The sequence below is a fragment of the Klebsiella sp. 2019SCSN059 genome, assembly GCF_021739525.1.
Taxonomy (GTDB): domain Bacteria; phylum Pseudomonadota; class Gammaproteobacteria; order Enterobacterales; family Enterobacteriaceae; genus Klebsiella; species Klebsiella quasipneumoniae.
In genome coordinates, this window is the sequence record NZ_JAKKOM010000019.1 from 57,672 (window position 1) to 99,676 (window position 42,005).

Consider the following 42,005-nt stretch of genomic DNA (forward strand, 5'->3'; position numbering starts at 1 on the left):
ATTTTCAGCGCGATCATTCAGGTGACCATGAACTGGGCGCAGCGCAGCGTCTCGCCGACGCGGGCCACGCTGATCTATACCGGCGAACCGGTGTGGGCCGGTATTTTTGGCCGGTTGGCCGGTGAGCGTCTGCCGCTGCTGGCCCTCCTCGGCTGCGTCTTTATCCTCGCGGGAGTGCTGGTGAGCGAGCTGAAGTGGAAGCGCAAACCGCCGCCGCAGATGTCAACGAATAACGATGCGCAACCGCTCCCGGACCTGGCCGATCGTCGCGAGCCGTAATCTTTCTTTCTGTCCCGGCAGCGGCGCTTATTCTGCCAGGCAAATGGCGAGGTTCCATCAGGCCATATCCCTCAGCCGTCGTACCCGTCCTGGTGCCGGATGGCGGCATAAATGCCTTCTCCGGCCTACATAACCATTTCTATATCAGATGGTTAACTCTTATCGTAGGCCCGCGCAAGCGCAGCGCCGCCGGGCGGTCAGACTCCATACCCGCGGCGGTGCCGGATGGCGGCATAACTGCCTTATCCGGCCTACATAACCATTTCTATATCAGATGGTTAACTCTCATCGTAGGCCCGCGCAAGCGCAGCGCCGCCGGGCGATGGCATCAGGCACGGCGTCGCTTTTATGCCGGGTGGCGGTTGCGCTTTACCCGGCCTACGTTCGTACGACCTGCCGTTAATTTATTCACCATTGTTGCTGAAACTGCCGGTGCTGACGGCCTCAAAATCGCTGAGACGTTCCCGGAAGGCCGGGGCAGCCCGCATGGATGCGGGCTGAGGGCCGTGTTTTGCATGGACGCTGCCTCGGCCCGACCCGAAGCCTGCAGGGATAAGTCGAAGGGACCACGCAGTGGCGATTTTGCTGGCCGGAGCCCGGGGGTACAGGGGGCGGCGGCGACTGGCCGCCCCCTGTGCGCTCCCGGCGCCATGAGAGACATAACGCAGAAGACATATCGGGAGCGCCATCTGCCTGGATATAACCCAGAACAGCCGTTTTTCCGGGGCGAAACCGTTGCAAACCGATAACTGTATCGACTTATCCGGCCCCCACCGCTCCCTGCGCCAACGCCGCGCTAATGTGGCTTAAACCGGTGTTACCCTGGCCTCCTTCGCCTCACGCGTCCCGCGATGAAGCAGCGCGTGCAGCAGGATCGCCCCGAAGGTGGCGGTACCAATCCCGCCCAGCGTAAAGCCGCCCAGCGACAGCGCGAAATCGCCGGCGCCCAGCACCAGGGTCACAGACACCATGATCAGATTGCTGTTCTGGCTGAGGTCGACGCGGTTTTGCACCCAGATCCGCGCCCCGGCGACGGCGATCAGGCCAAAGACCACGATCGAGGCGCCGCCGATCACCGGCCCGGGAATGGTGTGGATTAATGCGCCGAATTTCGGCGAGAAGCCCAGCAGCATGGCAATCAGCGCCGCGGCGACAAACACCAGCGTCGAGTAGACCTTGGTCACCGCCATGACGCCGATGTTCTCCGCATAGGTCGTGACCCCGCTGCCGCCGACCGAGCCGGAGAGCATGGTCGCCAGACCATCGCCGACGAAGGCGCGCCCCATGTACGGATCCATATTGCGCCCGGTCATCCCGGCGACGGCCTTCAGGTGCCCGAGGTTCTCGGCCACCAGGATCACCGCGACCGGGGCAATCAACATCATCGCCTGGCCGTTAAAGGATGGGGTGGTAAAGTGCGGCAGCCCGAACCACGCCGCCTGGGCGAGGGGAGAGAAGTCCAGCGGTTTGCCGAGGCCAAAGCCGTTAGCCAGCAGGGCGTACAGCGCGCAGGCGACGATCAGGCCGACCAGGATCAGCAGACGCTGCAGCATCCCGCGGGTAAATACCGCGACTATGCCGATACAGAGCACGGTTAACACCGCCATCCAGCTGTCGAAGGCGCTGGCGGAGACGCTGCGCACGGCAATCGGCGCCAGGTTCAGGCCGATAGCCATCACCACCGCCCCGGTCACCACCGGCGGCATCAGGCGCTCGATCCAGCGGGTGCCGATCTTCATCACCACCAGACCGATCAGGGTATAGACCAGCCCGCAGGCGATGATCCCGCCAAGGGCGACGCTGAGGTGAGGGTTGAGTCCCTGGCCGTTAAAGCCGGTAATGGCGATCACCACCCCGACAAAGGCGGCGCTGGAGCCGAGATAGCTCGGTACCCGTCCGCCGGTGACGACAAAGAACAGCAGGGTGCCGACCCCCGACATCAGTATGGACAGGTTCGGGTCGAGCCCCATCAACAACGGCATCAGCACCGTCGCGCCGAACATCGCAACGGCGTGCTGCACGCCCATCACCAGCGTTTGCCCGGCCGATAAGCGTTCATCGGGCGCGACAACGCCGGATTCGGCGGCGGGGGAGGTCAGCTTCCAGCGAGGAAAATCGAAGAGTGCCATGATGATATCCCGGGTTAAAGGTTAACAAGCGGGTCGCATAAGCGTGTGATAGCCGCGGTCAAACCACATCAGACCCCGGGGTTCCGGGTGACGGGTAATGGCCACGACGTGACAAAACAGAATGTCGTGCGTGCCGACGCTGACGCGCTGGTCGATGCGGCAGTCAAAGCTGACCAGCGCCGCCTCCAGCCGCGGGCAGCCGGTGGCGCCGGTCTGCCAGTCGGCGGCGGCAAAGCGCTCGTCCATCGCCGTTTTACCGCCAAACAGCGTTGACAGCGCCTCCTGTCCCGCCGCCAGGGTATTGACGCACAGCGTGTGGTGTTCGCTGAACACCGGCCACACGGAGGCTGAGCGGTTCAGACAGACCAACAGGGTCGGCGGGGTGTCGGTCACGCTGCAGACCGCGCTGGCGGTAAAGCCCGCCCGGCCCGCCGGGCCATCGGTGGTAATAATGTTAACCGCGGCGCCGACGCGGGCCATGGCGTCACGAAAACTCTCTTTGTCCGCTAACTTCATCGCCAACTCCTTATGCCAGCAGGCAGGCTTCATCAAAGGACAGACGCGGCAGGCGGCCATACAGTTTGCCGGGGTCGCCATAGCCGATGTTCACCAGCAGGTTGCTTTTCCAGCCGTTGTCGGCGAAAAACGCTGCATCGACTTTTTCCCGATCGAAACCGGACATCGGCCCGGTGTCGAGTCCCAGCGCCCGGCAGGCGAAAATCAGATACGCCGCCTGCAGGGAGCTGTTGCGAAACGCCGTCTCTTCCGCCAGCTGCGGGCTGGAGGTGAACCAGCTGCGGGCATCGCCGTGGGGAAACAGGGTCGGTAGCCGGTCGTAAAAGGCGCTGTCCCACGCCACGATGGCGGTCACCGGCGCCTGCATGGTTTTCTGCAGATTGCCGCTGGAGAGCGTCGGGCGGAGCTTCTCTTTGCCTTCCGCGCTGCGCACGAACACGATGCGCGCCGGCGAACAGTTGGCGGAAGTCGGCCCCATTTTCATCAGGTCCCAGACTGCCTGCAGCTGCGCATCGCTCACTGGCTTATCCAGCCAGCCGTTGTGGGTCCGGGCCTGGGTAAACAGCGTCTCGCAGGCCGTCTGGTTTATCGCGTCGTTCATCGGGTCTCCCTGGCGACCGGCAGCATAGCGGCCAGCCCGTCGCGTAAAATGGTATTAAAGGTATCGGCGTCGGTGACGTTGCAGGCATGCCCGCCCCACGGCATTTCCACGCGCTGGCTGCCGGGGATCGCCGTCTGCAGCACGCGGGAGCAGGAGGCCGGGACCAGCAGGTCGTCAGCGGCGCTAACCATCAGCGTCGGGCAGGCGATGGCCGCCGCGCGACGGGAAAAATCAGCCTGCTTCAGGGCCTGCAGCCGCTTCAGCAGGTTCTCCTTGCCCTGAAAATGGCTGATGGCAAGCGCATCTTCGGCTTCGAGGCGCGGCAGGCGCGCGGCCATCCATTCCGCCGGGTAGAGAAACAGCGGCTGCGCTTCGACCCACGCCTGCGCGCCGCCGGCATGCAGCAGACGCTCGCGCACCAGGAAGCAGCGGCGGGTGTGCGGCGACAGCGACAGCCAGCCGTTGACCAGCACCAGGGCGCTCACCGCCTCGGGGCGATCGAGCGCCAGCTGCAGGCCAATCAGCGCCCCCAGCGCGTGGCCCACCAGCGCGAAGCGGGCGATCCCCGCCGCCTGCAGAGCGCTGAACAGCTCCCCGGCCATCGTCGCCATGCTGTAGTCGGCGGGCAGCGGACCGGCGTTCTCCCCGGTCCCGTTATGGTCATAACTTACCAGCTGATACTGTTCCTCCAGCGCCGCGCGCTGCGCCAGCCAGTAGCCGCCGCCGCCGCCCAGACCTGCGCTGAGGACCACCACCGGCGCGCCGGGCCATGGGGCCTGAGCAATATTGAGCCTCATCATGTCGGGGTGCCGATATGGGCGACGCTGGCGATTTCCACCAGCGCATCGGGCTTCACCAGCCCGCACTGAATGCAGAAGCGCGCGGGTTTATCGCCGGGGAAGAACTCGGCGTAAACCTCGTTAATCGCGGCGTAATTTGTCCAGTCGGTGATAAAGATGCTGTTGAAAGTCACATCCGCCATACTCCCGCCCGCCGTTTCGATAACGCACTTGATGGTCTCCAGCACGTGGCGGGTTTGCGCCTTTGGGTCGCCGATGTGCACCACATTGTTTTGCTTATCAAACGGCAGAGTGCCGGAGACGTAGATCACGCCATCGGCGAGCGTCCCCGGAACAAAGGGGGCAATCGGCGTGGTGGTGCCTGGCGGAATAATCACCTGTTTAGGCATAACGTTTCTCCTTGGCTAAAGACAGCGGGGTGGCAGGGGACAGCGCGCGGCAGAAGCTCTCGACGTCGCTGACCCAGCCGAAAAAGGTTTCTATATTGAACAGCGCCGCCTGCTGGGCGAAGGCCGGTCCGGCCTGATGGGTAGCATCCTCCAGCACCACGCCGAAGTATTCGAGGAAGAAACCATCGCGCAGCGTCGATTCGACGCAGACGTTGGTGGCGATCCCGGTGAACACCAGATGACGGATACCGCGGCTGCGCAAAATGCTGTCGAGCGGAGTGTTAAAGAAGCCGCTGTAGCGCGGTTTCGGCAACACGATGTCGCCTTCCTGCGGCGTCAGCTCGTCCACCAGCTGATAATCCCAGCCACCTTTCGCCAGCAGCTTGCCCTGCAGTTCCGGGCGCTGACGCATCGTTTTCAGCGCGTTGGACTTATGGTAGTTCGGCGAGCCCGGGCCGCCGGCTTCAACATACTGGTCATCCCAGCCGTTCTGGAACCAGATAATCAGCATGCCCGCGGCGCGGGCAGCGGCGACGGCGGTATTAATATTGTCGATAACCGGCCGGGTGGCGGAGACGTCAAATCCGGCGAGATCCAGATAACCGCCGAGGCTGGCGTAGGCGTTCTGCATATCGACAACAATCAGCGCGCTCTGCTGCGGCGGGAAGGTCAGGGATTCCGGGCGAGCGGGAAGGGTAATCATCAGGCCACCTCACGGGTAACAGGAGCAATATGGTCCCGGCAGCGCATCAGCGGCTGAATGCGTTCGCCAAAGGCGTCGATGCCGGCAAGAAAATCATCAAAGGTCAGCAGCACGCCGTCGGTGCCGGGCACGCTCGCGACTTCATCAAGCATACGGGCGACGCTGGCATACGATCCGACAAGGGTGCCCATGTTGATATTGACCGCCGAGGTGGGGTCGGCCATCTGGCGCACGTTAGTATCGCTGCCGGAGCGGGTGTCTTTCTGACTCTGCTCGGTGAGCCACGCCAGCGCTTCTTCATCGGCGCCCGCTTTGTAGTGCTCCCATTTGGCGCGCGCCGCTTCGTCGGTTTCGTCAGCGATCACCATGAACAGCACATAGGAGCCTACGTCACGGCCGGTTTTTTCCGCCGCCTGCATCATGCGCGCCGCGGTCGGCGCGAAGGCCGTTGGCGTGTTGACCCCTTTGCCAAAGCAGAAGTTATAGTCGGCGTGCTGGGCGGAGAAGGCCATGCCGGCGTCACTCTGCCCGGCGCAGATCACCTTCATCGGCTGCGAAGGGCGCGGGCTGACCCGGCAGTCGTTCATGGTGAAGTAGTCGCCTTTGAAATCGCTGCGCCCGGTGCCCCACAGGTCGCGGAGCACCTGAACGTATTCGGTGAGATAGTCATAGCGGCTGGCGAAATAGTCATCCCCCGGCCACATGCCCATCTGGTCATATTCCGGTTTTTGCCAGCCGGTCACCAGATTGACGCCAAACCGGCCGCCGGAGATGGAGTCGATGGTGGAGGCCATCCGGGCGACGATCGCCGGCGGCAGCGTGAGGGTGGCGGCGGTGGCGTAGATCTGGATCTTCGAGGTCACCGCGGCCAGGCCGGCCATCAGGGTGAAGGACTCCAGGTTGTGATCCCAGAATTCGGTTTTCCCGCCGAAGCCGCGCAGCTTGATCATGGAGAGCGCGAAGTCGAAATGGTAGTGCTCGGCTTTCTGTACGATAGCCTTATTCAGTTCGAAGGTCGGCATATACTGCGGGGCATGGGTGGAGATCAGCCAGCCGTTGTTGCCAATGGGAACGAAAACACCAATTTTCATACCTACCTCTCTACAGTCATGGAAGATGGGTTGCGGTGGCGCGGCATCCTGCCTCTCCCTGGACCACCTCGCAGAAGAGGTAAAGCAAACGCGATGCCAGTTTTATAAATACTAATGTTATTAATGTGTTGCTATTGGGTTGCTAAAAAGGACGATAAAAAAGTGGACTGGATGGTCAAAATCAGTGCACGAAAAAACGGCAGTCATGCGCAATCAGGGTGCATGGGGTCGTGTCGGCGAAGGGCTTTTGCTATGCTGGTGGCGTCAACTGAAGGAGAGGATGTATGGCACAGGGCGCGGTGAAGAAAAACGGCAAACGTTCACAAGCGGTCAGCGCCAAAAAGGAGGCCATTCTGGCCGCCGCGCTGGAGGCATTTTCGCAATTTGGTATTCACGGTACGCGACTGGAGCAGGTGGCTGAGCGCGCCGGGGTGTCGAAAACCAATCTGCTCTATTACTACCCTTCGAAAGAGGCGCTGTACGTGGCCGTTCTGCAGCAGATCCTCGCCATCTGGCTGGCGCCGCTGAAGGCCTTTCGCGAGGATATCAGCCCGCTGGTGGCGATCCGCGAGTATATTCGTCTGAAGCTGGAGGTGTCCCGCGATCACCCCCAGGCCTCGAAGCTCTTCTGCCTTGAGATGTTGCAGGGCGCGCCGCTGCTGATGGGCGAACTGACCGGGGATCTGAAAGCGCTGGTCGATGAGAAATCGGCGATTGTTTCCGGCTGGATCGACCGCGGCAAGCTGGCGCCGGTCGATCCGCAGCATTTAATCTTTATGATCTGGGCCACTACCCAGCATTACGCCGACTTCGCCACCCAGGTGGAGGCGGTCACCGGCGCCACGCTGCAGGACGCGGCCTTTTTTGAGCAAACGGTCGATAATGTCCAGCGGATGATTATCGAAGGCATTCGCGTCCGTTAATTGGCCGGCGGCAGCGGGCAGCTTTGATCGCCGTCCTCGCACTGTAGCAGCGAGGCGAGGAAAGATTCCCGCTCCACGCTCTTATCGGTCATGCACTGGCTCACCAGCATCGGCTGCATGCTGCCGCCATCGGCTCCGGACGCGAGGAAAGCGCAGTCGGCGTCGCGCAGGGCGATCCATGCCTGCTGGGCCTGCTTCAGTAATGTCTGCTGTTTACCCACCGCACGCTGCAGAGCCTGCTGCCAGGTGTCGTTCAGCTTTTTGTCGGCTGCCTGATACTGCGCGGCCGCGCACTGATTCATTTCGGTCTGGGTGTTGGCGTTGCTGCACTCGTCCGCCAGCGCCGCGCCGCTGGCCAGCAAGACCGCCGCGGCAAATAACATGCGTTTCATTGTTCTGCTCCCATAAAAAAGGCTCCCGTCCGGGAGCCTTAATTAAGCACAGCTGACGTCGGCTGTCATTAGCTGATCGCATCGCCGATTTCCCGGATGGCGGCGCACAGCGCCACCGGGGAGCCCGTCTTAGCCGATGGTCATCAGGCTGGCGTTACCGCCTGCCGCCGCGGTGTTGACGCTCAGCGAACGCTCGATGTACAACCGCTCCAGCAGCAGATTGGTTTCGCCGCGGGCGAAGCCCTGCACGGAGACAATCGCCCCGTCGCGCGCCGCCACCTGCTCGCACAGCTCGCGCAGCTGGTCGGAGTCGCCGTGATAGATAACCGCGTCGAAGGCCTGGCCAGGCAACTGATCCGCTTTGGCGAAACGGATCCGCTCGCTGACGTCCCGCGGGAGTTTCTTCGCCAGATCGCGCTGCAGGGCGCTGTCCGGCCACAGCACTTCACAACCGACCGCCAGCACAGCCGCCAGCTGGATCAGCGCATCCTGCTCATTATCCGCCACGCACAGCACGCGCTCGCGAGGCATCAGCGTCAGGGTGTTGCGCTCGCCGGTGGGTCCCGGAAGCAGGCGTTGGGTGCCGCTTTGCGCCTGCTCGCTGTACTGCTGGCACAGCGCCTGCAGCTCAGGACGGCCCGCCGCCCACTGCTGCAGCGCCTGCAGCGGTTTTTCCAGCAGCGTTTTCAGCTGGGCGTCCAGTGGACGCTCTGCATCCTGGCGGGCGAAGGTCACGCCAACCGCGCCCTGCGGACGGCTGGAGAGCAGGCGGTAAAGGTACAGCGGACCGCCGGCTTTTGGACCGGTACCGGACAACCCTTCGCCGCCGAACGGCTGCACGCCGACCACCGCGCCAACCATATTGCGGTTGACGTACAGGTTGCCCACCTTCGCGCTGCCGGTGACCTGGGCGATGGTCTCGTCGATACGGGTATGTACGCCGAGGGTCAGGCCGTAGCCGGAAGCGTTAATCTGCTCCACCAGTTTGTCCAGCTCGTTACGGTTATAGCGCACCACGTGCAGCACCGGGCCGAAGACCTCTTTTTTCAGCTCGTCGAAGCTGTCGAGTTCGATAAGCGTCGGCGGCACAAAGGTCCCGTGGTTCCATTCGCGGGCGTCTTCGCTATTCTCGCGCACCGCCTGATAGACGGTGCGGCCTTTGGCGCGCATCGTCTGAATATGGCGTTCGATATTCTCTTTCGCTTCCGCATCGATAACCGGGCCGATATCGGTGGTCAGGCGGCCGGGATTTCCCATCCGGCACTCGCTCATCGCGCCGCGCAGCATGGTTAAGGTGTGGTCGGCTACCTCTTCCTGCAGGCAGAGGACGCGCAGGGCGGAGCAGCGCTGACCGGCGCTGTCGAACGCGGAAGCCAGGACGTCGATCACCACCTGCTCGGTAAGCGCCGACGAGTCGACGATCATCGCGTTCATCCCGCCGGTTTCGGCGATCAGCGGCGTTGGGCGTCCCTGAGCGTCGAGGCGGCTGGCGATATTGCGTTGCAGCAGGGTGGCCACTTCGGTGGAGCCGGTGAACATCACGCCGCGCACGCGCTCATCGGATGTCAGCGCGGCGCCGACGGTTTCCCCGCGGCCCGGCAGCAGCTGGATCACCCCTGGCGGCACGCCGGCTTCCAGCAGGATCGCCACGCCCTGAGCGGCGATAAGCGGCGTCTGCTCCGCCGGTTTCGCCAGCACGCTGTTGCCGGCCGCCAGCGCGGCGGCAATCTGCCCGGTGAAGATCGCCAGCGGGAAGTTCCATGGGCTGATGCAGACCACCGGACCCAGCGGACGGTGGGTTTCATTATCGAAATCGTCGCGCACCTGACCGGCGTAGTAGTGGAGGAAGTCAACGGCTTCGCGCACTTCGGCGATGGCGTTGCTGAAGGTTTTACCCGCTTCGCGCACCAGGATCCCCATCAGGGTCGGCATCTGGCTTTCCATCAGCACCGCGGCGCGCTCAAGAATGGCGGCGCGCTCCTGCGGCGGGGTGGCGAACCAGATGGGCGCGTTATTGATAGCGCTGGTCAGCGCCTGCTGCACTTCGTCATCGCTGGCTTCGCGGACGTAACCGACGATATCCTTCGGCTCCGCCGGGTTGACCACCGGCTGCATCTCGCCTTCGGCCACCGGCTGCTCCAGCATCGGCAATGCCTGCCATTTATGCAGGGCGCTGTTGAGCAGGGAAGAGGAGAGGGAGGCCAGACGATGCTCGTTAGCCAGATCCAGACCGGCGGAGTTGCTCCGGCCGCTGCCGTAGAGATCGCGCGGCAGCGGAATTTTCGGGTGCGACAGACCGGCCTGGCCTTCCTGCTGCGCCAGTTTTTCCACCGCGCTGACCGGGTCGGCCACCAGCTCGTCCAGCGGCAGGGTATTGTCCGCGATACGGTTGACGAAGGAGGTATTGGCGCCATTCTCCAGCAGACGACGCACCAGATACGCCAGCAGCGTCTCGTGGGTGCCCACCGGAGCGTAGATCCGGCACGGCCGGTTCAGTTTGCCGTCGGCGACTTTGCCCACCACCTGCTCGTACAGCGGTTCGCCCATGCCGTGCAGGCACTGGAACTCATACTGGCCAGGGTAGTAGTTCTGGCCCGCCAGCTGGTAGATAGCCGCCAGAGTATGGGCGTTGTGAGTGGCGAACTGCGGATAAATCAGGTTCGGCACCGCCAGCAGCTTTTTCGCGCAGGCGAGATAGGAGACGTCGGTGTAAACCTTGCGGGTGTAGACCGGATAGCCTTCGAGACCTTCCATCTGCGCGCGTTTGATTTCGCTGTCCCAGTAGGCGCCTTTCACCAGACGGATCATCAGGCGACGACGGCTGCGGGTGGCGAGATCGATCAGCGCGTCGATGACGAACGGGCAGCGCTTCTGGTAGGCCTGAATAACAAAACCGATGCCGTTCCAGCCCGCCAGCTCCGGCTCGAAGCACAGTTTTTCCAGCAGGTCGAGGGAGATCTCGAGACGGTCGGCCTCTTCAGCATCGATGTTAATGCCAATGTCATACTGGCGCGCCAGCAGGGTCAGCGATTTCAGACGCGGATAGAGCTCTTCCATCACCCGGTCATACTGGGCGCGGCTATAGCGCGGGTGCAGAGCCGAGAGCTTAATGGAGATGCCCGGGCCTTCATAAATGCCGCGGCCGTTGGAAGCTTTGCCGATGGCATGGATCGCCTGCTGATAAGAGACCATATAGGCCTGGGCGTCGGCGGCGGTCAGGGCCGCTTCGCCGAGCATATCGTAGGAGTAGCGGAAACCTTTATCTTCCAGCTTGCGGGCGTTAGCCAGCGCTTCGGCGATGGTTTCCCCGGTGACGAACTGCTCGCCCATCAGGCGCATCGCCATATCCACGCCCTTGCGGATCAGCGGTTCGCCGCTCTTGCCGATGATGCGGTTCAGCGAGCGTGAGAGGCTGGTTTCGTTGTGGGTGGAGACCAGTTTGCCGGTGAACAGCAGCCCCCAGGTGGCGGCATTGACGAACAGCGACGGGCTGCGGCCGATATGCGACTGCCAGTTGCCGTTGCTGATTTTGTCGCGGATCAGCGCATCGCGGGTGGCTTTATCCGGAATACGCAGCAGGGCTTCCGCCAGGCACATCAGCGCCACCCCTTCCTGTGAGGAGAGGGAGAACTCCTGCAGCAGACTCTGCACCATGCCGGCGCGGCCGCTGGCGGTCTTCTGGTTGCGCAGTTTTTCCGCCAGCTGATACGCCAGCTTATGCGCCTGCTCGCCCAGCGGCTGCGGCAGTCGGGCCTGCTCCAGCAGCATCGGCACCGCGTCGGTTTCCGGGCGACGCCAGGCGGCGGTGATCGCCGCGCGGCTTACCGACTGCGGCAGGATCTGCTCGGCGAATTCGAGGAACGGCTGATACGGCTCTTCCGCCGGGGAACCCGCTTCATCGCTTTCATTGGCGGCCCCGGAGAGCAGCGCCGGCAGTTCGGGCAGCGTTTCGTCGTTCTCCAGCTTTTCCAGATAGTTGAAGATGGCCTGCTTAATCAGCCAGTGCGGCGTGCGGTCAATGCGGCTCGCGGCGGATTTAATGCGCTCGCGGGTTGCGTCGTCAAGCTTAACACCCATGGTGGTGGTGCCCATGCTCAAAACTCCTGTCATTTATCGTTAGGCTTATGCGGTTGCCTGGAAATATCCACTATGTTGCAACTTTGTGCAACCTTGTTAATTGAGGCGTGTGACGAAAGCCGTGAAATGGCGGATTTGTTAAAAATAGTGCCTAAAATAGCAGAATTTTAACCCCGGGCTCATAGGGTATTTGTATGCGTGAGTTAACACTTTTGTTTGGTGCAACCTTTAAAAACGTGAGAGAGTGCAACCTCTCGCAAATTGACGTTTTGCGCCGTCGGTTTTTCGTGTAAATGCTGTGTTAAATCGTTTGTGAAAAACCGAAGCTTCCGTCAGGATACGGTCGCCCAATTAAACAATGCGCCATTACCCCGTTCCGGTAGTGGAAAAAAACGACGAAGTTGGACGCTGTCGATAAAAATTCTGGAGACTTTGCATGGCTATTAGCACACCGATGCTGGTGACATTTATTATTTATATTCTTGGTATGGTATTGATAGGGTTTATTGCCTGGCGTTCGACCAAAAACTTTGATGATTATATTCTCGGGGGACGCAGTCTGGGGCCATTTGTGACCGCGCTTTCCGCCGGCGCCTCGGACATGAGCGGCTGGCTGCTGATGGGCCTGCCGGGCGCCATTTTCCTCTCCGGGATTTCCGAAAGCTGGATCGCCATCGGCTTAACGCTGGGGGCGTGGGTTAACTGGAAGCTGGTAGCCGGGCGCCTGCGCGTGCATACCGAGGTGAATAATAACGCCCTGACGCTGCCCGATTATTTTACCGGCCGTTTTGAAGATAAAAGCCGGGTGCTGAGAATTATTTCAGCGCTGGTTATTCTGCTGTTCTTTACCATCTATTGCGCCTCGGGAATTGTGGCGGGGGCGCGTCTGTTTGAAAGCACCTTCGGCATGAGTTATGAAACCGCGCTGTGGGCCGGCGCGGCGGCGACGATTATCTATACCTTTGTCGGCGGCTTCCTCGCCGTCAGCTGGACGGATACCGTGCAGGCCAGCCTGATGATTTTCGCGCTGATCCTCACCCCGGTGATCGTGATTTTTTCCGTAGGCGGCTTTGGCGATTCGCTGGAAGTCATTAAGCAAAAGAGCATCGAAAATATCGACATGCTGAAAGGGCTGAATTTCGTGGCGATTATTTCGCTGATGGGCTGGGGGCTGGGTTATTTCGGTCAGCCGCATATTCTGGCGCGCTTTATGGCGGCGGATTCGCACCACAGCATCGTCCACGCGCGTCGCATTAGTATGACCTGGATGATCCTCTGCCTCGCCGGGGCGGTGGCCGTCGGCTTCTTTGGTATCGCCTACTTCAATAGCAACCCGAGCCTGGCGGGCGCGGTTAACCAGAACGCCGAGCGCGTGTTTATCGAACTGGCGCAAATCCTGTTTAACCCATGGATTGCCGGGATCCTGCTGTCGGCGATTCTGGCGGCGGTGATGTCCACTCTGAGCTGTCAGCTGCTGGTCTGCTCCAGCGCGATTACCGAAGACCTGTATAAAGCCTTCCTGCGTAAAAACGCCGGTCAGAAAGAGCTGGTGTGGGTGGGCCGGATGATGGTGCTGGTGGTTGCCCTGGTGGCGATTGCCCTGGCGGCCAATCCGGAAAACCGCGTGCTGGGTCTGGTGAGCTATGCCTGGGCCGGTTTCGGCGCCGCCTTTGGTCCGGTGGTGCTGTTCTCGGTGATGTGGTCGCGCATGACCCGTAACGGCGCGCTGGCCGGGATGGTGATTGGCGCCCTGACCGTGATCGTCTGGAAGCAGTTTGGCTGGCTGGGCCTGTATGAAATTATTCCGGGCTTTGTCTTCGGCAGCATCGGGATCGTGGTCTTTAGCCTGCTGGATAAAGCGCCGTCGGCCAGCATGCAGCAGCGCTTCGCCGAAGCGGATGCCCACTACCATACGCCGCCGCCGGTACGCGCCACGGCTGAGTAAGATCAACTGATGTTCACGAGCCCGCCGCTGGCGGGCTTTTTTTTGCCTGTTGCCGGGCCGGAATATTATAACCCTTGCTAATTATTTGAAAATCCGCTGATATTTCCTGACTAATAACAATGAGGATAGCAAAGATGACGTTCAGACAGGGTGCAATGGCGCTGGTGCTGGCAGGGTTACTCAGCGGCTGCGCGGCGGGTGGAAGTTCGTCGACCAGCGCGCCGAAGCCCGGCGCCTGCCCGGCGGATCAGTCCATGGTGCAAACCACGCTTTACTTCGGCCTGAGCCGCCCGGCGGGGAAAGACATCACCCCTGATGAGTGGCAACAGTTTGTCGACCGCGACATCACGCCGCGTTTTCGCGACGGGCTGACGGTGTTTGACGCTCGCGGCCAGTGGCTGGGCCAGAATGGACAGGTGGTGCGGGAGCAGAGTAAGGCGCTGATGGTGATCCATGGCAACGACGCGCAGAGCGAGGCCGGTATTGAGGCGCTGCGCCAGGGCTATAAATCACGGTTCGCGCAGGAGTCGGTGATGCGTGTCGACCAGCCGGTCTGCGTACAGTTCTGAGTTAACGGCGGGGGCAGCCCCGCCGTTTGTCTTACAGCACCAGCCCGGCGAAGCTGGCCGAAAGCAGGCTCACCAGCGTGGCGCTATACACCAGCCGCAGGCCGAAGCGGGAGACGATATTGCCCTGCGGTTCATTCAGGCCTTTGATCGCTCCGGCGATAATGCCGATCGAGGCAAAGTTGGCAAACGACACCAGAAAGACCGAGAGAATGCCGAGCCCGCGCGGCGTCATGCTGGCGGCAATCTTTTGCAGCTCAATCATCGCCACAAATTCGTTCGCGACCAGCTTGGTGGCCATGATGCTGCCGGCGTTCAGCGCATCGCTCAGCGGAATGCCGATAAGCCAGGCCAGCGGATAGAAGACGTAGCCGAGGATCTGCTGGAAGCTGAGGCCAAACAGGGTAGCGAACAGCGCGTTAATGGCGCTGATCAGCGCGATAAAGCCGATCAGCATCGCCAGAATAATCATCGCCACCTTAAAGCCGGCCAGAATATATTCCCCGAGCATTTCAAAGAAACTCTGCGATTCATGCAGCTTCTCCAGCTTTATTTCCTGCTCGCTGCCCGGCCGCGTCGGGTTAATCACCGACAGCACGATAAAGGTGCTGAACATATTCAGGATCAGCGCCGCGACGACATATTTGGCGTCCAGCATGGTCATATAGGCGCCGACGATCGACAGCGATACGGTCGACATGGCCGTCGCCGCCATGGTGAACAGACGCCGCGAGGAGAGGTCGCCCAGCACGCCTTTGTAGGCGATGAAGTTTTCTGACTGGCCGAGGATCAGTGAGCTGACGGCGTTAAAAGATTCCAGCTTACCCATGCCGTTGACCTTCGACAGCAGGGTGCCAATGATGCGAATAAAAATCGGCAGGATCCGCCAGTGCTGGAGAATACCAATCAGCGCGGAAATAAACACAATCGGACACAGGACGCCAAGGAAAATAAAGGCTAAGCCTTTTTCGCTCATGCCGCCAAAGACGAAATTGGTCCCTTCGGCGGCAAAGCCTAATAGCGAAGCAAAAAAGCCGGAGATATTTTTCACCAGCCACAGGCCGCTTTCGGCGTGCAGGAAAAAGAAAGCGAGCGCTATTTCGATAATAATCAACTGGAGAATATAACGAATACGAATTTTTTGTCTGTCATAGCTGACAAGCCAGGCCAGGGCGAGGATCACCGCCAGCGCCAGCAGGAAATGAAAAAATGCAGTCATGTTGTTCTTTTCGCAGGTCAATAAGGCCGCCATTTAGCCATAGCCGCTGCGACGGGTAAATATCTGACGTAAAAAATCCTTTGCTTATTCTTTTCCCTCATAACAGGCGAATATTTTCATAAGTCATTATTTGCCAGCGATTTATTTACAACTGATCATCATTCTCTGCACATTTTGCTTGTGTTTCTGAGTATTGTAATGATAATCACTATCATAAATATTACCTGTTTTTGCATTCGTTGACGGTGCTTTACATTTAAGGGTATTGGCATGTTTGTCCCATTTCTCATTATGTTACGCGAAGGCCTGGAGGCGGCGCTGATTGTCAGCCTGATCGCCAGCTATCTGAAACGCACCCAGCGCGGCAACTGGATTGGCGTGATGTGGATTGGCGTGATCCTCGCGGCGGCGCTGTGTCTTGGCTTAGGCATTTTTATCAACGAAACCACCGGTGAATTTCCTCAGCGTGAACAGGAGCTGTTCGAAGGGATCGTCGCGGTCATCGCAGTGGTGATCCTGACGTGGATGGTCTTCTGGATGCGCAATGTCTCACGCAACGTCAAGCAGCAGCTGGAGCAGGCCGTGGACAAGGCGCTACAGCGCGGCAATCACCATGGCTGGGCGCTGGTGATGATGGTCTTTTTCGCGGTCGCCCGTGAGGGGCTGGAGTCGGTCTTCTTTCTGCTGGCGGCATTCCAGCAGGATGTCGGCATCTGGCCGCCGCTGGGGGCGCTGCTGGGGCTGGCCACGGCTATCGTGCTGGGCTTCCTGCTCTACTGGGGCGGTATCCGTCTCAACCTCGGCGTGTTCTTCAAATGGACCAGCCTGTTTATCCTGCTGGTGGCCGCTGGCCTGGCCGCGGGGGCGATCCGCGCCTTCCACGAGGCGGGCCTGTGGAACCTGTTCCAGGAGACCGCCTTCGATCTGAGCGCTGTGCTGTCGACGCATACGCTGTTCGGCACGCTGCTGGAAGGGATCTTCGGCTACCAGGAGACGCCAAGCGTCAGCGAAGTGGCTGTCTATCTGCTTTATCTGATCCCGGCGCTGGTGCTGTTTGCGCTGCCGCCGCGAAATAATACGACTGCCTCGCGGGCTGCCTGACCGGGCGCTGCGAGCTTATAAGCGACACTCTACTTACCGAAAGGGATGATCATGATGATTCATTTTCGCCGTAATGCGCTGCGGGTGACCGTGGCTGCGCTGCTCTGCTCTGCATTCGGTGCTCAGGCTGCGGATATCCCGCAGGTCAAAGTCACCGTCAACGATAAACAGTGCGAGCCGATGCAGGTGACCGTTAACGCGGGTAAAACCCAGTTTATTATTCAGAACCACAGCCAGAAAGCGCTGGAGTGGGAGATTCTGAAAGGGGTCATGGTGGTGGAAGAGCGTGAGAACATCGCGCCGGGCTTTACCCAGAAGCTCACCGCGAACCTGCAGCCGGGCGAATATGACATGACCTGCGGCCTGCTCACCAACCCGAAAGGCAAACTGATCGTCACCGGCGCCCCCACCAAAGACGCGGCGAAAGCCGATGCGGTGCTGAGCCTCGGCGAAGCGATCACCGCTTACAAAGCCTATGTGACGGCGGAAACCGCGCAGCTGGTCAGCGGCACCAAAGCCTTTACCGACGCGGTGAAAGCGGGCGATATCGAGAAAGCGAAAGCGCTGTACGCCCCGACGCGCCAGCATTACGAGCGCATCGAGCCGATCGCCGAGCTGTTCTCTGACCTTGACGGCAGCATCGACGCCCGCGAAGACGACTTCGAGAAAAAAGCGGAAGATCCGAAATTCACCGGTTTCCACCGTCTGGAAAAGGCGCTGTTTGGCGATAACAGCGTCAAGGGCATGGAAAAATATGCCGATCAGCTGAACAGCGATGTGCTGGAGCTGCAAAAACGCATCAGCGAGCTGGCGTTCCCGCCGTCAAAAGTCGTGGGCGGTGCGGCAGGATTAATTGAAGAAGTCGCGGCCAGCAAGATCAGCGGTGAAGAAGATCGCTACAGCCATACCGACCTGTGGGACTTCCAGGCCAATATTGACGGCGCGCAGAAAATTGTCGACCTGCTGCGCCCGCAGCTGCAAAAAGAGAACAGCGCGCTGCTGGCGAAAGTGGACGCCAACTTTAAGAAAGTGGACAGTATCCTCAGCAAATACCGCACCAAAGACGGTTTCGAAACTTACGATAAGCTGACCACCGCTGACCGTAATGCGCTGAAAGGGCCGATCACCACCCTGGCGGAAGATCTGGCTCAGCTGCGCGGGATCCTGGGTCTGGACTAAGTCGATGGCACAACAGAAACCACACGACGTGAACGAGCCGTCACGTCGTCGCTTACTGAAAGGGATCGGCGCGCTTGGCGGCGCGCTGGCCATCACCGGCGGCTGCCCGGTGGCACATGCGGCAAAAGCGGAAAGTTCCCCCGGGACGCTCGCACCCGACGCGCGTCAGGAAAAACAGCCATTCTACGGCCGGCATCAGGCGGGCATTCTGACGCCGCAGCAGGCCTCGATGATGCTGGTGGCGTTCGACGTGCTGGCGTCAGATAAAGCCGACCTCGAGCGTCTGTTCCGGCTGCTGACCCAGCGTATCGCCTTTTTAACCCACGGCGGCCCGGCGCCGGATACGCCTAATCCCCGGCTGCCGCCGATGGATTCCGGCATCTTAGGGCCGTGGATTGCCCCGGATAACCTGACCATCACCGTCTCGGTCGGCCATTCGCTGTTTGATGAGCGCTTTGGTCTCGCGGATAAAGTGCCGAGAAAACTGCAGCCGATGACTCGCTTCCCCAATGATTCGCTGGATGCCGCCCTGTGCCATGGCGACCTGCTGCTGCAGATCTGCGCCAATACTCAGGATACGGTGATCCACGCCCTGCGCGATGTCATCAAACATACGCCGGATTTGCTCAGCGTGCGCTGGAAGCGGGAAGGGTTTATCTCCGATAGCGCGGCGCGCAGCAAAGGCAAAGAGACCCCCATCAACCTGCTGGGTTTCAAAGACGGCACCGCTAATCCGGCGAGCCATGACAGCGCGCTGATGGATCAGGTCGTGTGGGTAACGGCGGATCAGGACGAGCCGGCCTGGGCCGTGGGCGGCAGCTATCAGGCGGCGCGCATCATCCAGTTTCACGTCGAGTTCTGGGACCGGACGCCGCTGAAAGAGCAGCAGACGATCTTTGGCCGCGACAAACACACCGGAGCGCCGCTGGGGATGAAAAACGAGCACGATACCCCGGATTACAGCAACGATCCTGGCGGCGAGACGATCGCGCTGGATAGCCATATTCGTCTGGCCAATCCTCGCACGCAGGAAACCCAGTCCAGCCTGATGATGCGCCGCGGCTACAGCTATTCGCTGGGCGTCACTAACGCCGGGCAACTGGATATGGGGCTGTTGTTCGTTTGCTATCAGCACGATCTGGAAAAGGGCTTTCTGACGGTGCAGAAACGGCTTAACGGCGAGGCGCTGGAGGAGTACGTCAAACCCATTGGCGGGGGCTACTTCTTTGTTTTACCCGGCGTAGTGGATGACAAGCACTACCTGGGACAGACGCTGCTGCAGGCCTGATACCGACCCTGTCCGCAAGGGCAGGGCGTTTTCTGCTGTTTTTCTCATTTTTCTTATATTTCCTGCCATGTGTTATATTTCTGTAATACAAATGACCGATAGTCTCCTACACTTGCTTAAGAACTATTTGTTGCGTCATTGTGAAAAATAAGTTGCATTAAGAATCTTTTTTGATGTACTTATTACATACGCGGTAGTTCCCGGCAGTGTGACGTTTCACTATGGAGATCGCGAATGGTAAGGTCCCGTACCGGACAACGTAAAACCACAGACCGTACTCTTCAGCACGGAAGCCCCGCTTCCGGCAGCGATTTTCTCACTCTTTCTCCCTCCGCTTCGAATTATTATCACCTTGGCAGGGTACGCGGTGCGCGTAGCCGCGACTCGTTGTCAGTTCTACCGGCAAGCAATGGCTTACAAGGAAGCCAAACCTCAATCGTTCGTGCGCATAGTCGCGTCGATGTTGACGCGTGTGATGTAAACCTACAACGCAAGGTGCTATCCATGGGAAGACAAAAAGCAGTGATCAAAGCTCGTCGTGAAGCAAAACGTGTGCTGAGACGGGATTCACGCAGTCATAAGCAGCGTGAAGAAGAATCGGTCACATCGCTTGTGCAAATGAGTGGCGTAGAAGCAATTGGCATGGCGCGGGACAGCCGTGATACTTCCCCAATTGAGGCGCGCAATGAGGCTCAGGCGCATTATCTGAATGCCATCGACAATAAACAGCTGATTTTCGCCACCGGCGAAGCCGGATGCGGCAAGACCTGGATTAGTGCGGCGAAGGCAGCGGAAGCGCTGATCCATAAGGATGTGGACAGAATTATTGTTACCCGTCCCGTTCTGCAGGCCGACGAAGATCTCGGCTTCTTACCGGGAGATATCGCCGAGAAGTTCGCGCCCTATTTCCGACCGGTTTACGACGTGCTGGTGAAAAGGTTGGGGGCTTCCTTTATGCAGTACTGCCTGCGTCCGGAAATCGGCAAGGTGGAAATCGCGCCGTTCGCCTATATGCGCGGACGTACCTTTGAAAATGCGGTGGTGATTCTGGACGAGGCCCAGAATGTGACCGCAGCGCAAATGAAGATGTTTTTAACCCGCCTCGGGGAGAACGTGACGGTCATCGTCAATGGCGATATCACCCAGTGCGACTTGCCCTCTGGTGTGAGATCTGGCCTAAGTGATGCGCTGGCGCGTTTTGAGGAAGACGAGATGATCGGCATCGTGCGTTTCACCACCGATGACTGCGTGCGCTCAGCCCTCTGCCAGCGGACGCTGAAAGCCTATTATTGAGCGTCATACTGTGAGCAAGGCCCGGGCTAGCCCGGGCTTTGTTGTTTTGATCTTTGCGACAGACTGAAGTGCGGATAAAATTTCTGTTTTGAGGGATCCATCGCTGTAGGTGATAGAATTTCTTCTCTGTAATACAAGAATATCTGCTTTGCTATACATAAGCGCCTTTCTAATAATTTCTTTCGTCTTACGCCGTTTTACTCATTTAATTGTATGGATACTTGTAAGGGAAGCACTATGGTCGTACATGGGAAAGTTATCAAGTTATTAATTACTATTTTGATGGTGGGGTTGTCATCTGCTGCTTATAGTAAAGATTATCAGGCAGGGAAAAACTTCACTGTCATTAATTCTACTGTTAAGCAACCGCCGCAACTGGTTGAGTTTTTTTCCTTCTACTGCGGACCTTGTTATGCGTTTGCAGAGCGCATCAATGTTGATACAGCTATCAGAAAGCGCCTGCCCGACGATATGAAACTGGAAAAATACCATGTCAGCCAGATGGGACCTTTAGGACCAGCATTAACAGAAGCATGGGCCGTAGCACAATATGCTGGGGTAGATGGCAAGGTGGAAAAGTTATTGTTTGAAGGCTTACAGGTTAAGCGTGATATTAAAACGACAGCTGATATTGTTAAGGTCTTTAATCAACTTGGCATTACGTCCGAGAAATATGCCGAAATGCAAAGTAATTTTATGGTAAAAGCTTTAATTGCCAGACAGGACAATCTGGTCGAAAAAATGAAAGTAAGTGGTACGCCTTCTTTTTATGTTTCAGGGAAATATCATATTAACAATGCATCACTCGCGCAAGATGACTATGATACCTATGCAGAGGATATGGCGAATCTGGTTTTATTTTTGCTTAACAAATCCCAGTGACGTGAAGTGAGATAGTTTCATTCGGATTGTCTTTTTCGTTCTGTCCAGGTGGTTGCGCCAGTTGTCGAACCCCGGTCGGGGGTTCTCATCCGCCCCCAGCGGAGAATATAAAAGAAAAGAGCCCGTACTTGCGTACGAGCTCTTCTTAAAATATGGCGGTGAGGGGGGGATTGACTCGCTTCGCTCGCCCCTGCGGGGCAGCCCGCTCGCAGGCTCGCGGTCTGTCCAACTGGCGTTGCCAGTTGTCGAACCCCGGTCGGGGGTTCTCATCCCCCCCCAGCGGAGAATATAAAAGAAAAGAGCCCGTACTTACGTACAGGCTCTCATCTCGAATATGGCGGTGAGGGGGGGATTCGAACCCCCGATACGTTGCCGTATACACACTTTCCAGGCGTGCTCCTTCAGCCACTCGGACACCTCACCATATTGTCTTGCTGCTCACCTTGGGTGGGCAACGGGGCGCTACTATAGGGAGTTGCGTTTAAACGGTCAAGCATAATTTCTTCTTTCTTTACCGACCGCTCACGCAATGAACAACGCCCCGCTGCGACGTAGCGGGGCAGGCGTTTTAGCGCTGGGAATCAAGCTGTTCGTTATTCTTCACGACGTCCTGCGCTTTGCTATAGCTTTCGATCAGCAGCTGGTAGGCCGGGAAGACTTTGGTGTACACCTCCGCCCATTCTGCGGCGTCCGGGCGATTCCAGGTACGCTGCAGCTCAGAGGCGACGGCGGCGGTATCCATCGGCACTACGCCGGCCTGTACCACGCGAGCCAGGGTGATCTCCTGCGCCATTTTGCTGTAGGTGCCGGAAGCGTCAATCACGGCAAACACTTTATAACCGTCGGCGACGGCGGCAATCGCCGGGAAGGCCATGCAGACGCTGGTGATGGTCCCGGCGATAATCAGCGTTTTGCGACCGGTCGCTTTCACCGCGGCGACGAATTCCGGGTTATCCCAGGCGTTGATCTCGCCTTTACGGGCGATGTACGTCGCATGCGGCGCGTTCTCATGAATCTCCGGGATCAGCGGACCGTTCGGCCCCTGCGGCACGGAAGCGGTGGTGATCACCGGGATCCCGGCAAGCGAGGCCATCTTCGCCAGCGCGGCGGCGCGAGCGCGCAGCTCTGGCATCGGCATATCGCCGACGGTCTGGAACAGGCCGCTCTGGTGGTCAATCAACAGCATGGCGGTATCGTTGACATCAATCACCGGACGAGCACCGTTAAAGTTAGCGGGAGTTGACATAGCATTCACCTCAATGAGTTAGATTTGGCCAAAGCGGCCGCTGTTAAAATCGCGAACGGCTTCTGCGATCTGTGTTTTGTTATTCATGACAAAGGGGCCATAGCCCACAATCGGCTCCTGCAGCGGTTCGCCGGCCATCAGCAGAACTTTTGCCTGGGTTGTCGCCTCCAGGTGCAATGCGTCTCCTGCCTGGCTCAGGACGGCGAGCTGGCCTTCGCGGGCGGATTCGGAACCGTTGATGATCACTTCCCCTTCCAGTACCACCAGCGCAGTACTCCAGCCTTCCGGCTGGCGAAGCGTGAGGTCGTGCCCCTGATTCAGCTGCAGATCCCACACGTTAAGCGGTGAGAAGGTATGGGCCGGGCCGCTGACGTCGTCATACTGGCCGGCAATAACCCGAACCTGTCCGGCGCCATTCGCCAGCGCGGCGGTGGGGATTGTCCCGGCGGTAATGCTCTGGTAGCCGGGGGCCGTCATTTTGTCTTTGGCGGGCAGGTTGACCCACAGCTGGAGCATCTTCAGCTCGCCGCCGCTGCGGGTGAAGGCCTCCGAGTGGAACTCTTCGTGCAGGATCCCGGCGCCGGCCGTCATCCATTGCACGTCGCCTGGGCCGATCACCCCGCCGCGTCCGGTGGAGTCACGATGCTCTACTTCACCGGCGTAGACGATAGTGACGGTTTCGAATCCGCGATGCGGATGCTCACCGACGCCGCGTTTATCGCTGCCTGCCGGGAAGGTGTACGGCCCGGCATAGTCGAGCAGTAAGAAGGGGCTCAACTGCTGGCCGTGCGTCTGATAGGAAAACATCGAACGAACCGGGAAGCCGTCGCCTACCCAATGCTGCGCAGGCGCGGTGTAGACTCCTGTAATCTGTTTCATGGCTTTCTCCTGTGTATCGGTATCTGATGTGAATAAGCTTATATCCGGGACGACGTGTGCGGTAGTAAGCAAAAATGACCTATACTGTTCCAAAAATGGAACAATGGAGGAAGGATGCAGGATCTCAATGACTTCGCCTGGTTTGTCCAGGTCGTGGACCATGGCGGTTTCGCCGCGGCGGGGCGAGCGCTTGACCAGCCGAAATCCAAGCTCAGCCGCCGTATTGCGCAACTCGAGGAGCGGTTGGGCGTGCGTTTGATTCAGCGAACCACTCGCCAGTTCGCGGTCACCGAGGTCGGGCAGACCTTTTACCAGCATTGCAAAGCGATGCTGATTGAGGCCGAGGCGGCGCAGCAGGCGGTCGACACGCTGCGCGCCGAGCCGCGCGGCAGCGTCAGGATCACCTGTCCGGTCACCTTGCTGCATGTCCATATCGGACCGATGCTGGCGCGATTTATGGCGCGCTATCCCGGGGTAACATTGCATCTTGAGGCGACCAATCGCCGGGTGGATGTGGTCGGTGAGGGCATTGATGTGGCGATCCGCGTCCGTCCCCGGCCAATCGAGGACAGCGACCTGGTGATGCGCGTGCTGGCGGACCGCGGGCACCGGCTGGTGGCCAGTTCGCAGCTGATTTCCCGGCTCGGACGCCCGCAGGCGCCGTCTGAGCTGAGCGACTGGCCGGGGCTCAGCCTGGGGGCGAACAAGCATCAGCATAAATGGCAGCTTACCGGGCCTGAAGGGGCAAGGGCGGAGGTGTATTTCACGCCGCGAATGGTGACCACCGATATGCTGGCGCTGCGCGAGGCGGCGATAGCCGGCGTGGGGGTGGTGCAGCTTCCTTTATTGATGGTGCGCGATCAGCTGGCGTCAGGGGAGTTAGAGGTGGTACTGGATGAGTGGCAGCCGCGGCGGGAAGTGATCCATGCGGTATTTGCCTCCCGGCGCGGGCTGCTGCCCTCCGTTAGAGCGCTGGTGGATTACCTCAGCGAAGAGTATCAGCGAATGGAGGAGGATTAGCTTCGGGATTCGCTTTTCCCGGGGGGCGTCCCCCCAGCGGAGAATATAAAAGAAAAGAGCCCGTACTTGCGTACAGGCTCTCATCTCGAATATGGCGGTGAGGGGGGGATTGACTCGCTTCGCTCGCCCCTGCGGGGCAGCCCGCTCGCAGGCTCGCGGTCTGTCCAGGTGGCGTTGCCAGTTGTCGAACCCCGGTCGGGGGTTCTCATCCCCCCCCCGGCGGGTGCCACATGCGAAAAAAAAGCCCGTACTTGCGTACGAGCTCTTCTTAAAATATGGCGGTGAGGGGGGGATTGACTCGCTTCGCTCGCCCCTGCGGGGCAGCCCGCTCGCAGGCTAGCGGTCTGTCCAACTGGCGTTGCCAGTTGTCGAACCCCGGTCGGGGGTTCTCATCCCCCCCAGCGGAGAATATAAAAGAAAAGAGCCCGTACTTGCGTACAGGCTCTCATCTCGAATATGGCGGTGAGGGGGGGATTGACTCGCTTCGCTCGCCCCTGCGGGGCAGCCCGCTCGCGGGCTCACGGTCTGTCCAACTGGCTGCGCCAGCTGTCGAACCCCGGTCGGGGATTCTCATCCCCCCCAGCGGGTGCCACATGCGAAAAAAAAGCCCGTACTTGCGTACGAGCTCTTCTTAAAATATGGCGGTGAGGGGGGGATTCGAACCCCCGATACGTTGCCGTATACACACTTTCCAGGCGTGCTCCTTCAGCCACTCGGACACCTCACCATATTGTCTTTCCCGTTGTTGTCGGGAACGGGCGCTAATGTAGGGAAATACGTATCGCCCGTCAATCAACTTTTTGCAAAATCAGCGCGTTTAGACAAACTTCGAACAACTTGCTCCTTAAACGTGCGAAATCCGTTTTTTTTGTCGCCACCCCCTTTTCACTTTGCGACAAGGGGAAATTTGCTATGCTGGCAAACCAATAGAAAACAATGAGTAAAATAAGACGCCAGCATTAACCTGCCCCGGGCGTTTGCTATCAGGAGCCCCTATGGAGATTATTTTTTACCATCCGACCTTTGATACCCAATACTGGATCCGAGAGCTGGAAAAGCAGTTACCCGGCGTGCGAGTGCGCGAATGGAAAGCGGGCGATAACCAGCCGGCGGACTATGCCCTGGTCTGGCATCCACCGGTAGAGATGCTGCAGGGCAGGGCGCTGAAGGCCGTGTTCGCCCTGGGGGCGGGGGTGGATTCGATCCTCAGTAAGCTGCGCGATCATCCGGATATGCTGCCCCTGTCGATCCCGCTGTTTCGTCTTGAAGATACCGGCATGGGACGGCAGATGCAGGAGTATGCGGTGAGCCAGGTTCTGCACTGGTTCCGCCGGTTCGATGACTATCAGGCGCAGAAGCTGGCGTCCCGCTGGCAGCCGTTGCCTGAGTATCTTGCCGACGATTTCACCGTCGGGATTATGGGCGCCGGCGTGCTGGGGGCGAAGGTGGCGGAAAGCCTGCAACCCTGGGGATTCCCGCTTCGCGTCTGGAGCCGTAGCCGCAAAGCCTGGCCGCAGGTGCAGAGCTTTGCCGGCCAGGCCGAGCTGGGCACATTCCTGCAGGGGACCCGCGTGCTGATCAACCTGCTGCCGAACACCGCTGAAACCGTCGGCATTATTAACCAGACGCTGCTGGCGCAGCTGCCGGATGAGAGCTATGTCCTAAACCTTGCCCGCGGCGTGCATGTCGTTGAAGAAGATCTGCTGGCGGCGCTGAACAGCGGTAAGCTCAAAGGGGCAATGCTCGATGTCTTCAGTCGCGAACCGTTGCCCCAGGAGAGCCCGCTTTGGGCGCACCCGCGGGTGGCCATGACTCCCCACGTGGCGGCAGTCACCCGCCCGATGGAGGCCATTGCCTACATCGCCGGGACCATTAGCCGCCTGGAGCGAGGGGAACCGGTTAGCGGTCAGGTCGATCGTCAGCGCGGTTATTAAGGTAAGCAAACCCCGCCACGGCGGGGTTTTTGCTAATCAAGCGCCCGGATTCCTGCTATTCTTGCGGCAAACAGAAGAGGAGAATGTGATGTATCCCGTTGACCTGCACATGCATACCGTCGCCAGCACCCACGCCTACAGCACCCTGCACGATTATATTGCGGAAGCAAAGCGTAAAGGGATCAAACTCTTCGCCATTACCGATCACGGCCCGGACATGGCGGATGCTCCGCACTACTGGCATTTCGTTAATATGCGCATCTGGCCCCGTCTGGTGGACGGTGTGGGGATCCTGCGCGGAATTGAGTCGAATATAAAAAATATCGAAGGCGAGATCGACTGTTCCGGGCCGATGTTGACGTCGCTCGATCTGATCATCGCCGGATTCCACGAGCCGGTGTTTCCGCCGCAGGATAGCGCCACCCATACGCAGGCGATGATTGCCGCGATGGCCAGCGGTAAAGTGCATATGATTAGCCATCCGGGTAATCCGAAATTCCCGGTGGATATCCCGGCCATTGCCGAAGCGGCTGCCCGTTACCAGGTGGCGCTGGAGATCAATAACTCCTCTTTCGTTTCATCGCGCGTGGGCAGTGAAGATAACTGCCGGGCCATCGCCGCCGCGGTGCGCGACGCCGGAGGGTGGGTGGCGCTGGGCTCGGATTCTCACACTGCGTTTACCCTCGGAGAGTTTACCGAATGCCGCAAGATCCTCGATGCTGTCGATTTCCCGGAGGAGAGGATCCTCAACGTTTCTCCGCGTCGCCTGCTCGACTTCCTCGAGTCGCGTGGTATGCCGGCGATCCCGGAATTTGCTGACCTTTAATTTGTATAACTGGAATAACTGAATGAACGAGTTTTCAATCCTCTGCCGCGTGCTAGGTTCGCTGTATTACCGTCAACCGCAGGACCCGCTGCTGGTGCCGCTGTTTACCCTGATCCGCGAGGGCAAACTGGCCGCCAGCTGGCCGCTGGAACAGGACGAGCTGCTGGCGCGTCTGCAGAAAAGCTGTGAAATGCAGTCCCTGGCGACGGACTATAATGCGCTGTTCGTCGGTGAAGCCTGCAGCGTCCCGCCGTACCGCAGCGCGTGGGTGGAGGGTTCCTCGGAAGCGGAGGTCCGGGCTTTTCTGAGCGAGCATGGCATCCCGACGGGAGAAGGTCCGGCGGATCATCTCGGAGCGCTGCTGCTGGCCGCCTCCTGGCTGGAGGATCATGCCACAGAAGAGCAGAGCGAGACGCTGGAGCGCCTGTTTGCCGACTATATCCTGCCGTGGTGCGGGACAATGCTGGGGAAAGTCGAAGCGCATGCGCACACAGCGTTCTGGCGCACGATGGCGCCGTTGACCCGCGACGCCATCGCCGCGATGTGGGACGAGCTTCAGGAAGAAGATGAGCAATAAAATGTGATTTAAGTCACTATTTGAATGTAACTGAAATTAGGTTCATTCATATAGTGTGTTTTAGATCGCATTCTTCCGGCGCGTATCTGCTAGGATACGCGCCATGAACATACTCTTCGCAATCGCATTAACGACGGGCATTCTCTCCGGGATTTGGGGATGGGTGGCGGTCGCCCTCGGCCTGCTGAGCTGGGCCGGTTTCCTCGGCTGTACCGCCTATTTCGCCTGCCCGCAGGGCGGTCTGAAAGGTCTGGCCATCTCCTCCTGTACGGTAATGAGCGGCGTGGTCTGGGCGTTGGTGATTATCCACGGTAGCGCGCTGGCCCCGCAGCTGCAGATCCTCAGCTATATGATGACCGGCGTCGTGGCCTTTCTGATGTGCATCCAGGCGCGACAGACGCTGCTGTCGTTTGTCCCCGGCACCTTTATCGGCGCCTGCGCGACCTTCGCGGCAGACGGCGACTGGCGTCTGGTTATCCCTTCTCTGGCGCTGGGCCTGGTCTTTGGCTATGCCATGAAAAATAGTGGCCTGTGGCTGGCGGCCCGTGCGGATAAGCATAAATCGTTCGCCAATGACAACGCCTGAGCGGCGGGACGATAATAGCAACAGGACCCTCAGGGTCCTGTTTTTTTTACCTTCTTGTCGCCGGCGCGGCGGGATAATCTTGCTCCCGGGGGCGGGTATGCCCTAGTATCGGCAGAAAGCCGTATCTACGCGCTATGCCGACAGGAGGAGAAATGGCTGTTCAACCTGAAGTAATTCTCGGCGATATTACGACGCTTGATGTCGATGTGATTGTGAATGCGGCAAACCCCTCGCTGCTGGGCGGCGGCGGGGTGGATGGCGCGATCCACCGGGCGGCCGGTCCCGCGCTGCTGGCGGCCTGCAAGCAAGTGTTGCAGCAGCAGGGCGAATGTCCCCCTGGTCATGCGGTGATCACGATGGCGGGCGATCTTCCCGCCAGCGCGGTGATCCACACCGTGGGCCCGGTCTGGCACGGCGGCGACCGCATGGAGGCGCAAACCCTGGCCGATGCCTACAAAAACAGCCTGCAGCTGGCGGCGGCAAACAATTATCGCTCCATTGCGTTTCCGGCGATCAGCACCGGCGTGTATGGCTATCCGAAAGAGGAAGCGGCGGCGATCGCCGTGCGCACCGTGACCGCGTTTCTCACCCGCTATAACCCGCTTGAACGGGTCCTGTTCGTCTGTTTCGACGAGGAAACGGCGGCTATCTATCGTCGCCTGCTGGCGGCATACCCCTGATTCCGCAGAATAGGCTATGATAACCGCCGGTATTGACAGGAATGATGGATTGCAGGAGGGAGCAGGTGTCGGAAGGAAAAGTACAGCAGAAGCAGCAGGCGCGCCGCGCGGAGATCGTTGCCGCTGCGCAAAGATGTTTTGCGGCAAAGGGATTGCATGGCGCCTCTGTCGCTGATATCGCCCGCGAGGCGGGCCTGAGCGTCGGTCAGCTGTATCGCATTTTTGCCAGCAAGGAAGCGATCATCGAAGCGATTGTCAGCGAAATCGTCAACGCCAGGGTCGGGGAGATGATCGATGAGAACCACAATCTGGCGCGCAAAGCGGCGGTGCTGGCCGGCAGGATCCCGACTTCGTCAGCCACCAAAAGCGACAATTATCTGTTGATGGAAATTAACGCCGAAGCCTCGCGTAACCCACGCTTGCGCGAGATCCTGGTGCAGGCCGATCGGAGGTTGAAAGAGGAGGGCGGCCGTTTGTCGCAGCGCTATCATCCCGGTCTCGGCGATGCGCGACGCAATGCTGCTTCAGAGCTCATCGCCGTTCTGACGGAGGGGGCAGCCTACCGCTGTGAGCTGAGCGCCTCCACTCCGGTCGATAAAGCGGATTTAGAAGCCCTGTATAATATGATCTTCGATCGGCTGTTTGATGAGCAAGCGTAGCGCGGCACGCCTGGCGTGCCGCAAAGGCTAAAGGTTAGCTGGCCGAGGCCGGGGTTTTTGCCGGTTTGCTCATGGGTTTACCGGAGAACAGGAAACGCAGCAGCGGAATACGCAGATGAATTTCATACAGGATCAGGGCAATACCCACCACAAAAACCAACCCGCCAATAAAGCCTAAGGTATTCGACTTAATGGCCGGGGTGATCCACGCCCCGTACAGCAGCGTCAGCGGATGGTGCACCAGATAAATAAACAGCGAAGCATTGACGAAGTAGGTCACCCGCGCCGACTGGAAATTCAGCAGGCGATGGCCGAGCGAGAAGATCACATTTACCATCCACAGCCCCAGCACCATGGTGATCACCGATTCCGTTTCATACATCCAACCGTCGCCAGATCCATACTGCTGGTTCAGGCGGTAAGCGATGAATCCCAGCAGTGACGCCACGCAACACCATGGCGACGGGGTGGTGAACATCGCCTTTAAGCGCGGGTTAATAAAGGTCTGCGCCCCCAGCACAAAGAAGGGTAGATAGAACAGCGTCTGCATGACCACAAAGTTAAACAGACCATTGCTCAGCAGGGGCGGGTAGATCACGAACAATGACCGACGGATCAGCGCGTAAAGCACCCCCAGCGCGAGGAAAATCATCGTCAGCTGGCCCATGGTGACAGTGTCACCGAATGCGTGAGCGCCCGGAGCCGGGCGGCGCGTCAGCCATTTAAACAGCACCACCCCCAGCGAGGTCAGCACCACCAGGACCAGCAAAAACCAGAGGTGGGAAATGAGCTCCCACGCCAGGGTGTTGAATTTGTCGTACCCCGAAAGGGTGTGCCAGTTTTCCGCCTTGCCGTTGACGTACTGCAGCATAATAAACTGCGGCAGCGTCAGCAGCGGGATGGCGGTGAGCATCGGAATACCGACCCGTTCGACGCGCACTTTCCACCACTTTTTCAGCGGGTAGCGCAGGAACAGCATGTAGGAGAAATAGCCGGAGATCACGAAGAAGACCTGCATGCGGAAGGCATGAATGAAATCATTAAACAACGTCAGCCACCACGAGGGCTCTGCGCTGTTGACATGCCAGCTATGGCTGGAATAAATCAGCGAAATGTGAAAAGGGATCCCCAGCAGCATCAGCCAGGCGCGGATGCTGTCGAAAAAATATTCACGCTGTACCGGAGTATTATTCATACGATTCACGACAATCTCAGATAATTCGTCTTATCACTCAAGATGATAACGCTTACATTATCAGCAACCCTACATGAACTCGGGGTACCTGTCTCCAGGATAAGCACGCAAAGTGCAAACGGGACTGCGAACTGTTTATTCCCTGCGCCGCTACGCTGAACAAAGCAGGGATTATGTTGTCGGATTGCCTGAGTTTCCATTAAAATAGATCGGATCGATTTAAGCACACAAAGGGGGAAGTGCTTACTTATATGAAACATAAACCACAGATGATGAAAATGCGTTGGTTAAGCGCAGCCGTAATGTTGTCCCTGTGTACTTCATCTGCATGGGCATTTAGCATTGATGACGTTGCAAAAGAGGCCAAAACGTTAGCCGGGAAAGGCTATGAAGCGCCAAAGAGTAACCTGCCCTCCGCTTTCCGCGACATGAAATACGCGGACTACCAGCAAATTCAGTTTAATCACGATAAAGCTTACTGGAATAACCAGAAAACCCCATTCAAGCTTGAATTTTACCATCAGGGTATGTACTTCGACACGCCGGTCACCATCAATGAAGTGACGGCCACCAGCGTGCGCAAAATTAAATATAGCCCGGACTATTTTAACTTTGGTAACGTTCAGCACGATAAAGACACGGTGAAAGACCTTGGTTTCGCCGGCTTCAAAGTACTGTATCCGATCAACAGCAAAGATAAGAACGATGAAATCGTCAGCATGCTCGGTGCCAGCTACTTCCGCGTGCTGGGTCAGGGTCAGGTATACGGTCTGTCCGCGCGCGGTCTGGCTATCGATACCGCGCTGCCATCCGGCGAAGAGTTCCCGCGTTTTCGTGAGTTCTGGATCGAGCGTCCAAAAGCTACCGACAAGCGTCTGACTATCTATGCGCTGCTGGATTCGCCGCGGGCAACCGGCGCTTATCGCTTTGTGATCATGCCGGGACGCGATACCGTGGTGGATGTCCAGTCCAAAGTTTATCTGCGTGACAAAGTGGGCAAACTGGGCGTGGCGCCGCTCACCAGTATGTTCCTGTTTGGTTCCAACCAGCCTTCTCCGGCGCTGAACTATCGTCCGGCGCTGCACGACTCCAATGGTCTGTCGATCCTGGCGGGCAACGGCGAGTGGATCTGGCGTCCGCTGAACAATCCGAAACACCTGGCCGTTAGCAGCTATGCGATGGAAAACCCGCAAGGGTTCGGCCTGCTGCAGCGCGGCCGTCAGTTCTCGCGCTTCGAGGACCTTGACGATCGTTATGACCTGCGCCCGAGCGCCTGGATCACCCCGAAAGGGGAGTGGGGCAAAGGGAAAATCGAACTGGTCGAAATCCCGACCAACGATGAAACCAACGATAACATCGTGACTTACTGGACGCCGGATCAGCTGCCGGAGCCGGGCAAGGAGATGAACTTCAAGTACACCATCACCTTCAGCCGCGATGAAGACAAGCTGCATGCGCCGGATAACGCGTACGTTATGCAGACCCGCCGCTCTACCGGCGATGTGAAGCAGTCGAACCTGATCCGCCAGCCGGACGGCACCATTGCTTTCATTGTCGACTTCACCGGCGCCGATATGAAAAAACTGCCGGCGGATACCCCGGTCGCCGCCCAGGCGAGCACCGGCGATAACGCTGAAATCGTTGAAAATACCGTGCGTTACAATCCGGTGACCAAAGGCTGGCGAATGATCCTGCGTTTGAAGGTGAAAGATCCGAAGAAAACGACGGAAATGCGCGCCGCACTGGTTAACGGCGATGACACGTTGAGCGAAACCTGGAGCTATCAGCTGCCTGCCAATGAATAAGATAACGAAGTACATTGACGCATTGCCGCTGTCGGACGCCGAGAAATCGGCGCTGCCGGACACCAGCCTGCAGGCCGTTCATCAGGCCCTGGATGACGAACATCAGACCTTCGCCCGCGAAGACGACTCCCCGCTGGGGTCGGTCAAGGCGCGGCTGGCGCACAGCTGGCCGGATTCGCTGTCTGGCGATCAGCTGGTGAAGGATGATGAAGGCCGCACCCAGCTGCATGCGATGCCGAAAGCCAAGCGCTCCTCGATGATCCCGGACCCGTGGCGTACCAACCCGGTTGGCCGCTTCTGGGACCGTCTGCGCGGACGCGATGTCACGCCGCGCTATCTCTCCCGCCTGACGCAAGAAGAGCGCGAGAGCGAGCAAAAATGGCGTACCGTCGGCACCATTCGTCGCTACATCCTGTTGCTGCTGACGCTGTCGCAGACCGTGGTGGCGACCTGGTACATGAAAACCATTCTGCCTTATCAGGGCTGGGCGCTGATCAACCCGGCCGACATGGTGGGGCAGAACCTGTGGGTCTCGTTCATGCAGCTGCTGCCGTACGTGTTGCAGAGCGGCATTCTGATCCTCTTCGCGGTGCTGTTCTGCTGGGTTTCCGCCGGCTTCTGGACCGCGTTAATGGGCTTCCTGCAGCTGTTGATCGGCCGCGATAAGTACAGTATTTCCGCCTCGACGGTCGGTGACGAACCGTTGAACCCGGCGCACCGTACGGCGCTTATTATGCCGATCTGTAACGAAGACGTTGACCGCGTGTTCGCCGGGCTGCGGGCGACCTGGGAGTCGGTGAAAGCCACCGGCAACGCCGCCCATTTCGACGTCTATATCCTCAGCGACAGCTATAACCCCGATATCTGTGTCGCTGAGCAAAAGGCGTGGATGGAGCTGATTGCCGAAGTACAGGGCGAAGGGCAGATCTTCTACCGTCGTCGTCGTCGTCGCGTGAAGCGTAAGAGCGGCAACATCGATGATTTCTGCCGCCGCTGGGGCAGCCAGTATAGCTACATGGTGGTGCTGGATGCTGACTCGGTGATGACCGGAGAGTGTCTGAGCAGCCTGGTGCGCCTGATGGAAGCGAACCCGAACGCCGGGATCATCCAGTCATCCCCGCGCGCCTCGGGCATGGACACGCTGTATGCGCGTTGCCAGCAGTTTGCCACCCGGGTGTATGGTCCGTTGTTTACGGCGGGTCTGCACTTCTGGCAGCTGGGGGAGTCCCACTACTGGGGACACAACGCCATTATCCGCGTGAAGCCGTTCATTGAGCACTGCGCGCTGGCGCCGCTGCCGGGCGAGGGCAACTTTGCCGGGTCGATTCTGTCGCACGACTTCGTTGAAGCCGCGCTGATGCGCCGCGCCGGCTGGGGCGTGTGGATTGCCTACGATCTGCCGGGCTCCTATGAAGAGCTGCCGCCGAACCTGCTGGACGAGCTGAAACGCGACCGCCGCTGGTGCCAGGGCAACCTGATGAACTTCCGCCTGTTCCTCGTGAGAGGGATGCACCCGGTTCACCGGGCGGTGTTCCTTACCGGCGTGATGTCCTACCTGTCGGCGCCGCTGTGGTTTATGTTCCTTGCCCTGTCGACAGCGCTGCAGGTGGTGCATGCCCTGACCGAGCCGCAGTACTTCCTGCAGCCGCGTCAGCTGTTCCCGGTGTGGCCGCAGTGGCGTCCGGAGCTGGCTATTGCGCTGTTCGCCTCGACCATGGTGCTGCTGTTCCTGCCGAAGCTGCTGAGTATCATCCTGGTGTGGTGTAAGGGGCCGAAGGAGTACGGTGGATTTATCCGCGTGACGCTTTCCCTGCTGCTGGAGGTCCTGTTCTCGGTCCTGCTGGCGCCGGTGCGCATGCTGTTCCACACCGTCTTCGTGGTCAGCGCCTTCCTCGGCTGGGAAGTGGTGTGGAATTCGCCGCAGCGTGATGATGACTCCACGCCATGGGGAGAAGCCTTTATGCGTCACGGCTCGCAGCTGCTGCTGGGGCTGGTATGGGCGGTCGGAATGGCATGGCTGGATCTGCGCTTCCTGTTCTGGCTGGCGCCGATTGTCGTATCGCTGATCCTGTCGCCGTTCGTGTCGGCGATCTCCAGCCGGGCGACCGTGGGCCTGCGCACCAAGCGCTGGAAGCTGTTCCTGATCCCGGAAGAGTATTCGCCGCCGCAGGTGCTCAAGGATACCGATGCGTACCTGACGCTGAACCGTCAGCGTTCGCTGGACGATGGCTTTATGCACGCGGTGTTTAACCCGTCGTTTAACGCCCTCGCGACCGCGATGGCCACCGCGCGCCACCGTCAGGGTCATATCCTGGAGATCGCCCGCGAGCGCCATGTCGAGCAGGCGCTGAATGAAACGCCGGATAAGCTGAACCGCGATCGTCGACTGGTGCTGTTGAGCGACCCGGTAACCATGTCGCGTCTGCACTATCGCGTATGGGCCGCGCCGGAGAAATACTCCTCGTGGGTGAACGCCTATCAGCAGCTGGCGCTTAACCCGCTGGCGCTGAAAACGAAATAAGCCGTACGTTAAGGAAAATACCGGCAGCGATGCCGGTATTTTTTTATCTGAAACACGAGGTTGTGGATGCGAATACTACCTATCATTGCCATGGCGCTGCTGCTTAGCGGCTGCGGCAGCATTATTAGCCGGACGGTGCCCGGGCAGGGGCATGGCAATCAATATTACCCGGGCGTGCAGTGGGACGTTCGCGATTCAGGATGGCGCTATCTCACCATTCTGGACCTGCCGTTCTCGCTGGTTTTCGATACGCTGCTGCTGCCGCTGGACGCCAGCCACGGGCCCTATAACTGATTAACGCTCGTCCCACTCGTCGGCCGCCGTCTGTCCCTCTTCGGTGTCCAGCGAGGGCTCGAGCTGGAATTCACCTTCATCCCACTCATGGAGCGTATTTTCCTCCAGCCACTCCTGACGCAGCTCTATCTCATCATAATCCCCATCGAAGACGCTCTGCGCGGCTTCGCCGCTGAGCATCGGTAAGCATTCGCCTTGTTCCTCTTCGTCAGCAAAAAATTCGGCCTGCCAGGCGATATCGCCATCCTGCAGCACATACTTTTGAATATTGAGCTGCTCAACGTTAGCGCTCTCTTCATCGCTGTCAGGGTTGTTGGCGAGAAATTCTTCACGTGCTGCATCAATAGCTTCTTCGAGCGTGGCATAGAACATCGAATCCTTTGGCATAGCGAATCTCCTGAGAAGAATATGAATTGAACACGATTCAATCTATAGAAGGCGCCAGGCAAGGCGTCAAGGGGCTGAGCCCCTCTGGACGTTAATTTACTGAATGGCGGTCGGGCTGCGAGGCGTCCGCGGCTGGCCGGCGCAGGCTGAGGGTCGAATAGATCGCGTTAAACAACACCACTCCTGCGGTGACAAGGAAGACGGCGCGAAAGCCGTAGTTGGCGGAAACCGAGGCGCCGATCAGGGGGCCGGTGACGTTGCCAATATCACGAAATGACTGGTTATAACTGAAGATCCGCCCGGAGATCTGGCTGGTGGAGTTATACACCAGCAGGGTTTGCACCGCCGGCAGCAGCGCGCCGTCCGCGGCGCCGAGCAGGAATCGCAGGATACCTAACTGCAGCGGGGTCTGGACGAACGACATCGGGATCAGCAACAGCACCGAGATAATCAGCGCCACGATGAGGATTTTTTCCGGTCCGATACGATCCCCCAGTTTGCCCAGACGAGGGGCGCTCATCAGGGCGGCAATGCCCGGCACCGAGGCGATCATCCCGCTGATAAAGGCGATATTGCTGACGTTACCCGCCAGATCGCGCACGTAAAGCGTCAGGATCGGCGCAATGGAGCCGGTAGCGACCTGGATGATCAGCGAGGTGACAAACAGGCTGAGCACCAGTTTCGGATTCTGCAGCGAGGAGAACACCGCCTTCGCGCTGAGCATCTCTTTTTTGGCGATCGGGACAAAATTTTCACGGATTAAAAACAGGGTAAACAGGAAGCAGATAAACAGCACCGCCGCGGTCATAAAGAAGACAGTACGCAGGCCCCAGTGGTCGGCCAGGAAGCCACCCGCCAGCGGGCCGAGCAGGGCGCCGCTTACCGCGCCGGTTGACAGCGTGCCCAGCGCCCAGCCGCTTTTATGGCGCGGGATCTGGGTGGCAATCAGGGCGTTGGCATTGGGAATAAAGCCCCCCAGCAGGCCGAGCAGCGCGCGCAGTAGCAGAAACTGCCAGATATTCTGCGCCAGCCCCATCAACATCATGACGATGGCCATCCCGAGGGCTGAACGCAGCAGCATGATTTTACGTCCCTTGCGGTCAGCAAGTCCGCCCCAGAACGGCGAGGCGATGGCGGAGAAGAGAAAAGTGATGCTAAAGACCAGCCCGGACCACATGTTGAGGGCGCTATGCCCGGTGACGCCGAGTTGTTCGACGTAGAGCGGCAGAAAGGGCATGACCAGGCTGAAGGCGGCGCCGGTTAAAAAGCAGCCAAGCCAGGTGACGGTCAGGTTTCGTTTCCAGTTAATGGGGGTATCAGCAGACGACATAGGGTTCCACTGGCCTGCGCGGCAGGTCAAATTAAGAGAAAATATGAGCCTGCTAATTATGCGCCTGGGAAATAAATGCCGCAATGGAGGAGAGCTTTTAAAGCTAAAGCAGAGCGTAAAGCCTGAGCGCTGGGGATTCCCGGCCGGGAGGCGCGCGGCCGGGAAAAAGGTTCAGTAGCGGGAGGGCATCCCCTCGGGGCGGGTTTTAAAGCGGCGATGGAGCCACATATATTGTTCCGGGGCCATCATAATGCACTGCTCTACGATCTTATTCATCCACGCAGCGGTGGTTTCCGCGTCGTCCAGCGGCGGGGAGCACTCTGGCGGCAGGATAATCAGTTCATAACCTTTACCGTCCGGTTTACGGCGTGGAACAAAGGGCACGATGCAGGCTTTGGACATTTTCGCCAGCATCCAGGTGCCGGAGGTGGTCGCCGCCTGGTCTACGGCAAACAGTGGGGCGAAGACGCTGGCGGTCGGGCCGTAATCATGATCTGGCGCGTACCACACCACGTCGCCTTTTTTCAGCGCGCGGATCATGCCTTTCAGATCCTTGCGGTCGATCATGTCCTTGTTGGAGCGCAGTCGGCCCCAGGTCTGCAGCCAGTCGATGACCGGGTTATCGTTGGGACGATAGACGCCAATCCCCGGCTCGTTCATACCGAACATCCGCGCGCCCATTTCCAGTGTCAGGAAATGAATGCCGATCAGCAGAATGCCGCGCTGCTGCGCCTGCACAGCGCGAATATGCTCAAAGCCGATGGTGTCGGTCCAGCGGGCGATGCGGCGAACCGGCCAGAACCAGGCCATACCGGTCTCCATCAGCCCCATACCCACCGATTCAAAGTTCATCACCACCATCCGGTGACGTTCCTGCTCGCTTTTCTCGGGGAAGCAGAGCTCAAGGTTGCGATAGGCGATCTTCGCCCTGCGCTTCATAAATCGCATGGCCAGCCGGCCGATGGCGTTCCCGAGGCGGTAGATCAGCGGGTAGGGCAGTTGGACAACCAGCCACAGCAGGCCGATACCCAGCCACAGCAGCCAATAGCGCGGATGCAGCAGCGCCGGAGAAAATTTAGGCAAATGAGTCATTTCATACCCGTATCAGTGAGCAACATCTTATATTATCGCATTTTTTTACCGGCCAGCCAAAGGCGGCGACAGCCACATCGTTTTGTTAAGTGGGGGGCGACCGGTGAGAAAAATGTAGCGTAAAATGTAGGGATGTAAATTAATAAGCTTTGCTATATCATGCCCGCCGTTTATTTCCTCATTTCTATGTCGAGCAGGTACACCATGCCAGTGTTACACAACCGCATTTCAAATGAGACGTTAAAGGCGCAAATGCTGGCTGAAACCGAGCCGCGCACGACGATCTCGTTCTATAAATATTTCACCATTGTCGATCCGCAAGCGACCCGCGATGCGCTGTGGGTTGCCTTAACCCAGTTGAAAGTCTTTGGCCGCATCTATCTGGCCCGGGAAGGGATCAACGCACAAATCAGCGTGCCGGAAAGCAACGTTGAAGCCCTGCGTGAGTTTCTCAATGGCTTCGATCCGGCGCTGGCGGGGCTGCGTTTCAATATCGCTCTCGAGGACGACGGTAAATCGTTCTGGGTGCTACGTCTGAAAGTGCGCGACCGCATCGTTGCCGACGGCATCGACGATCCCTCTTTCGACGCCTCCAACGTCGGAGACTATCTCAAGGCGGCGGAGGTCAACGCGATGCTTGACGATCCGGATGCCGTGTTTATCGATATGCGCAACCACTATGAATATGAGGTGGGCCATTTCGAAAACGCGCTGGAGATCCCAGCGGATACCTTCCGCGACCAGTTGCCGAAAGCCGTTGAAATGATGCAGGACCATAAAGACAAGAAAATTGTCATGTATTGCACCGGTGGTATTCGCTGTGAAAAAGCCAGCGCCTGGATGAAGCATAACGGCTTCAATAAGGTCTGGCACATCGAGGGTGGCATCATTGAGTACGCCCGCCGCGCCCGTGAGCAGGGGCTGCCGGTGCGTTTCATTGGCAAAAACTTTGTCTTTGATGAACGGATGGGCGAGCGGATCTCCAATGACGTTATCGCGCACTGTCATCAGTGCGGCGCGCCGTGCGACACCCATACCAACTGCCTGAATGATGGCTGCCATCTGTTGTTTATCCAGTGCCCGAGCTGTGCCGAGAAGTTTGCCGGCTGCTGTAGCGAAGCCTGCATGGAAGAGCATAAGCTGCCGGAAGAGGAGCAGCGTCAGCTGCGCGCCGGGCGTGAAAACGGCAATAAAATCTTTAATAAATCCCGTGGCCGGCTGAATACCAAACTCGGGATCCTCGATCCTGAGCCGTCAGAAAAACCATAACCAGACAAGATCGATGATCGCCAGCAGCAGCCAGAGCGCCAGGTAGATCATAAAGTGCTCGCGGACGTTATTGACCAGCAAATTAAACAGGCGACGCATAACCGCTCTCAATGACTAACGGCCTCGACAGAGGCCGTTTTTTTGCCCGACGGCAAAAGTGCCGCATTCCATTACGCGTTAAAGCGCGCCAGCGAGAAGGGCGCCAGGTTGAAGCTCGAAGCTTCGCCCTGAGCAAACTGACTGGCAATTTCCCCCAGCACCGGGGCAAACTTAAAGCCGTGCCCGCTCAGACCGGTGATGAGCAGCGTGTCTGGTCTGCCGGGTAACGTATCGATAATAAAGTCTTCATCGACGGTATTATCGTAGGTACAGGAGGCGCCGTGCAGGCAGCCGCCGATCCCGGGCAGGACGTTACGCAAAAACGGAAACGATTCGGAGCCATCGCTGGCGACAGCGCCAAACGCCACTCGCTCCTGCGGCATGGAGATCGGCTGACCGCCGTTATGCTTGCCAATCTTCAGCTCGTTATCTTCCGCCGGGAAACCGTAGTATTGATCGCCGTTGGGCAACTCGCCGGTGAAGGCCGGGAAGTGATTCTTGCTGCTGTAACGGCCATCGGCCTGGTACCAGGCGAACACCTTGCGTACCGGCTGGATGGGGAGGTCCGGAAGCAGGCGGGTGACCCAGGTCCCGGCGCTGACCAGCAGCTTTTTACCATGATATTCACCGTCGAGGGTATCGATGGTGACCCCATCTGCATGGTGATGAATAGCCGAGACCGGGCAGTTGAATAGCTGCGCGCAGCCTGCTTCCCGCGCCAGACGGATCCAGGTTTCCACAGCCAGTTCGCTGCGCAGTACGCCGGAAGCGGGTTCAAAAATCGCCCGATAGTCATCGGGGAGGCGTATCTCCGGCCAGCGCTGCATCACCGCCTGGGCATCCAGCTCTTCCACCTCAAGCTGGAACGCACGGGCGCTGGCAGCAACGTTGGCGAGGAAAGGGGAGCTGGCGGGGCCGAGGTTTATGACGCCGGTGCGTTCAAACACGGCTTCGCCACTGATCTCGGCCAGTTCATCCCACAGCTGCTGGGCGCGCAGCACCAGCGGAACATATTTTTCACCTTCGCCATAGGCGTGACGGATAAGACGGCTGCTGCCGTGATGGCTGCCTTCCTGGTGAGGAGGCTGATGGGCATCGGTCATCAGAACATTGAGTCCGGCACGACGCGCATAATAGCCAGCGGCGGCGCCGACGGAGCCGCTGCCGATAATGATAAGATCGTATTGCATGGTGAGTTCCGGGTAATTGCCTTGTTAGCAGGGTAATTAACTCCCTGTGCTTATACAAGCCCGAAAATAATTCAGGCACCCGCAGGTGCCTGTTAAGCTTATTGTTAAGTCATTCCGCGTGCCGCGTTAATGTCTGCGGTACTCGTTTTCCTGGTATTCGCCAGATTCAATTTTCGCAATGCCTGCTTCCAGGATTGAAATAAACTGACGTGCGACGTCCGTCGTTAGCCATAGCGTCTGGCCTATCTCAGCATCATGACTGTTTTCTTGAGCGGGGTTCTGGTAGTGCAGGCGCAACATCAGCGCATCGTAGCTATCAACGGTGCTGATGTCCCATCCGACGAGGGGATGGGTCTGAATGACTTCATTATTTTTTTCCATCATAACCCCTTATTCATATGTTAAAAGACAACAATTCTCGAGGTTTAATGCATGTTTTTTGAAGCAAGTTAATTATATCAGGGATCAAGAATAAACTCGAGAAATTAAATGAAAGGCAGCATGATTTTCTTGTTTTGCCGCTTTTTTGCTCAAGATAAGCGTGCAAAACGGCCATTTTAGTCGATATTAAGCAGAATAATCAGGAATATTCTGAACATGAGAAGAGGATAAAAAAGCCGGGGCGACCCGGCAAAGAAAAGCACAATGAGGGAGCAAACCAGAGTAACTGGATCCCGCCATGCTTCAGGAGAGATCGTGGACAAACCAGTCGTCCGCGCTTTCCCAGGTTTCTTGCAGGATTTCGCTTATCCGGTCTTTGTCTTCTTTCAGGCCGCCGAACACCGAGAGCTGATTGCCCGTGGCGTAGCGGACGCTCACCTGGCTGTCGATGGCCGGGAACTGTTCGGCGATACGGCGAGAGAGTTCGTTATTCAGCGCTTCCAGCGCGCCGTTGGGTAAGGCGGTCGTTTTGGCGATAGAGACTTCAATGCGCATAATTGCCCCCTGTGTTTGATACTGGTTATTTATACAGTGTGCGCCGGGAGACCGGTAGAGATCAAGGGGTGAAAGTCCCCGACCATTGAAGGACCAGCAATCCACAA

The 42,005-nt window shown here is 58.6% G+C and carries 40 protein-coding genes, 2 tRNA genes and 2 other RNA genes (1 of these 44 only partly in view); 20 read left to right on the forward strand and 24 right to left on the reverse strand.

The window, feature by feature from the left end; genetic code table 11:
* On the forward strand, window positions 1-279 hold the 3' portion of the coding sequence (locus L2I46_RS18595) for a DMT family transporter (RefSeq protein ID WP_236948133.1). 660 nt of this gene lie to the left of the window's left edge; 279 of the gene's 939 nt are visible here — the last part of the coding sequence; its start codon lies beyond the left edge, outside the window; it ends in the stop codon at window positions 277-279.
* Between the two features lie 806 nt (window positions 280-1,085).
* On the opposite strand, the gene rutG is transcribed toward L2I46_RS18595, so the two are convergent.
* The 7 genes from rutG to rutA are packed head-to-tail and all read right to left on the reverse strand — an operon-like array spanning window position 1,086 to window position 6,508.
* The gene (gene rutG, locus L2I46_RS18600; protein ID WP_008805937.1) at window positions 1,086-2,408 is read right to left on the reverse strand and encodes a pyrimidine utilization transport protein G; all 1,323 of its coding nucleotides are present in this window, start codon (window positions 2,406-2,408) and stop codon (window positions 1,086-1,088) included.
* A 21-nt stretch (window positions 2,409-2,429) separates the two neighbouring features.
* Window positions 2,430-2,924, reverse strand: coding sequence for an NADH-dependent FMN reductase RutF (rutF, locus tag L2I46_RS18605; protein WP_023289097.1), 495 nt, complete (start codon window positions 2,922-2,924; stop codon window positions 2,430-2,432).
* A gap of 10 nt (window positions 2,925-2,934) precedes the next feature.
* Window positions 2,935-3,525: a malonic semialdehyde reductase gene (locus L2I46_RS18610; RefSeq protein WP_017901103.1), complete on the reverse strand. Its 591-nt coding sequence runs from the start codon at window positions 3,523-3,525 to the stop codon at window positions 2,935-2,937.
* Window positions 3,522-4,325, reverse strand: coding sequence for a pyrimidine utilization protein D (gene rutD / locus L2I46_RS18615; protein ID WP_085550671.1), 804 nt, complete (start codon window positions 4,323-4,325; stop codon window positions 3,522-3,524). The genes L2I46_RS18610 and rutD overlap by 4 nt, the downstream gene beginning before the upstream one ends.
* Window positions 4,322-4,714 (reverse strand): pyrimidine utilization protein C, encoded by a 393-nt coding sequence (rutC, locus tag L2I46_RS18620; RefSeq protein WP_032455320.1) that lies wholly within the window; start codon window positions 4,712-4,714, stop codon window positions 4,322-4,324. The genes rutD and rutC overlap by 4 nt, the downstream gene beginning before the upstream one ends.
* Window positions 4,707-5,417, reverse strand: a complete 711-nt coding sequence (gene rutB / locus L2I46_RS18625; protein ID WP_086076567.1) for a pyrimidine utilization protein B — start codon at window positions 5,415-5,417, stop codon at window positions 4,707-4,709. The genes rutC and rutB overlap by 8 nt, the downstream gene beginning before the upstream one ends.
* Window positions 5,417-6,508, reverse strand: a complete 1,092-nt coding sequence (gene rutA / locus L2I46_RS18630; protein WP_004204507.1) for a pyrimidine utilization protein A — start codon at window positions 6,506-6,508, stop codon at window positions 5,417-5,419. Before rutA ends, rutB begins: the two co-directional genes overlap by 1 nt.
* Before the next feature lie 284 nt (window positions 6,509-6,792).
* Between rutA and rutR the strand changes: the two genes are divergently transcribed.
* Window positions 6,793-7,431 carry an HTH-type transcriptional regulator RutR gene (gene rutR, locus L2I46_RS18635; RefSeq protein WP_004204508.1) on the forward strand — a complete coding sequence of 213 codons (639 nt, stop codon included), beginning with the start codon at window positions 6,793-6,795 and terminating at the stop codon, window positions 7,429-7,431.
* Here rutR and L2I46_RS18640 read toward each other — a convergent pair.
* Complete coding sequence (locus L2I46_RS18640) at window positions 7,428-7,823, reverse strand: lysozyme inhibitor LprI family protein (RefSeq protein WP_072420444.1); 396 nt, start codon at window positions 7,821-7,823, stop codon at window positions 7,428-7,430. The genes rutR and L2I46_RS18640 overlap by 4 nt on opposite strands.
* Before the next feature lie 129 nt (window positions 7,824-7,952).
* Entirely contained in the window at window positions 7,953-11,915 is a 3,963-nt protein-coding gene (gene putA, locus L2I46_RS18645) for a trifunctional transcriptional regulator/proline dehydrogenase/L-glutamate gamma-semialdehyde dehydrogenase (RefSeq protein WP_194859429.1), read from the reverse strand.
* Between the two features lie 421 nt (window positions 11,916-12,336).
* On the opposite strand from putA, the gene putP reads away from it, so the two are divergent.
* Both putP and L2I46_RS18655 read left to right on the forward strand, forming a co-directional pair.
* Window positions 12,337-13,845, forward strand: a complete 1,509-nt coding sequence (gene putP, locus L2I46_RS18650; RefSeq protein WP_236948134.1) for a sodium/proline symporter PutP — start codon at window positions 12,337-12,339, stop codon at window positions 13,843-13,845.
* A gap of 134 nt (window positions 13,846-13,979) precedes the next feature.
* Window positions 13,980-14,414 carry a DUF3574 domain-containing protein gene (locus tag L2I46_RS18655; RefSeq protein WP_236948135.1) on the forward strand — a complete coding sequence of 145 codons (435 nt, stop codon included), beginning with the start codon at window positions 13,980-13,982 and terminating at the stop codon, window positions 14,412-14,414.
* A 31-nt stretch (window positions 14,415-14,445) separates the two neighbouring features.
* Here L2I46_RS18655 and L2I46_RS18660 read toward each other — a convergent pair whose 3' ends face one another.
* Window positions 14,446-15,630, reverse strand: coding sequence for a NupC/NupG family nucleoside CNT transporter (locus L2I46_RS18660; protein ID WP_101861929.1), 1,185 nt, complete (start codon window positions 15,628-15,630; stop codon window positions 14,446-14,448).
* A gap of 270 nt (window positions 15,631-15,900) precedes the next feature.
* Between L2I46_RS18660 and efeU the strand changes: the two genes are divergently transcribed.
* The 5 genes from efeU (at window position 15,901) to L2I46_RS18685 (ending at window position 21,373) form a co-directional block, all read left to right on the forward strand.
* Entirely contained in the window at window positions 15,901-16,731 is an 831-nt protein-coding gene (efeU, locus tag L2I46_RS18665; RefSeq protein ID WP_032452417.1) for an iron uptake transporter permease EfeU, read from the forward strand.
* A 51-nt stretch (window positions 16,732-16,782) separates the two neighbouring features.
* Window positions 16,783-17,910, forward strand: coding sequence for an iron uptake system protein EfeO (gene efeO / locus L2I46_RS18670; RefSeq protein ID WP_236948136.1), 1,128 nt, complete (start codon window positions 16,783-16,785; stop codon window positions 17,908-17,910).
* A 4-nt stretch (window positions 17,911-17,914) separates the two neighbouring features.
* Window positions 17,915-19,198 (forward strand): iron uptake transporter deferrochelatase/peroxidase subunit, encoded by a 1,284-nt coding sequence (gene efeB, locus L2I46_RS18675; protein WP_236948137.1) that lies wholly within the window; start codon window positions 17,915-17,917, stop codon window positions 19,196-19,198.
* Window positions 19,199-19,702: 504 nt separating this feature from the next.
* Window positions 19,703-20,491: a phosphate starvation-inducible protein PhoH gene (gene phoH, locus L2I46_RS18680; protein ID WP_002898923.1), complete on the forward strand. Its 789-nt coding sequence runs from the start codon at window positions 19,703-19,705 to the stop codon at window positions 20,489-20,491.
* Window positions 20,492-20,728: 237 nt separating this feature from the next.
* Window positions 20,729-21,373, forward strand: coding sequence for a DsbA family protein (locus L2I46_RS18685; protein WP_032452418.1), 645 nt, complete (start codon window positions 20,729-20,731; stop codon window positions 21,371-21,373).
* 153 nt (window positions 21,374-21,526) lie between these two features.
* On the opposite strand, the gene L2I46_RS18690 is transcribed toward L2I46_RS18685, so the two are convergent.
* The 4 genes from L2I46_RS18690 to L2I46_RS18705 form a co-directional block, all read right to left on the reverse strand.
* Window positions 21,527-21,664, reverse strand: a non-coding RNA gene (locus tag L2I46_RS18690) — RtT sRNA.
* 44 nt (window positions 21,665-21,708) lie between these two features.
* Window positions 21,709-21,796: transfer RNA gene (locus L2I46_RS18695), tRNA-Ser, on the reverse strand.
* Window positions 21,797-21,941: 145 nt separating this feature from the next.
* On the reverse strand, window positions 21,942-22,619 hold the full coding sequence (locus L2I46_RS18700; protein WP_085550675.1) for an isochorismatase family protein: 678 nt from the start codon (window positions 22,617-22,619) through the stop codon (window positions 21,942-21,944).
* Between the two features lie 18 nt (window positions 22,620-22,637).
* Window positions 22,638-23,498, reverse strand: a complete 861-nt coding sequence (locus L2I46_RS18705; RefSeq protein WP_085550676.1) for a pirin family protein — start codon at window positions 23,496-23,498, stop codon at window positions 22,638-22,640.
* Between the two features lie 114 nt (window positions 23,499-23,612).
* On the opposite strand from L2I46_RS18705, the gene L2I46_RS18710 reads away from it, so the two are divergent.
* Complete coding sequence (locus L2I46_RS18710; protein WP_023289111.1) at window positions 23,613-24,518, forward strand: LysR family transcriptional regulator; 906 nt, start codon at window positions 23,613-23,615, stop codon at window positions 24,516-24,518.
* 276 nt (window positions 24,519-24,794) lie between these two features.
* Here the strand turns inward: L2I46_RS18710 and L2I46_RS18715 are convergent.
* A non-coding RNA gene (locus L2I46_RS18715) (RtT sRNA) lies at window positions 24,795-24,932 on the reverse strand.
* Between the two features lie 225 nt (window positions 24,933-25,157).
* A tRNA-Ser gene (locus L2I46_RS18720) sits at window positions 25,158-25,245 on the reverse strand.
* A 268-nt stretch (window positions 25,246-25,513) separates the two neighbouring features.
* Between L2I46_RS18720 and ghrA the strand changes: the two genes are divergently transcribed.
* The 6 genes from ghrA (at window position 25,514) to L2I46_RS18750 (ending at window position 29,780) form a co-directional block, all read left to right on the forward strand.
* Window positions 25,514-26,452, forward strand: coding sequence for a glyoxylate/hydroxypyruvate reductase GhrA (gene ghrA, locus L2I46_RS18725; protein WP_072420439.1), 939 nt, complete (start codon window positions 25,514-25,516; stop codon window positions 26,450-26,452).
* A gap of 88 nt (window positions 26,453-26,540) precedes the next feature.
* Window positions 26,541-27,278, forward strand: a complete 738-nt coding sequence (locus L2I46_RS18730) for a phosphatase (RefSeq protein WP_004204525.1) — start codon at window positions 26,541-26,543, stop codon at window positions 27,276-27,278.
* A gap of 22 nt (window positions 27,279-27,300) precedes the next feature.
* The gene (locus L2I46_RS18735; RefSeq protein WP_236948138.1) at window positions 27,301-27,855 is read left to right on the forward strand and encodes a TorD/DmsD family molecular chaperone; all 555 of its coding nucleotides are present in this window, start codon (window positions 27,301-27,303) and stop codon (window positions 27,853-27,855) included.
* Between the two features lie 103 nt (window positions 27,856-27,958).
* Window positions 27,959-28,441: a DUF1097 domain-containing protein gene (locus tag L2I46_RS18740; protein ID WP_044522057.1), complete on the forward strand. Its 483-nt coding sequence runs from the start codon at window positions 27,959-27,961 to the stop codon at window positions 28,439-28,441.
* Between the two features lie 152 nt (window positions 28,442-28,593).
* Complete coding sequence (gene ymdB / locus L2I46_RS18745; RefSeq protein ID WP_023289115.1) at window positions 28,594-29,121, forward strand: O-acetyl-ADP-ribose deacetylase; 528 nt, start codon at window positions 28,594-28,596, stop codon at window positions 29,119-29,121.
* Between the two features lie 65 nt (window positions 29,122-29,186).
* Complete coding sequence (locus tag L2I46_RS18750) at window positions 29,187-29,780, forward strand: TetR/AcrR family transcriptional regulator (RefSeq protein ID WP_105491113.1); 594 nt, start codon at window positions 29,187-29,189, stop codon at window positions 29,778-29,780.
* Window positions 29,781-29,814: 34 nt separating this feature from the next.
* Here L2I46_RS18750 and mdoC read toward each other — a convergent pair whose 3' ends face one another.
* Window positions 29,815-30,975 carry a glucans biosynthesis protein MdoC gene (gene mdoC, locus L2I46_RS18755; RefSeq protein WP_023289117.1) on the reverse strand — a complete coding sequence of 387 codons (1,161 nt, stop codon included), beginning with the start codon at window positions 30,973-30,975 and terminating at the stop codon, window positions 29,815-29,817.
* Between the two features lie 251 nt (window positions 30,976-31,226).
* On the opposite strand from mdoC, the gene mdoG reads away from it, so the two are divergent.
* The 3 genes from mdoG to L2I46_RS18770 all read left to right on the forward strand — a co-directional run bounded on the left by mdoG (window position 31,227) and on the right by L2I46_RS18770 (window position 35,595).
* Window positions 31,227-32,780, forward strand: a complete 1,554-nt coding sequence (mdoG, locus tag L2I46_RS18760) for a glucans biosynthesis protein MdoG (RefSeq protein ID WP_004140751.1) — start codon at window positions 31,227-31,229, stop codon at window positions 32,778-32,780.
* On the forward strand, window positions 32,773-35,301 hold the full coding sequence (gene mdoH / locus L2I46_RS18765; RefSeq protein ID WP_032452426.1) for a glucans biosynthesis glucosyltransferase MdoH: 2,529 nt from the start codon (window positions 32,773-32,775) through the stop codon (window positions 35,299-35,301). Before mdoG ends, mdoH begins: the two co-directional genes overlap by 8 nt.
* 66 nt (window positions 35,302-35,367) lie before the next feature.
* Window positions 35,368-35,595: a YceK/YidQ family lipoprotein gene (locus L2I46_RS18770; RefSeq protein WP_004204534.1), complete on the forward strand. Its 228-nt coding sequence runs from the start codon at window positions 35,368-35,370 to the stop codon at window positions 35,593-35,595.
* Here the strand turns inward: L2I46_RS18770 and L2I46_RS18775 are convergent, their stop codons facing one another.
* The 3 genes from L2I46_RS18775 to L2I46_RS18785 all read right to left on the reverse strand — a co-directional run bounded on the left by L2I46_RS18775 (window position 35,596) and on the right by L2I46_RS18785 (window position 38,404).
* Window positions 35,596-35,982: a MysB family protein gene (locus tag L2I46_RS18775; RefSeq protein ID WP_002898981.1), complete on the reverse strand. Its 387-nt coding sequence runs from the start codon at window positions 35,980-35,982 to the stop codon at window positions 35,596-35,598.
* Between the two features lie 91 nt (window positions 35,983-36,073).
* On the reverse strand, window positions 36,074-37,312 hold the full coding sequence (gene mdtG, locus L2I46_RS18780) for a multidrug efflux MFS transporter MdtG (RefSeq protein WP_032452427.1): 1,239 nt from the start codon (window positions 37,310-37,312) through the stop codon (window positions 36,074-36,076).
* A 171-nt stretch (window positions 37,313-37,483) separates the two neighbouring features.
* Window positions 37,484-38,404: a Kdo(2)-lipid IV(A) acyltransferase gene (locus tag L2I46_RS18785; protein WP_023289121.1), complete on the reverse strand. Its 921-nt coding sequence runs from the start codon at window positions 38,402-38,404 to the stop codon at window positions 37,484-37,486.
* A gap of 204 nt (window positions 38,405-38,608) precedes the next feature.
* Between L2I46_RS18785 and trhO the strand changes: the two genes are divergently transcribed.
* Window positions 38,609-39,673: an oxygen-dependent tRNA uridine(34) hydroxylase TrhO gene (trhO, locus tag L2I46_RS18790; RefSeq protein ID WP_023289122.1), complete on the forward strand. Its 1,065-nt coding sequence runs from the start codon at window positions 38,609-38,611 to the stop codon at window positions 39,671-39,673.
* Here trhO and L2I46_RS18795 read toward each other — a convergent pair.
* The 4 genes from L2I46_RS18795 to dinI form a co-directional block, all read right to left on the reverse strand.
* Window positions 39,659-39,772 carry a DUF2770 family protein gene (locus tag L2I46_RS18795; protein ID WP_004204539.1) on the reverse strand — a complete coding sequence of 38 codons (114 nt, stop codon included), beginning with the start codon at window positions 39,770-39,772 and terminating at the stop codon, window positions 39,659-39,661. The genes trhO and L2I46_RS18795 overlap by 15 nt on opposite strands.
* Before the next feature lie 71 nt (window positions 39,773-39,843).
* Window positions 39,844-40,962 (reverse strand): N-methyl-L-tryptophan oxidase, encoded by a 1,119-nt coding sequence (gene solA, locus L2I46_RS18800; protein ID WP_023289123.1) that lies wholly within the window; start codon window positions 40,960-40,962, stop codon window positions 39,844-39,846.
* Window positions 40,963-41,088: 126 nt separating this feature from the next.
* Entirely contained in the window at window positions 41,089-41,343 is a 255-nt protein-coding gene (gene bssS, locus L2I46_RS18805) for a biofilm formation regulator BssS (RefSeq protein WP_023289124.1), read from the reverse strand.
* 303 nt (window positions 41,344-41,646) lie between these two features.
* On the reverse strand, window positions 41,647-41,898 hold the full coding sequence (gene dinI, locus L2I46_RS18810) for a DNA damage-inducible protein I (protein WP_023289125.1): 252 nt from the start codon (window positions 41,896-41,898) through the stop codon (window positions 41,647-41,649).
* Window positions 41,899-42,005: the final 107 nt, after the last annotated feature.

Bases quoted from the DNA above. Each gene is read 5' to 3' on its own strand.
- mdtG (WP_032452427.1), bottom strand. From the start codon at position 37,312: ATGTCGTCTGCTGATACCCCCATTAACTGGAAACGAAACCTGACCGTC.
- mdoH (WP_032452426.1), top strand. From the start codon at position 32,773: ATGAATAAGATAACGAAGTACATTGACGCATTGCCGCTGTCGGACGCC.
- L2I46_RS18660 (WP_101861929.1), bottom strand. From the start codon at position 15,630: ATGACTGCATTTTTTCATTTCCTGCTGGCGCTGGCGGTGATCCTCGCC.
- L2I46_RS18730 (WP_004204525.1), top strand. From the start codon at position 26,541: ATGTATCCCGTTGACCTGCACATGCATACCGTCGCCAGCACCCACGCC.
- rutR (WP_004204508.1), top strand. From the start codon at position 6,793: ATGGCACAGGGCGCGGTGAAGAAAAACGGCAAACGTTCACAAGCGGTC.
- rutF (WP_023289097.1), bottom strand. From the start codon at position 2,924: ATGAAGTTAGCGGACAAAGAGAGTTTTCGTGACGCCATGGCCCGCGTC.
- efeU (WP_032452417.1), top strand. From the start codon at position 15,901: ATGTTTGTCCCATTTCTCATTATGTTACGCGAAGGCCTGGAGGCGGCG.
- putA (WP_194859429.1), bottom strand. From the start codon at position 11,915: ATGGGCACCACCACCATGGGTGTTAAGCTTGACGACGCAACCCGCGAG.
- L2I46_RS18705 (WP_085550676.1), bottom strand. From the start codon at position 23,498: ATGAAACAGATTACAGGAGTCTACACCGCGCCTGCGCAGCATTGGGTA.
- bssS (WP_023289124.1), bottom strand. From the start codon at position 41,343: ATGGAAAAAAATAATGAAGTCATTCAGACCCATCCCCTCGTCGGATGG.
- phoH (WP_002898923.1), top strand. From the start codon at position 19,703: ATGGGAAGACAAAAAGCAGTGATCAAAGCTCGTCGTGAAGCAAAACGT.
- L2I46_RS18735 (WP_236948138.1), top strand. From the start codon at position 27,301: ATGAACGAGTTTTCAATCCTCTGCCGCGTGCTAGGTTCGCTGTATTAC.
- mdoC (WP_023289117.1), bottom strand. From the start codon at position 30,975: ATGAATAATACTCCGGTACAGCGTGAATATTTTTTCGACAGCATCCGC.
- rutD (WP_085550671.1), bottom strand. From the start codon at position 4,325: ATGATGAGGCTCAATATTGCTCAGGCCCCATGGCCCGGCGCGCCGGTG.
- L2I46_RS18610 (WP_017901103.1), bottom strand. From the start codon at position 3,525: ATGAACGACGCGATAAACCAGACGGCCTGCGAGACGCTGTTTACCCAG.
- rutG (WP_008805937.1), bottom strand. From the start codon at position 2,408: ATGGCACTCTTCGATTTTCCTCGCTGGAAGCTGACCTCCCCCGCCGCC.
- trhO (WP_023289122.1), top strand. From the start codon at position 38,609: ATGCCAGTGTTACACAACCGCATTTCAAATGAGACGTTAAAGGCGCAA.
- efeO (WP_236948136.1), top strand. From the start codon at position 16,783: ATGATGATTCATTTTCGCCGTAATGCGCTGCGGGTGACCGTGGCTGCG.
- L2I46_RS18655 (WP_236948135.1), top strand. From the start codon at position 13,980: ATGACGTTCAGACAGGGTGCAATGGCGCTGGTGCTGGCAGGGTTACTC.
- mdoG (WP_004140751.1), top strand. From the start codon at position 31,227: ATGAAACATAAACCACAGATGATGAAAATGCGTTGGTTAAGCGCAGCC.
- rutB (WP_086076567.1), bottom strand. From the start codon at position 5,417: ATGATTACCCTTCCCGCTCGCCCGGAATCCCTGACCTTCCCGCCGCAG.
- L2I46_RS18710 (WP_023289111.1), top strand. From the start codon at position 23,613: ATGCAGGATCTCAATGACTTCGCCTGGTTTGTCCAGGTCGTGGACCAT.
- rutC (WP_032455320.1), bottom strand. From the start codon at position 4,714: ATGCCTAAACAGGTGATTATTCCGCCAGGCACCACCACGCCGATTGCC.
- rutA (WP_004204507.1), bottom strand. From the start codon at position 6,508: ATGAAAATTGGTGTTTTCGTTCCCATTGGCAACAACGGCTGGCTGATC.
- L2I46_RS18785 (WP_023289121.1), bottom strand. From the start codon at position 38,404: ATGACTCATTTGCCTAAATTTTCTCCGGCGCTGCTGCATCCGCGCTAT.
- L2I46_RS18775 (WP_002898981.1), bottom strand. From the start codon at position 35,982: ATGCCAAAGGATTCGATGTTCTATGCCACGCTCGAAGAAGCTATTGAT.
- dinI (WP_023289125.1), bottom strand. From the start codon at position 41,898: ATGCGCATTGAAGTCTCTATCGCCAAAACGACCGCCTTACCCAACGGC.
- L2I46_RS18795 (WP_004204539.1), bottom strand. From the start codon at position 39,772: ATGCGTCGCCTGTTTAATTTGCTGGTCAATAACGTCCGCGAGCACTTT.
- efeB (WP_236948137.1), top strand. From the start codon at position 17,915: ATGGCACAACAGAAACCACACGACGTGAACGAGCCGTCACGTCGTCGC.
- ymdB (WP_023289115.1), top strand. From the start codon at position 28,594: ATGGCTGTTCAACCTGAAGTAATTCTCGGCGATATTACGACGCTTGAT.
- solA (WP_023289123.1), bottom strand. From the start codon at position 40,962: ATGCAATACGATCTTATCATTATCGGCAGCGGCTCCGTCGGCGCCGCC.
- L2I46_RS18770 (WP_004204534.1), top strand. From the start codon at position 35,368: ATGCGAATACTACCTATCATTGCCATGGCGCTGCTGCTTAGCGGCTGC.
- ghrA (WP_072420439.1), top strand. From the start codon at position 25,514: ATGGAGATTATTTTTTACCATCCGACCTTTGATACCCAATACTGGATC.
- L2I46_RS18640 (WP_072420444.1), bottom strand. From the start codon at position 7,823: ATGAAACGCATGTTATTTGCCGCGGCGGTCTTGCTGGCCAGCGGCGCG.
- L2I46_RS18700 (WP_085550675.1), bottom strand. From the start codon at position 22,619: ATGTCAACTCCCGCTAACTTTAACGGTGCTCGTCCGGTGATTGATGTC.
- L2I46_RS18740 (WP_044522057.1), top strand. From the start codon at position 27,959: ATGAACATACTCTTCGCAATCGCATTAACGACGGGCATTCTCTCCGGG.
- L2I46_RS18685 (WP_032452418.1), top strand. From the start codon at position 20,729: ATGGTCGTACATGGGAAAGTTATCAAGTTATTAATTACTATTTTGATG.
- putP (WP_236948134.1), top strand. From the start codon at position 12,337: ATGGCTATTAGCACACCGATGCTGGTGACATTTATTATTTATATTCTT.